Origin of the sequence: Limnobacter sp. SAORIC-690, assembly GCF_002954425.1 — a bacterium.
GTDB lineage: Bacteria > Pseudomonadota > Gammaproteobacteria > Burkholderiales > Burkholderiaceae_B > Limnobacter > Limnobacter profundi.
In genome coordinates, this window is the sequence record NZ_MQVZ01000001.1 from 1,604,907 (window position 1) to 1,654,038 (window position 49,132).

Genomic DNA, 49,132 nt, shown 5'->3' on the forward strand with positions numbered 1-49,132 from the left:
TTTTGCAGGGTAGTGGTTGCTTTGCCTGTTGCACTGCCGGGCCTGCCACGTCCCGCTGCTGCGGGTTTGGCGGTGGTGGCTGTTTTGTTGCGGTTACTGGGGCGTGCCGGTGGGCCGGAACGCCCCGAGTCGCCGGTGCGGCCTGCGCTACTGTTGCGGCCTGCGGGTTTTTTCATGATTTCAGTGTGTCCTTGTGCATTGAGGCCGTATTGTAGGTGAAATCAATGGCTTAGGCTATGTTCTCTGCAAGTCGGGTGGCAACAGTTTGTACAGCACCGGAGTCACAAGGCGACCGATGAAAGTTGAAGAAATGAGGCCACCAATAATCACCCACGCCATTGGTGAATAAAGTCCGCCTCCCTGCAGCGCCAGTGGCAGCAGCCCGCCCACGGCAGTGGCACTGGTCAATAAAATTGGCAGGAAACGAATACGGCCCGCTTCTTCGATGGATTCATCCAGCCCCTTGCCTTCTTCGCGCAACTGGTTGGTAAAGTCCACCAGCAAAATCGAGTTTTTGATTTCAATGCCGATCAGCGCAATGAAGCCAATCATCGCGGTGAAGCTCAGTGAGTTCCCCGTGAGGAACAGCATGACCATGCCACCCGTTACACCCAGTGGGATCACGAACAGCACAATCAAGGTGCTTTTGAAACTGCCGAATTCCAGAACCAGAATCGCGAGAATCCCGAATACGGTGATCAGGATCGCAGTACCAAACCCGGCAAAGCTTTCTTGCCTGCTTTTTACTTCGCCGGCCATTTTGTAGCGGTAACCGGTGGGCAGGCCCATCTCGTCGATCTGCTTGGCAATTTCGTTGGCAACTTTCTCGGTGTTGTAACCAGTGCGTGTGTAAGCGGTCAGCAACACGGCGCGTTCGCGGTCGAAGCGGTAAATGCTGTTCAGGTTGTCATCCAGTTCAAGCGTGGTGAGTTGGGTCAGCGGTACAGCCTGACCAGTGCGTGAAATCACATGGAAGTCGTCTAACGCGCTCAGATTACTCCGCACACCCGCAGGGCCACGTACACTGATAGTGTAGGCGTCTCCATCGCTTTGGCGAATTTCACCAGCAAACGCGCCTGAAATGGCAAGCCGCACTGCCTGGTCCAGCTCCGCTGAATTCACGCCCAGCAAACCTGCTTTCTCGAAATTCACTCTCAGGCGCAAGTCGCTACGCCCGGTGCGCTGGGGGTTGTCCACGTTTTGCGTGCCGGGGTTGGCCAGCATGATGCGCTCCACCTGTGCAGATAATTCACGTAGTGTTTCGATCTCGGGGCCTACCAAACGGATACCAATGGGGGCATCGACAGGTGGACCGTTTTCAAATTCGCGCACAATCAGGTTGGCACCGGCAATCGTTTTTAGTTCATTGCGAATGTTATCCAGCAACTTGGGTGTGTCGTCGTTGTACTCCTTGAGCTGAACGAAAAGCTCACCTACATTCGATTGTTTGTCTTGCTGAAATACGTTGTAATAAATTTGTGGGTTGCCTTCGCCCACGGTGGCCATGACAGCGGTAATCTCGCTGAATTCACTCAGTTTGTTCTCCACCTGTTTCACCACAGTGTCGGTGGCCGTCAGGCTGGAGCCAGGGGGCAAACTTACCTCAATCACAAATTGCGGTGTATTGGCTTTGGGGAATAGCGACATGCCCATGAGTGGCGCCAAAGCCAGGCTGGCCACGAACAACACCAGCGATGCGGCCACCACGGTTTTTGGGGTTTGCAAAGCGCGGTGCAGCAGCGGGGTGTAAATTTTGTCGATTAGCCCCATGAGTTTTTGAAGCACAATATTGCCGTGTTCGTTTTCTTCTTTTTTCAGCACACGACTGGCCAAAAACGGAATGATGGTGAGCGCAACAAACAGCGATGCAATCACTGTAAACACCACGGCCACGGGGAGTGAACGAATGAATTTTCCTGCGTTGTCAGGCAGCATTAACAGGGGCAGGAAGGCAAACAACAGGGTGGCAGTACAGCCCAAAACAGCCAGCGAAATTTGCTTGGTGGCCAGGCGTGCTGCATCGATGCGGTTGTAGCCCATGCGCAGGTAACGTGAAATGTTTTCAATCACCACGATGGAGTCGTCGACCAACAAGCCCAATGCAACCACAAGGCCTGCAATGGAAAGCTGATTCAGTGAAAAGCCCGCATAGTACAAACAGGCCAAGCCTGTGAGCAGCGAAAGCGGCACGCTGACCATCACAATACCCGAGGCCCGCAAACCCAGCGGCAACAGGGTGATCAGCACCAGTGTTACAGCCAGGGCAAAATCGAAGGTCAAGCGATCAATCCGCTTTTCCACGTTTTTGTATTGTTCGAACCCGCGCTCCATTTTGATATTGGGGGGCAAGGTTTTCTCGAACTCGTCCGCGGTTTCCTGCAAGGCTTTTTGGGTTACAAAAATATTGCGTTCATCTTTCTGGTTGGCGGTAACAAACACCGCGCGCTGACCGTTGAAGCGGGCCATCACCTCCTGGTTTTCATAGTCCCATTGCACATCGGCGACATCGCCCACGCGAACAAGGCGACCACCCAAATCACCACCCGTACCCGTGCCTGCAATCACCGTGTTTCTGATTTCTTCAACGCTGCGGTACTGGCCCGACGTTTGTACATTTAAACGGCGTGCACCCTCTTCAACCGGGCCACCTGGAATGTTCAGCGACTCACCCTGAATAATGCGTGCCACATCGGCGGCTTGAATACCCAGCTCCGCCAGTTTTTTAAAGTTCAGGCTAACGCGCACCTGCTGTTCGGGGTAAGCCCAGCTTTCGCTTTCACGCACTGACGAAATACGCTCGAACGCCTCGGAGAGGTCTTCTGCGTAATTGGCCAGATCGGCATAGCTTGCTGTTTCAGACACCAGTGAATATTGAATGATGTTGGTAAACCCGGGGTTGATTCGTTCAATTTCCAGCTTTTGTATGCCTGCTGGTAGCTGGTCTCGAATGCTGTTGAGTTCACGGTTCACTTCGTCGAACTTTTTGTCAACGTCAACTTCCGCATGGAAGCGAACAAACACCACGCCACCGCTGTTGCGGGATGTTGAAAGCATTTCTTTCAAGTCATCCAGGCTGCGCAGGGCGTCTTCAATGGGCTTGGCCACCTGTTGTTCCATTTCGCGAGGGTCAGCACCTGGATAAATCACATTGATGCGAAACGCGCTGATGTCGAAATAAGGGTCTTCGGTTCTGGGTATGTTTTGATAGGCGCTGATGCCAATTGCTGTCAGCAGAAAGAATATCACCAGCGTGAACTGGTAATTCTTGATGGAAAAGTCCGAGAGTTTCATCTGGATCACTCCTGAACTTTCACGGTTTCACCATCTTGCAGGTAGGCTGCACCTGTGCTCACTACGCGAGTGCCTTCTGGCAGGGCGTCGATTAATGCGATCCGGTCTGCTTGAATAAAGGCCACCGCCACAGTTTGGCGTTTCACGGTGTTGTCGGCTTGTACGGTGTAAATCCAGGCGGCTTTGTTGTCGCCCTCGACCACGGCCTCTATGGGTACATAGCTTCGCATGCCATTGAAGTTGGCGGGTTCAATGCGGGTACGTCCTTGCATGCCCGATAAAAGGTTGATGTTTTCATGGGCACGCGTGTCTACCTCAACCAGCACGCCGTAGGTGCCTGTGGCGGGGTCTGCTGCCTGGCTTAGTTCAATCACTTTTCCGGGCCACTTCACGCCGGGCAGGGCATCGAATTGCACTTCAGCTTTGGCACCCAACCGTATGTGCACGGCTTGCCTGTCTGCAAGGCTTGCTTTCATGACAAAGCCGCTGCTTTTACTGCCGAGTAGTAATATCGGCTGGCCCGGCGATACCACTTCGCCTGTTTGCGCAAAGCGCTTCAACACCACGCCATTGGCTTGCGCCTGTATTTCAGCCGTTTGGCTTGCAAATTGGGCTTGGCTAAGTTGTGCACGTGCAGCTTGTGCGGCGGTTTCCAGGTTGTCGAGTTGCACTTTTGAAATCACTTCCTGTTCACGCAGCAATTTGCCGCGTTGCAAGTCGCGTTGGGCTTTTTCAAAGCCAGCGCTGGCTTGGCTCACAGCGGCATTCACGTCTTGCTTGTTCAGCGCAGCGAGGCGTTGGCCTTTCTCAACTGTTTCGCCTTCGCGCACATTGATTCGTTCAATCACGCCGCCCACTTTGAAACTCAATCGTGTTTCGTCGCGAAAGGCACCAATTCCAGCTACTTCGATCAAGCTGGCTGCAGGGCCGCTTTGTACCGTTTCGGTTTTCACCAACCGGTATTCCACTGCGGGTGCTTCCTCTGGGGTGGCTGGGCCACAGGCTGCCAGAACCAACAAGGAGAGGGTTGAAATTACGAGTGCGGGTTTCATGGTTGAGCTCCTTCCTGTGGGCTTGGCTCGGGAATGTTTCGGTTGTTGTACTGCCAAACAGCATGGTCAATTCGGGCCTGGTACACGGCAGTCACCAAGCCCAACCGTGCGCGTGTTGCACTTTGTTCGGCACTTAAAAATTCAACTTGAGTGGTCTCGCCAGCGTCGCGTTTGCGTTCATTGATTCGCAGGCTTTCCTCGGATGCAGCCTGTTGGGCCATGCGCGCCTGGATGCTGTCCAGCGACACCAGCAAATTTTCCCGGGCTTGCAATTTGGCCAGTTGAAGTTGCCGGTTGACTTGCCGTGCACGTGCTTCCAGTGCCTGTACCTGTGCTTGGTTGCGGGCCACTTCACTGCTGCGAATTCCGGCGTCTGCCAGGGTCCAGTTCAACACCACCGATGCGCTCGCAAATCCTGTGTTGGGGCCGGTGTTGTAGTCGCGTCCCTGATAGCCGCCTTCGATCGAGTAGCCCAGTGTGGGTTTGTAAGTTGCGCGGCTGGCATCCAGTTGGGCGCGTTGGGCTGCCAGGCTGCGTTCAAGCCGGGTGAGCGCCGGCGCTGGGGTGTTGCCCTGCGTTTTCGGGGTGAGCTCATCCAGCAGTGTTTGAATGGCACTGGGGTTCAGCTCCTCTTGCGGCAGTTCAACTGCGCTGTCGTTTGGGGCATAGCGCAGCAGGTTGAAATACTCTTTGGCCAGCAGGGCTTGCGTTTGGGCTTGGCGCAAGGCCACCTGAATTTCGAGTGTCTCTGCTTCGGCACGTTTCGGTGCATCCAGGGTGGTTTCCCCGGCCTTGTACAGCACTGTATTGATTCGTTCGTTTTCTTTCAGTGTTCGCAAGCTGGCCTCGAGAATAGTAATTCTGGCCTTGGCCTGCGCGTATTGCCAATAGGCGGTGTGCAGGTCGCGAATTAGCTCCTCTTTCACTTGCAGCTGTGCAGCCTCTTGGGCACCCACTGCCTGGGTTTGTGCTTGCAGTTGCTGGTCCAGAACAGGTTCGTAAATCGGGCCGCGTATTACCAGCCGGGTGTCTTGCTCGGTCGGGCGTAGCAGTGGAATAGACTGGTTTTCCACTGTGGGAAAACGGGGCGGTTGACCTGGGACTGCGGTGAGCGAATTTAATGTTGCATACACGGGGTTGAGTAAATCGCCCGCCGGGAAATCGATGGTGCGACCACCTTCGGCCACACTTGCGCGCGCCTGCAATGCAAGGCTGGGATAAAAGCGTGCACGCAAATTTTCAAGTCGCTGACGTTCAGCCTCCACTTCAAAGCTGGCCTGCGCCAAGGCGGGGTTATTGGCCATGGCTTGGCTCAAGTAGTCGTCAAGCGGCGTGCTGGCTTGACTGGGTTGCTGAAATTGAATCGTCATCAACAGCAGTGCAGCCATTAGACGCTTGTCAAGTAGGGCGTAAAAAAAAGCGCCCCTTTCTCGGGCGCCTGCGTGTTTGTGCGAGATCATTTTTTGCCTCCGCCATTGCGGTTGATCAGGGATTGCATGACCAGCTCCACAGCCTGGTTCATGAAAGATTCTTTGCTGATGCCCATGGTGGCCATGAAGTTGGCCTTGGTTTGCGCTAGCTGAATGGTGCCATGCGTGAAACCCCACAAGGTGATGGAAATTTGCATCAGATTGTCCAGGTCGTCCCGCAATGTTTTATCTGCCATGCCTTTGGCGAGTGCCAGCACTGTTTGTTCATGAACCTGTTGCCCAGCCTGAATCATTTCCAGTGTTGCCGAGCAGGGATCGTCCAGTGCAATTTCATGGTGAGAGGCTTCAAACCTGGACATGGCGGCGAAATGCGTTGGGTACTCTTCTGAAAACTGCATATAAGCCTGACCAATTGCCCGAATTTGGTGATCACCAGTGGCATGCTGGTTTCGTGCGGATTCGAACATTTCACGCAGTATTCGCAAACCCCGCAGGCAAATTGCCAAATGCAAGGCTGCCTTGTCTTTGAAATACACATACACCAGTGCGCGCGAAACCCTCGCTTTTCGTGCAACTTGATCCATGGTGGCTGCGTCAAAACCCTTTTCAGAAAAAACAAGTTCAGCTGCGTCGAGAATTTCTTCCCGACGGCGTTCCTTTTCTTCTTCGCGACGTTCGATTACATAGTTCATAAAATGGATCTTAGTTGAGCCATTGACACAATGTCAATGGTTTTTTCCTTCCGCAGTTTGAAACACTGATTTGAGTCGATTTACCGAGTTTATTTCCGGCACGGATGGGTGGCTTCGTCAATTAAAGTTAAATCATGGTGAATTGTTTCTGTGAGAAGCGCGGTGGTTAAAAAACTGGAAGGCCTGGAAAGGCAAGTGGTGTTTGTAATTGATGATCATCCAATCGTCAGTTTCGGCTTGGTCGAAATGGTGAAGGATGTGGCACCCCATGCCCGCATTCGCCAGTTTTCTACCTTGAAGGAAGCCGCACGGCATGCCGTGGAAGAGTTTCCCGCATTGATCATCACAGACTTTCATTTGCGCGATGTCCAAGCCGAGACTTTTATTGGCCTGTTTGAAACGCTGTTCCCTGAGATTCCGGTACTGATTACTGCAAACGACGAGAAAGTGATGGGGCAGTTAAAGCGTCATCAGCTTGAACGGTTTATTGCATTTTCAAAATTCACACCCTTTGCAAAAATGATCGACCTGATTCGTGTCGGTTTGAGCCACGCCAATATTGAATTGTTGCAAATGCCGATTTTGTCAAAGGCGCTCACCCACAAACAGGTTGAGGTGCTTGAATTGATTGGGGCCGGGCATAGCAACAAGGAAATTGCCGTGCTGCTGAAGATCAGTGTGGAAACTGTGAAGGGGCATGTGAAAGACATTCTGGAACGCTTGAAAGCCAAGAACCGGATGGAGGCTTCGATCATTTACCGACACACCCAGATCCAAAAACACAGCATGCCAGAACCGAGCTTGCACAATAATTAGTCAGTCCATCTAATTCCTTATGTAATGAATAGCTTGGACTACTTGTCCACATGCTATCCCCTAGGTTGTGCCCACTTTTTGGGGATATCCACAGAAATCCAGAGTGCTCTATCTCAGGCGATTCGGTAAACTGCTTACACGCAGTCCAACGTCGTCCTTCCATAGGAGAATAAGAGATGAGCAGCTCGCCAGAATTAGAAGAGTTCATGAATGGACTGATTCGCAGAAATCCCGGCGAACCAGAGTTTCACCAGGCAGTGCATGAAGTTGCACAACACATCATTCCATTTGTTGCAAAAAATCCGAAATACGAGGCTGCTCAAATTCTGCAGCGACTGACCGAGCCCGATCGAATCGTCAGTTTCCGGGTGTGTTGGGAAGACGATCAAGGCAATGTGCGCACTCAACGTGGTTACCGGGTACAGCACAGCAATGCGATTGGCCCTTACAAAGGGGGTATTCGGTTTCACGACAACGTGACCCAAAGCATTTTGAAATTCCTCGCTTTTGAGCAAACTTTCAAGAACAGCCTGACAGGCTTGCCCATGGGTGGCGGCAAGGGTGGCTCAGACTTCAATCCCAAAGGCAAAAGCGATCGCGAGATCATGCGTTTTTGCCAGGCCTTCATGACCGAACTTTCCCGCCACATTGGTCCCTTCACCGATGTTCCAGCCGGCGACATCGGCGTTGGGGGGCGCGAGATTTCTTACATGTTTGGCCAATACAAAAGAATCCGTAATGAATTCACTGGTGTGCTCACTGGCAAGGGCTTGGCCTTTGGGGGCAGTGAAATCCGAGTAGAGGCAACTGGCTACGGTGTGGTCTATTTCATGGAAGACATGTTGAGCCACAAGGGTTTGAAGTTTGAGGGCAAGGTGTGTTCAGTTAGTGGCTCGGGTAATGTGGCGCAATATGCAGTCGAGAAAATTCTGGCGCTGGGCGGCAAAGTGATCACCATGTCCGATTCATCGGGAACGCTCCATGACAAAGACGGCATTACGATGGAGAAGCTGGCGCACATCAAAGAGCTGAAAGAAGTAAAACGGGCCCGCATCAGCGAGTACTTGAACCAATATCCGAATGCAGAGTTTGTTGCTGACAAACGTCCGTGGCACATACCCTGCGATCTTGCTTTTCCATGTGCGACCCAAAATGAAATCAATGCCGAAGAAGCTGCCATGTTGATCAAGAATGGTTGTATGGGGGTATCTGAAGGTGCGAATATGCCTTCTGAAAAAGGTGCAATTGATGTGTTCCAGAAGGCGCGTATTTTGTTTGCGCCATCCAAGGCCGCCAATGCCGGGGGTGTTGCAGTATCAGGTTTGGAAATGACCCAGAACAGCATGCGCTTGTCTTGGTCACGCGATGAGTTGAATCAGCGCTTGCGAACCATCATGAGCGACATCCACAAGCGATGCGTGAAGTATGGCGCGGAAGAAGACGGCCACATTGATTACCTCAAGGGTGCCAATGTGGGTGGCTTTGTGAAGGTGGCTGATGCGATGTTGGCTTACGGCGTCATTTAAAAGCCAGGTGGGTTGCGCTGAAAAGGGGTTGCCAATTGACTGGCGGCCCCTTTTCTTTTGGTAGCATGGCTAATTATTTTCTCGAAAGAATCCGACACCATGAACGTTCTGATTGTGCATGCACACCCCGAACCCCAATCTTTCTGCACCGCAATGATGAAGCGCATGCAAAACCGTTTTGAGGAGCAGGGCCACACGGTGACCGTGTCAGATTTATACGCCAAGCAATTCAACCCGGTGGCCAGTGCTGCCGACTTTGCTGAACGCAGTAATCCGGATTACCTGGTGTATGCGCTGGAGCAGCGGCATGCACAGAAAACCAATTCATTGCCCGCAGACATTGCCTCCGAACTAGAGTTGCTCAAGCAGTGCGACTTGCTGGTGCTGAATTTTCCGCTGTACTGGTTTTCTTTGCCTGCAATTTTGAAAGGCTGGATCGACCGTGTCTTTTTGTCGGGCGCTGTCTATGGTGGTCGAAATTTCTACGACCGTGGTTTGATGAAGGGCAAACAGGCCTGGCTTACTTTTACACTGGGTGGCCGTGAACACATGTTTGGCGATGACGCCATTCACGGTGATTTGAATACCATGTTGCGCCCTGTGTTGCGCGGCAGTTTGGGCTATGCCGGATTTGATGTGCTGGAACCTTTTGCTGCTTACCATGTGCCTTACATTACACAAGAAGCCCGTGTTGAAATGCTTGAGCAGCTCGATGTTGCCGTGAACACACTGGCTTCGCGCCCGAAGGTGTCATATCCCAGTCTGGACAATTTCGATGCGCAAATGAATCCACTCGGTAAATAAAAAACCCGCAGTGCTCTCGCACAACGGGTTTCAATCAAATCTACAGAAGACCTTTCGTGCGAAAGGTCGTGTAGTGGTCTTATTGTTTTTGCTATTTCTGGATTACTTCATGCCCAGTTGCTTTTTGATCTTGGCGATCACGTCAGTTTGAACTGACTTGACCATGCCCTTGACTTGTTTCTCAAGGTCCTTGATCTGCTTCTGAACATCGCTCAACAATTTCTTGCGATCAGTTGCGCTGAACACTGACTTGGCTGCGGCGGCCTTGGCCTTGGCGGCTGGCTTTGCTTTGGCCACAGTTTTCTTCGCTTTGGCTGCAGCATTCGCTACGCTGGCAGTGGCTGCCTTGGCGCGTGATGTTGCTGGCTTTTTCGCTGCAGGTTTTGCTGCTGCTTTTTTGGCGGCAGGTTTTTTGGCGGCAGCTGGTTTGGAAGCGGCTGGCTTTTTGGCAGCAGCTGGTTTGGCGGCGGGTTTCTTCGCAGCGGCTGGTTTAGCAGCAGCTGGTTTTTTCGCGGCAGCGGGTTTTGCTGCTGCTGGTTTTTTCGCTGCTGCGGGTTTTGCAGCGGCTGGTTTTTTAGCAGCAGGTTTTTTTGCTGCTGGTTTTTTTGGAGCTGGGGTTGCTTTGCTTGCCTCGGCTTCGACTGGCTTTTGATCTGTTGTAACCATGTTTTGTAACCTTCCTTAAACGGTGTGGTGAGTTATGTGTACATCAAATTTTATTAACTGAAAAGCTTTTTTCATCAATACATGATCAACAACCCGTTTGTGTGTAAATTTCAATAAATTTTGTCGTTTTTTTTTTCGCACCACTCCCGTGCAAATTTTCAAAAACTTTTTGAATTTTATTGGCATTGCTCTTGCTAGTTTGATGTTGATTCAACTTCAGGTGCACTGCCGTGTTCAAGCATCTTTCCAAACTTTCTCATCACGCTGCCTGGCGAAGGCAACTCGAATTGTTGCTCGACTCCACAGGCGAAGGCATCTATGGAATCGACCTCAAAGGGCGTTGCGTTTTCATCAACAAGGCAGGCGCGGAAATGTTGGGTTACTCGGCCGATGAAGTACTCGGAAGGAACATGCATTACCTGATGCATCACTCCTATGCCAACAACGATTTGATGCCAGTTTGTGAATGTCATATTTTCCGTGCTTTTCAGGAAAACAAAGGTTGCCGTGTGGACAATGAAGTGCTGTGGCGCAGGGACGGAACCTGCTTTCATGCCGAGTACGCTTCCTACCCAATTTTCGAAGAGCAAGCAGTGGTGGGCGCTGTGGTCACTTTCACAGACATCACCGAACGGGTTGAAGCGCAAAATATTCGTGCTGCTGCGCAGGTTGAACTGGAGCGTAGGGTAGCTGAGCGTACTGCACAATTGCAAAAAGCGCACGACCGAATGCGCAGACTTTCTGCATACCTGACCACCGTTCGAGAAGAAGAGCGCACCCGAATAGCGCGTGAGATGCACGACGACCTGGGTGCAAAGTTGACGGCGTTCGATCTGGAATTGAAAGCGCTTTCCTACCGCTGTGCAAACGATGAAAAATTGACCCTGAGGATTGAGAGCATGCTGGACCTGGCCCAGGGTGCCATGGAAAGTTTGCGGCGAATACTTTCTGATCTTCGTCCGGGTGTGCTGGATCATCTTGGGCTTTGGGCGGCAGTGGAACATTTGCTGGGTGAGTTTTCCCAACGCACCAATGTGGTGAGTTCACTCGATATTGCCCCGGCGCTGGAACATGTTCGTCTGAGTAAAGCCACCGAGACTGCCTTGTACCGAATTTTGCAAGAAGCGCTGAATAATGTCAGCAAGCACTCGGGCGCCAATAAGGTAGAGGTGCGCGTGCACACTGAAGGGCGGGCGGTGGTATTTGAGGTCAAAGACAACGGCCGTGGCATGGCAGTGCGCACTTTCAATGCCGGGTTCGGGTTAATGGGTATCGAAGAACGGGCTTGGGACATTGGCGCGCGTTGCTCGATTGATTCAATTTTGGGGCAGGGCGTGTGCATCAAGCTGCGCCTGCCCGAGGTACTCGCCTTATGAAGATTTTGATTGTGGACGACCACATGATTATTCGGCGTGGCCTTGTTCAAATTCTGGATGAGTTTGATGGGCAGTACCAAAGCGAGCAGGCGGCTGACGGCGTAGAGGCTATCCAGAAACTTCGCAAGGGCAGCTTTGATGCCGTGTTGCTCGACGTTGCACTGGGCGAACGCGATGGTTTCGATGTACTGAAAAGCGTGCGCAGTGAATTTCCGAAACTGGGCTTGGTGATGTTGTCGGTGTACCCCGAAGCGCAGTTTGCTTTGCGTGCCATTCGCAGTGGTGCCAATGCGTACCTGAACAAAGGTTGCTCGCCCCAGGAGTTGACACAGGCCCTTCAAATGGCCTGCGCCGGGCAAGTGTACCTAACCCCTGCTACAGCCAACTTGATGGCCAACGATTTGCGCAAGCCAGCTGACAGGCCGCCCCACGAGCGACTGTCCAATCGTGAAATGCAGGTGCTGCGTTTGATGGCGCAGGGCGAAACAGTTCAACACATTGCACAGGCCTTGTGCTTGTCGGGCAATACGGTTTCAACTTACCGCGCCCGTGTGTTTGAAAAACTGGAACTGAAAAACCTGGTGGACCTGGTGAACTACACCAAGCTGCATGGCTTGTAATTTTCTTGTAGGGCCAGCACTACAACACAATCACAAATGGCGTGATACCCAGCCTTCAGCCCCCGCGGCACACTGAAAGCCTGTTAATGCAGTGTTGCCGGAGAAGCGCCAATGGCCAGAATGCAAGGGTTCAGACTGGGTGTGTATGTGTTCAAGGAAGCCGAGGTAGTGGACTACGCAGCGCCCTATGGCGTGTTCTCGGTGGCCAAACGTTTCGACCCAGAGTTGGAAGTGTTCCTGATTGCCGAGAGCATGCGGCCAGTACAAACTCAGGCTGGTTTCACTGTGTTGCCCAACTATTCGTTTTCTGACACACCTGCAATGGATGCATTTCTGATTCCGGGTGGTTTTGGTACCCGGCAGGAAATGAACAATGGCAACTTGCACCGCTACATTCGGACGCTGCCCAACACTTGTTTGCTAACCAGCGTGTGCACGGGCTCTTGGATTTACGCTCGCATGGGTTTGCTCGATGGCCTGGCTGCCACCAACCGCAAAGAACCCGATCGCCTGGAAGCTTCGCACCTTGGAAAAACCCCAATCGACCGCCTGGCGGAAATAGCGCCCGCCTGCCAAGTAAGCCATGCAAGGGTGGTGGATGCCGGCCGGATCGTAACAGGTGGCGGCATCGCAAGCGGCATGGAAGTGGGTTTTCACCTGCTGCGCCGCGCCGGTTACGACGAAGAATTTATTGCCGAGGTGGCCCGTGTGATGGAGTACACCAAGGCCTACCAGCAATACCAACACGACATTGATTATTTTCGCCCCGCATTGAACCGCGCCTCAGCCTGATTGTTGCAACACTGCATAGGAGTTCACCATGTCTTTTTTCAAGAACCCGTTCGATCCCAATACCCGCCTAGGCATGCGCTGCGCCTGTGGCCAACACAATAGTCAGGCTGAACATGATCGGCAACTGGCTGTGCAGCAAATGGAAGAGCGTGCCGTTGAAAACGCGGTCATGCATGCCTTGTTTCCGAATGATCAGTTGCGCCGAAACTTCCTGCGCGCTGTGGGCAGTGGTACCGCCATGGCAGCCATCGGCAGCCTGTTCCCTTTGGCGGCAGCCAAGGAGGCGTTTGCCCAAAGTAACGGCCCTTTGGAAAAACAAAAGCTGAAAGTGGGCTTTATTCCAATCACCTGTGCAACACCCGTCATCATGGCGCAGCCTTTGGGTTTCTATGCCAAGCAAGGTTTGGATGTTGAAGTGGTGAAAACAGCTGGTTGGGCTGTGGTGCGCGACAAAGCGCTGGCCAAGGAATACGACGCTGCGCACATGTTGTCGCCCATGCCTTTGGCCATCTCCATGGGTGTAGGCTCGAACGCCATTCCATGGACCATGCCCGCCGTTGAAAACATCAACGGTCAGGCGATCACGCTCGCCATGAAGCACAAAGACAAACGCAATCCAAAAGACTGGAAGGGTTTCAAGTTCGCGGTGCCGTTTGACTATTCCATGCACAACTACCTGTTGCGTTACTACCTGGCCGAGGCTGGCCTTGATCCCGATCGAGATGTACAAATTCGTTCTGTACCACCTCCCGAAATGGTGGCCAATATGCGCGCAGACAACATTGATGGTTTCTTGGCACCCGACCCTGTGAACCAACGCGCAGTGTATGACGGCGTGGGCTTCATTCACATTTTGTCGAAAGAAATTTGGTCGGGCCACCCGTGCTGCGCATTTGCAGCCAGCAAAGAATTCGTAACGCAGAACCCCAACAGCTACAAAGCCCTGTTGAAGGCGGTGTTGGATGCTACGGCCTACGCACGCAAAGCAGAGAACCGCAAGGAAATTGCAGCAGCCATTGCCCCCACCAACTATTTGAACCAGCCGGTGACCGTGGTGGAGCAGGTGCTGACCGGCACCTACGCCGATGGTTTGGGCGGTATTCAGAAAGATCCGCAGCGTATCGACTTTGATCCATTCCCGTACCAGAGTTTTGCGATCTGGATTTTGACCCAGATGAAACGCTGGGGACAGATCAAGGGCGATGTGGACTACAACAAAATTGCCAAAGATGTATTTTTGGCCACCGATGCAACCCGCTTGATGAGAGAAGTGGGCATGCAGCCACCGTCATCGCTCGACAAAAAATTCAGTGTGATGGGCAAGCCCTTCGATCCCAAGAAGCCAGAGGAATACCTCAACAGCTTCGCGATTTCAAGAACCAAGGGCTAAGCAGCATGAAAGATTTCAGGAAGCAAAAGTGGGCGCCATGGGCTTTGTCGGGCTTGATTCTGGTGGTGTTGATTGCCATTTGGACCATTGCCACCTTGCCCGAGCAAGCCGAGGTGAATGTAGATCCTGAATATGCAGCACTGGTGGGTCAGGCTGCATCCACAGGCAGTAAAACCCCATTGCCCACCCCGGGCGATGTGGGTGAGAAGTTGTGGGGGCACATCAGTGATCCGTTTTACGACCGTGGCACCAATGACAAAGGCATCGGCATTCAATTGGGCTATTCCATTTTCCGCGTGCTGGTGGGTTTTGGTTTGGCCGCTTTGGTGGCGATCCCATTGGGCTTTGTTATTGGCATGTCGCCTTTGCTATACAAGGCGCTTGACCCCTTCATCCAAATTTTGAAGCCGGTATCGCCTTTGGCGTGGATGCCGCTGGCCTTGTACACGATCAAAGACAGCGACACCTCGGCCATTTTTGTGATTTTCATTTGCTCCATCTGGCCGATGTTGGTCAACACGGCGTTTGGTGTGGCGGGGGTTCGGCGCGACTGGTTGAACGTGGCCAAAACTTTGGAAGTCAGTTCACTGCGCACAGCATTTCAGGTGATTTTGCCGGCAGCGGCGCCCACCATCATGACAGGCATGCGTATTTCCGTGGGTATTGCCTGGCTGGTGATTGTGGCGGCTGAAATGCTGGTCGGCGGCACGGGCATCGGTTACTTCGTGTGGAACGAATGGAACAACCTGTCGATTGCCAACATCATCAGCGCAATTTTGTTCATCGGTTTGATCGGCATGTTGCTCGATACGCTGCTGGCCCGCATGGCCAAGCTGGTCAGCTACAAGGAGTAAACAACAATGACGACTGAACACAAGATATTCAGCAAAGACCTGATACCCAATGAAAAAGCTGCCGCCTTCCTGCAAGTGGAAGGTTTGGTAAAAAGCTATGCGCCCGCCGATACCTCGGTTCCACCTGTGTTCGAGGCCGTGAACTTCGACATTCAGAAAGGCGAGTTTGTTTGCATCATTGGCCATTCGGGTTGCGGCAAAAGCACCATTCTGAACATTCTGGCGGGGCTGGATGAAGCCACGCAAGGCTATGTGATCATGAATGGCAAAGAAGTTGTAGGCCCATCGCTTGACCGTGGTGTGGTGTTTCAAAGCCATGCACTCATGCCCTGGATGACCGCGCTGAAGAACGTGGAGTTTGGTGTGCGTTCACGTTGGCCTGAAAAGTCGCCTGAGGAAATCAGTGAACACGCCATGAAGTATCTGGACATGGTGGGTTTGGGTAAAGCCGCAAACAAAAAGCCGCACGAACTTTCTGGCGGCATGAAACAGCGTGTGGGCATTGCCCGTGCGTTTGCCATTCAACCGCAAATGCTGTTGCTGGACGAACCCTTCGGCGCACTCGATGCACTGACCCGCGGCACGATTCAAGACGAGCTGCTGCAAATTGTGAAGGCCACAGGGCAAACCGTGTTCATGATTACGCACGATGTGGATGAGGCCATTTTGCTGGCCGACAAAGTGATGCTGATGAGCCACGGCCCGCGCGCGCGCATTGCAGAAATTGTTGAAAACACCATGCCGCGCGAACGCACCCGAAGTACCGTGCATCACGATCCGCAGTACTACGCCATTCGCAACCACCTGGTTGATTTTCTGGTGAACCGTGCAGCACCTGCACCCAGTACAGAGCCCGACAGCAACAAGCTGAATGCTGAACTACACAAACAACCCACGGTGGTTCGCCCAGGCTTGAAAGCCCTGAGCAACACGAAAGTTAGCACCGAGACAACACCCCCACTAAATTTGATTCAAAGGAGTGCACCATGAAACGAACCGACGTAACCGAGATGATTGTATTGGCCAAGCGCAAGAAAAAATGCACTTGGGACGACTGCGCCAAAGTACTGGGCCAGTCCAAGGAATGGAGCACAGCAGCTTTGCTGGGCCAGATGACCTTGACCGAAGAACAGGCCAAGAAAATTGGCGAGTATTTGGCCTTGCCACCCGAGGCAGTGGATTGCCTGCAAGTTGTGCCTTACAAGGGGTCGCTGCCCACCGCCGTGCCGACTGACCCTCTGATTTATCGCTTTTATGAATTGATCAGTGTGTACGGCACTACCTTCAAGGAACTGATTCATGAAGAGTTTGGTGACGGCATCATGAGTGCGATCGACTTCAAAATGGATTTGCAGCGTGAGCCCAATCCCATGGGCGATCGCGTCAGCATCAATATGAGCGGCAAATTTTTGCCCTACAAAACCTATTGATTTCAATGCCGAATTTCAGGCTGACTGAACACCCCGGGTTAGAATAAGCGCTTGTCTTAATTCTTACCTGGGGTAATGCCGTGACTGATTCAACCAACAACGCCGCTGCTGGCGACGAACTCGTACTGCCATCTGGCGTGAAGCTGACTTTCAAAAAGCGCGGCACCGGCACGCAAAAGCCAACACCGAATTCAATCGTGGAAGTGCACTATGAAGGCACCTTCCTCGACGGCCGCGTGTTCGATAGTTCGATCAAGCGCAACGAGAAAATCTCATTCCCACTGAACCGCGTGATTCCAGCCTGGACCCAGGCTTTGTGCGAAATGGTGGTGGGTGATCGTGCAATCGTGTTCTGCCCGTCTGACACTGCATATGGTGCGCGTGGTGCAGGTCCGATTCCGGGCAACACCGACTTGGTGTTTGATGTGGAGTTGTTTGACATCCGCTGAGGTTTTTTGCTCACTCGGCATGGGTTACTTGTGCTCCACAGGGCCGGTGAGTTGGGAGCCAAACTTGAAGGGTCACCGCTGCCCGAAAACTTGGCATTTCGGCTTGTCAGCTTGAGCCTGCAATAAGCCAAGCCCTCCAAAAGTAACGGTCGGGTCTTGGCTTTCGCGCCAGGGCGCGATCGTTAGCCTCGGCGCGCCAAGCCGGCAAGTTTTCTGACTGGTCATCGTGCGACCCATTGCAAGTTCAGCTCCGAGTCACCGCTGGCGCAACGCCCATTCGGCGGCGGTGTTTCGATCGCCTCGCCTTTAAGAAAACCTGCTTGCGTGCCGAGCAGGGCCGGTGTTGCCCAGCATGGGCGACAGAGAACGGACCCGACCCGCAGTTTAGGAGGGCCGTTCTCAGGCATCGCAAAGCTCAGCAAGGGATCAACAGGTTTTCTGGCGAGAGATCGGAGCCCAAGCCGAGTGGGCTAATCAAGATCGACGCGTTATCGGAACTCAAGCCAGTTGGGTTCAAGCCGCCTTGCGCAGCTGAAATTGCCGCGTTCCCCACTGAATGAGGAAAGGCACCAAAGCCAGTGCAGCCAGAGAAATGACCACTTCCAGTGAAATTAATTCTTCCAGCCTGTTCACCTTGGCCAGCTCATTGCCCGCATTCACATACAGCATGGTGCCGGGCAGCATGCCGATGAAGCTGGTCCACAGGAAGGTCCACGGCTTCACTCGGGTCAAGCCAGCCAACAAATTGAATGCAACAAAAGGAATGATGGGCGCCAAGCGAAGACTGAGCAGGTAGGCTATCTCGTTTTTTTCAATCCCTTTGTTGATCTCATTCAGCTTGTTGGAAAACCGGCTTTCAACTGATGATCGAAAGTAGTGCCGTGCAAACAGCATGGTCAGCAAGGCAGCCAGGGCAGATGCTGCGGTTGACACCACCATGCACAAACCAAAACCCATGCATCCGCCACCCACCAGCATCAACACACCTGCACCGGGCAGGCAAAGGGCTGTTAGCAGTACAAACACAGCGAAGTAAATCAAGGTGACCAGCGTTGGGTTGTCCACAAAGTGCATGGCCAATTCGCGTTGCGCAGCCAACATGTCTTGAAGCGATACATCGGCATTCCACCACACCAAAAGCAACACGGCTGCGACCAGCAGCAGTGTTGTTTTCTTCCAGTGTTGTTGAACAGCTTGTGGCATGCGCGTGCGTCCTTAGCCTTTCAATACAATCGGTTCAATTGCTTCACCTTGCGGCAATATGCGGCCAATAATGGCGGTGTGCTCGTATCCCAATTTTCTCAAAGCAGCCACACAGGCCTCGGCTTGGTCTCCGGGCACGGTGGCCAGCAAACCCCCCGCAGTTTGCGGATCAAATATCAGTGGGTAGCGCGGGTTGTTCACATACTCAGCCTGATTGCGAATGGCGCGGCGCAAGCGCACGTTCGCAGGTTGTAGCGAGCTCACAATGCCGGCGCTGACCATTTCAATTGCACCGTCCAGCAAGGGCAGGGCACTTAAGTCAAGCTCTGCGTCAACTTCGGAAGGGCGCGTCATTTCCACCAAATGGCCCAACAGTCCGAACCCAGTCAAATCTGTACAGGCTTTAGATCCGTACTCACGAAGACACTGTGCACCCAATCGATTGCTTTTCACCATCGATTCCAGCGCAGCATCAATCCAGCGGCCTTTGGTTTTCAGCTGGGGCAAGGCGGCGAACAGCGTGCCGGTGCCGATGGGTTTGGTCAGCAAAATCGCATCGCCTGGGCGCATGCCACCTTTGATCATCACGCCATCGAGGTTTTCATCGACCAATCCGTTGATGGCAAAACCCAGTGCCAACTCCCGGCCTTCGCCGGTGTGTCCACCCACCAATGCACAACCAGCGTCGTTCAATACTTCCACTGCACCGCACATCATTTGAAACAGCAACTCTTCAACTTTCGACTCCAGCCCCGGCGGTACCGTGACCACGGCCGTGGCCGATTGCGCCTCGCCGCCCATGGCAAACACATCGCCCAGTGCATGGTTGGCTGCAACCTTCCCGAATATATAGGGGTCGTCCACAAAAGCCCGGAAAAAGTCGACCGTGTGCACCATGGCTTTGCCGGGTGGCACTTTCACAATCGCCGCATCGTCAGGTGCATGCAGGCCGACCAATACATCGTCGCGATCCACGGGCTTTAGGTTACCGAGTGCGCGAGATAAAACCGTGGAGCCCACTTTGGCACCGCAGCCGCCGCAACGCATCGCAATGGCAGAAATGGCTTGCAGGCTTTCTTCCTGCGTCAATGCCAAATTCGGTGTGCTGTTGTCTGCAGCTGGCTTTGAGTTTGGATCCATGTCAGGAAACTCACTGAATTTCGCCATGAAGCGGCGATCAATCCAGTCTTTCCACTGCCACACCCATGCGCCTGCGAAGCCCAGTGAACCCTTGGATGCCACTGCATATTTGTCGCCAGTACTGATCAAGGCCAACCAGGTTTTCTGGGGGCGGTATTCCAGCAGGTCGGCGCCCTGAACAAACAAGTGCAGGTTTTTGGTCAGGGGTTTGCCCATGCGCACGGCAAACACGCCGGCCTTTTCAAGCGGTGTGCTGGTCAAATTCGCAATGTCGCCTGCTGCAAAAATTTTCGGATCTCGCGTGGTCTGCAAAGTAGGGCCCACATTGATGAAGCCACGGGAATCCAGTTCAAGGTCGGTGTTCGCAAGCCATGCGGCACCGCCTGCTTGCGTCACCCACATGATTTCGTCGGCATGCAAGCGCTCGCCCTGTTTGGTTTGCAGGGTGTGACCATCCAGTTGCACTACTTCGGCGTCACGGTGAAGCACTACACCACGTTCATTCAATACCTTCTCGAACCTCGCACGCACGCCGGGGTTGTGGGTGGGCAATACATCTGAATCTGCAGTGAAAAGGTGAAACTCCAGTTCATCCGGGTTGCGCCCCATCGCAGTCAATTCATTGCGCAAGCGAAATTGCATGGCCAAGGCCAGTTCAACACCGCCTGCACCACCACCCACCACAGCAATGGTGGTTTTGCCTGCATGGGTTTTTACCCGTTCAAGCAAGCTGATCCAACACTGGTTGAAACGTGCAATCGGCTTGACTGGTACTGCGTTTTCCAATGCACCTGGCACCAGCTGCACTTGGGGCGTGCTGCCAATGTTGATTGACAGCGCATCGTAAGCCACTGGCGGGCGATTCTTGCAAATCACTTTCTGGTTGGCGCGGTCAATGCCCACCACTTCGTCTTTGAACAATCGTGCGCCCGCAAAGGCGCACAGGCGACCAAGGTCAATGTGCACATCGTCATAGCTGTAGTGGCCCGCAATGTAGCCGGGCAGCATGCCGGAATAGGGGGTGTGAATATCGGTACAAATCAGGGTAAGGCGCACGCCGGGCCAAGGCTTCATGCCAAACATGCGCAGCACACCCACATGGCTGTGCCCGCCGCCTACCAGCACAATGTCACGAAGAATGGGTTGGTCAGATGTTTGCATGCTTTACTTCTTGTTGGTTGGCTTCTTTGTTGATTTGAATGGCTCGTTGTAAGAGTTGAATTAACTGGTTTTGTTCGTGGTTCGGAGCGAATAATTTCGCCCGCTCAGCGCACTGGTTCTTCAGCTTGGTGTACATACTGGATTTACCCGGGGGCAGTGGTTTCGGATTCACGATGTCCTCCTGCAACTGGGTCAGCAGATTGGCCAACGCATGAGAATTGCCCAAGGGGAAGTAACCGGGGTACGTTGCGCCCAGCATGCCGATGTTGCCATCAATGTAGCTGGCCACTACGGGCGTGCCACTGCAAACGGCTTCCATGATTACATGTGCTCCACCTTCCATTTTGCTGGCGTGCACCAGCACATGGGCGCGTTGAATGCGCGTACGGGTAGCACCGTGGGGCTGGTTGCCCAGCCAGCGGTAGTTGGGGCAGGCTTGCATGGTCTCTTCGGCGGCTTGTGCCAATTCAGGGTCCAATGGCCCGCCAATGTGGTCGATGAAAATATCCGGGTAACCACGCAGCAGCACCGCCGCTTCCATCAAGGTTTGCGGCATTTTTTCATCCCGCAGGTGCCCCACCATCACCACCTTCAAGCGGCGCTTTGCCTTGGGCAAGGTTTTGCGCGAGGTGGTCGATTGAAAAATCACCGATGTCTTCTTTTGTAAGTTTTCACCCAGCTTCTCGACACCCTTTTCCTGCAACACAATCAAATGTCGCGCCAATTCAAGTGATTTCTGTGCAGTCTCATCGGTTTCAATGTCGCGGTACAGGTCAGTGCCGGTCAGCGCCAGCAACAGCCCGGGGCTTCCCAGCCCATCAGTGCCGCGGCTTTGTGCCCATGCAGCAATCGAGTCGGCAGAACGTCGGGCATGCAAGGCGATCATGGCCACATCCTGCTCTGTGGTTGCCGAATGCTCCCAGTGCTTCACGATGCGAACGTTGAAGTGTTCGGACAAAAAAAGTTGCCAGCGGCGCGCTGTTTGCCAATTGCCGTTGTTGGCGTCGGCCAGGGCAGGGCTTACGATGACGATAGATGGTTTAATCAAGACAACAGCCACTCTATTTGGTATGGGATGGTTCGAAGTGTCAGCCACCCAAGGTGGTACACTGCGACCCAGATGAAGTTTACACGAACCAACACGCCAATCACCGCGAGAGCCCGCATGCATCCAGCCCATGAATACCCTGAAATCCTATGGACAAAAGGCGAGGAGACTTTCAGTGCGCGCTGGCAGTCGGAACGTAATCTGGCGGTGCCAGAGAAGGTAATGCTTGCCGACGACACTTTGACTGCCGACATGGCGTACCGCCTGGCTTGCGAAGGCAATGTGTTTTTGTGGCAAAGCGATTTCCAGAATGCCCGCCAGTTGATGCAGGCTTTGGTGCGCCGCGTGGACAAAAACGCAGAGCACAAGAAAAGCAAGGCCGCGAAAGCAGGCAAAGCCGATGTGGACTACCCCCAGAAGTTTCATTTGTACCGCCAGACACAGGCCCAGCGTGCCCGAATTCTGGGTTCCATCCTGATCCCTTTCAATGCGGACTACAGCATTCCCTTGCGCCGGGCCCCCGATGTATTGGCGGCATGCACAGAAGCGTGGGGTGAGCCACAAGTAGACGGCCCGATGATTGTGACTTCACTGCGCGAAATCATGGGTGTGGTGGGTGCACATGAATGGCGCAAAAAAGGTGTGGATGTCCCCGCCCTTGGCGACCCGCCCAACAATCGGATTCACCCGTATTACGGCGTATTTTCGCCAGTGCGTGGCGAGTATGTTGATTTGGTGTTGAAAGCACCTTTGCCAAAAGCCTGCGAAGTGAATGGCTCGGCAGTGGATGTGGGCACGGGCACAGGTGTGTTGGCCGCAGTGCTGGCCCAACGCTGGTTGAGTAATATTACTGCCACCGACAATGACCCACGTGCGCTGGAATGTGCGCAATTCAATATCCAGAATTTGGGCATGGGCAAGCAGGTCAAAGTGGTGCAGGCCGATTTGTTTCCCGACAGCAAAGCGGACCTGATTGTGTGCAATCCGCCTTGGTTGCCTGGCAAGCCTACTTCACCGATTGAACGCGCCATTTATGATGAAAGCAGTGGCATGTTGAAAGCTTATCTGGCGGGCCTGGCTGCGCATTTGAATGCGGGCGGAGAAGGCTGGTTGATCTTGTCGGATTTGGCGGAACATTTAAAGTTGCGCACACGGGAAGAGTTGCTAGGCTGGATTGAGCTGGCGGGCTTGAAAGTATTGGGCCGCACAGATGCAAAGCCCAAACATGGCAAGGCATTTGATGCCAGTGATGCGCTGTTTGATGCACGGTCAAAGGAAATGACTAGCTTGTGGCGACTTGCTGCTGCGTGAATTTGCAGTTAATTGGTTGAAGTTATCGCTTAATCCGCTTTCAAGCCTTTGCCCAAAACACCGCAAACTTCTGTTCGGGATCGGTGTAAGCCTTGCAAGCACCAAAACCAGCGCGTTTCAGTAGGTCTTCGAACCCGGTCAGCGTCCACTTGTAAGAATTTTCGGTGTGAATACGTTCGCCTTCCACAAACTGGCGTTCACCGCCTTCCCAGGTCACCACAACATCCCGCAGTGCTTCCAGGTGCATTTCAATGCGGTTCAATTCGGTGTTGTACAGGCCTATGTGTTTCCAGTCTTCCAGTTGGAAGTTGGTGCCAGCCAGCGTATTGAAGTGCAGCAACATGTTGCGGTTGAATGCAGCGGTTACGCCCAATGCGTCGTCATAGGCGGCCTCAAGAACCGCTTTGCTTTTCACCAGGTCGACTCCAATCAACAGGCCGCCACCAGGCGCTGTTGCACATACCGCATGCACCTGTTTTAAAAACAGCAGTGCTTCCTCAGGTGTGAAGTTGCCGATGCTGGAGCCTGGGTAAAACATGATTCGCGGTTGCGAGGGGTTCAAGGCCAGACCAGCGGGCAGGTTCAGTTCGCTGGAGAAATCGAGGCCCACACCCGCCATTTCCAGTTCAGGAAATTGCCGTTGCAGGCATTCCAGTGAGCCTTTTAAAAAGTCCACGGAAATGTCTACGGCCACATAACGTGCCGGGTGGAATACATGAAAAAGTCTGGCCGCTTTTTCGCAATTGCCTGCTCCCAGGTCGATGAACACCGAGCCCTTGGGCACCTGCCTGGCCATGTCGTGCCCGTGGCTGGCAAAAATCAGCGCTTCGGTGCGGGTGGGGTAGTACTCGGGTATGCAGGTAATTGCTTCGAACAGTTTCGAACCCAGTTCGTCGTACAGGTATTTGGGCGAGGTGTGTGCTTTGCTGGCACGCAAGCCACTGAGCAATTCTTCTCGAATGTGCTCGGCCTGGCCTTGATATATCTGTATGAAAAGAGGTGTCGATGTCATATTTAGTCAGTGTAATAATGAAATGGGCAGTAATGAGTGCCCTGCCTCGAGTCTACCCGGGCATTGTGGCTTATTTTCTACCCTATACTGAAAAACTTGCCTGTTGGTAAGATCTTTTAATCTATCGGGAGTTAGCAATGATCAGCTTTTCACCTTCTCGTACATTTAAGTGTTTGATGACATGCGCAATGATCGGACTGGCCGGCTTAGCGCACGCGGAACAGGTCTTTAGAGTCACAGCCATACCGGACGAGTCCCCCACTGAACTGGCCCGCAAAGCGGCTCCCCTGATGAAATACCTTTCCGACAAACTCGGCATGAAAGTCGAGTACACCCCCGTGACGGATTATGCAGCCTCTGTTGAAGCGCTGGCAAACAAACAAGTGGACATGGCCTGGTTTGGCGGGTTCACTTTTGTACAGGCCAATGTTCGCTCCAATGGCCAAGTAATTCCTTTGATTCAGCGTGCTGAAGATGAAAAATTCAAATCAGTTTTCATTACCAGTAACCCCAATATTAAGTCGTTGGATGATTTAAAAGGAAAAAGCGTTTCCTTTGGTTCAGCATCCAGCACTTCCGGACACCTGATGCCGCGCAGTTTTCTGAGCACTGTGGCCAAAATCGATCCTGACAAGGATTTCAAGCGGGTCTCTTTCTCTGGCGCACATGATGCAACGATTGCAGCTGTGTCGGCAGGAAAAGTTGATGCTGGTGCCTTGAACATTTCTGTGTGGGAAAAATTTGTCGCTGACAAAAAAGTAGACACGGACAAAGTACGCGTGATTTACACCACCCCTGCTTATTACGACTACAACTGGACAGTGCACAGTGGTGTGCCTGCTGAAACACGCAAGAAAATTGTTGATGCGTTTTTAGCCCTCGATCCCTCGACCCCACAGGGCAAAGAAATTCTGGAATTGCAACGCGCCAGCAAGTTTATTCCCACCAAAACTGAAAATTACGCAGGCATTGAAAGTGCTGCGCGTGCGGCGGGCTTGCTGAAGTGATCATTGAGTTACAACAAGTTGCTGGCCGCCACCCGGCGGCTGGCCGCGACACGCCGCCCGCACTGAAGAACGTCAGTTTTTCGGTGCGGGCAGGCGAACAAGTCGCAATCATCGGCCCTTCTGGGGCTGGCAAAACAACTCTGTTGCACTTGCTGGCCTGCGCGCTTGAACCCGCGGGTGGCAAGGTGTTGCTCGATAACACCAACCCCTGGAGCCTCAGCAAGAAGGGTCTTCGCAATGTGCGCCGCAATTTGTTTTTGGCGCCACAGGTGCCGCCGCTGCCGCCGCGGCAACGTGTCGTTACCGCCGTGTTGGCGGGAAAGCTGCCCCACATGGGATTGTGGACCAGCCTTCGAAGTTTGTTTTACCCCATCGACACGGGCGCGGCGCATGCAGCGCTGGCACGTTTTGATTTGTCAGAAAAACTGTTTGAACGCGTCGACCGGCTATCTGGCGGAGAGCGTCAGCGAGTCGGGCTGGCCCGAGGCCTGGTTTCGGGAGCAAACATGTTTTTGGTGGACGAACCCTTGTCTGCGCTGGATCCTGCGCGCGCCGAACAAGCCATGAAAACGCTGGCGGATGCAGCACGGGAACAAAACGCTACCTTGGTGTCCACTCTTCACCAAGTGGACATGGCCTTGAAGCACTTTCCTCGAATAATCGGTTTACGCGATGGCGAGCTTGCATTTGACCTCCCCTCCTCGGAGGTCAGTGAACAAAGGCTTTTAGACTTATATGCCCAGCACTTGGATGAGTTGACTGGCCCGGCTCCGGAGCGTGTGCCGATGCAGAGGCAACCAGTACCCGTGGCCATGAATTGCAGGTAATTCCATGAGCAGCCCTTCCATCAATAACAACCCAGCATTGCGCGACCCGGCATGGGCTATGCGCGTGTTCTGGTGGCTGGCCGCACTAATTATCGTGTGGCCTTTGTTTGAATTGACCGAGTTCAGGCCCTGGATTTTGCTAGAAGAGGAAAACTACAGGCCAACCCTGAATTTTCTCGGCGACATGTTGCCGCCCAAGGTGACGCCGGAATTTCTGACCCTGGTTGCCAAGGAGGCGTGGCGAACTGTGGCTATTGCAACAACAGGGTTGGCGTTGGCCTGGTTGTTGGCTGTACCATTGCGCTGTTGTCCGTCCGCGTGATTTCAATTTCAGCCATTTCTGGCCAGATGGCACCTTTGCCTGCCATATGCCGGCAGTTGGTTCGGTGGGTGGCAATCGTCCTGCGCAGTGTGCCCGAATTAATATGGGCGCTTGTCTTTGTTCGTGTAGTGGGTTTGGGTCCCACCTCGGGTGTCTTGGCCATTGCGCTGACCTATGGCGGTATGTTGGGTAAAGTGTATGCGGACATTCTCGAGTCGGGAGATCTGCACGTATCCCAAAACCTTCTGAGAAACGGCAGCGGGCGTTTGCAGGCTTTTTTCTATGGCGCCCTGCCACAGAACGCGGCGGAACTGGCGAGCTACACGGTGTATCGCTGGGAATGTGCAATTCGATCGTCGGCGGTATTGGGTTTTGTCGGTGCAGGTGGCTTGGGTCAACAGCTTGATTCATCCATGAAGATGTTTGCTGGCGGTGAGGTGGGCACCATGTTGCTGGTATTTGTTTTTCTGGTCTGGCTCGCCGACCGGATAAGCAGCTGGTTGCGGAGCGTATTGGCATGAGCACACGGTCGGATAATTTGCCTCCAAAGTTACCCAAATCCATGTTTGATGCAAGATGTAAATCCTGTTGGATGGTGTTCGGATTGGTGGTGCTGATTGCTCTGAGCTTCTGGAGCCTTGATCTTCAATGGGCACGTTTCGCGTCCGTTGAAGCCATGGCTCGCATGGGCAAATTCATCGGAGAGTTACTCCGCCCAAATTTTGAATCAGCCTTTTTGGCCAAGGTCGCTTGGGCCACCATTGAAACTCTGGCCATGTCGGCATTAGGCACTCTACTGGCTGCTGTATTTGGTTTGTTGTGGGCGCTCCCGGCCAGTAAAACCTATGCTGACGACCCGGCGCGCTGGCGTACATTCAGTCGGGGTGTTTTGAATGTCTTGCGCAGCATTCCTGAATTGGTGTGGGCTGCGTTGTTGTTGATTGCAGTTGGATTGGGCCCTTTTGCTGGCACATTTGCCTTGGCGTTGCACACAACAGGGGTGCTGGGGCGTTTGTTTGCTGAAAGCATCGAAAATTCCACCGACGAACCTGCATTCGCATTGCGCACGCGTGGCGTGGGTTCGGTGGCGGTGTTTTGGTACGCCACATTTCCTCAGGTATTACCGCAATTAATCAGCTACACCCTGTATCGTTGGGAAAACAATATTCGTGCTGCCGCAGTGCTTGGGGTTGTCGGCGCGGGGGGCTTGGGTCAAATGTTGTCGTACCACATGGGCCTGTTTCAAATGTCGGAGACCAGCACGGTGTTGCTGGCTATGATCATATTGGTGGCTTTGGTCGATGTGTTGAGTTACATCAGCCGAACCCGGCTGATGAACTAACAAGGGTCAACTTCCCTGTTTTTTTGCGGCCTGAACTTCAGCCGCCTGTTCTTCCCCTGTTTTGTAGTGTGGCACGCGAATCACCAAGCGCTTTGCACGTTGAATGAAGCTGTTGTTGCCCTTCACTTCTTTTTCCCAGTAGCTGTCGGCCAGGGCGATGTTTTTCTCCATTTCGAGTTCAAAGGCTGCCTGTGACACGGTGCCGCCAAAAATATACAGCTTGCCGTTTACGACCCGAAAGTCAGTGGCATTGCCGCCCCATGGAATGCCGAACATGATGCCGTTGGCGCAGTAGCCGCCGTATTGTGGAAGGTATTTGGTAGGTTCAGCATCAAACAGTGCCTTGTGTTCTGCGCTTGCAAAGTGAAAATCCACTTCCTGGTAGGTGCTGCTGAATTCGGGCTTGCCCTGCACATAGGCGTTTTGTGTGAAATAGGCCACCACATCTGCGCCAAACAGCATGAGGCGGTTGGCCCCCTGCATTTCTGCAGCATTCACCGGCGTTAATTCGCTGGCGGGGTTTTGGGCAGTCATGGCGCTGCATCCACTTAAGCCAAGCACCAGGCTGGCCGCGATCAATAGCTTGTGGGTGCGTGAAATCATCAAAATACTTCTCCTGTGCGTGGTTGAATCAAGTCGATGAACTGACCTGTTTCGCTGAAAACAGTTCCAGCCGGGTCTTCAAGGTAGGGCGCTGGCCAGCCAAGCAGCGCACTGGCTTGTTCGCAGCGCTGGCGAAGATCGCGGGGGGTTTCGCCACCCAAATGGACAATGCCATAGCGGTAACTTCGCAGCCATTTGAAATCCCGGTGCAATTCTTTGGCGTCTTTTGGGTATTCAAACAGCAAAGCATCGGGGAAAGCCTTCCGGAAAGCGGCCTTTTGCGCAAAACTTGGAAAGGGCACCGTGGCTTTCGGGTCGAATGATCGGTAAACAAAGCTGGCGGTAGCGCCTGCCGTGGGCACCTTGCGTGCCAGCGTAGCCGGGTCTATGCCATGGGCCAGTGCAAAGGCAATTTCATGCAGGTCAATGCCATCCACGCGCAGGTACAAGTCGGAAAACTGCGAGGCCATACGCGGGTTGAATTCGATCACGGTGATTTTATCAGTGGCTTCGTCATGGAAAAATTCCATGTTGAACAGGCCGTGATCAAAACCAACCGCATTCAGAAAACGCCTGGCAACATCGGCTGCGTGGGCTTGCACATCCGCATGCAGCTTGCTGGGGTACTCAAACCGCATGAATGCATCGGTGTTGGGGTACATCACCTCGTCAACCACGCCCAGCGGGCGAACCTCGCCCTGCCACACGTAGCCGTCGAGGTTGTATTGCCGCCCGCGCATGGGGGCTTCCAGCATCATGCTGTGTGCAGTGCCGGCTTCAGGAAGTCGTTTTTTTGAAATTCGCTCGAAAGGTTCAACCAGGTGCTTGATCACCCACAGTTCCCAGGGACCAAAACGTGTGTGGTCGTGCAGTTCCTGGGCATTTTTAACTTGTCGTGACAGCACCGAGAATGCGGCCTTCACGGGTTTCACAAACTGCGGGTATTCGATGCCTTGCGGTACTGGGCCGCCATAGGCCGCATTTAACCGCGCAAAAGGCAGGTTCGCTTCGGGCGCAACTTGCTCCAGCACTTCACGGGCATACAATTTGTGCTGGCAAGCCAGAATGGCTTGCACTGGTGTGCCAGGCCACCCCATTTTCTCTGCGAGCAAGGCTGCACACAGTGCGCCAAATTGTTCGTGGTTGGATGCAACTGCCTTGGCGCCGTGCAGTTTGGCCAAAACAGCTGCCTTGGCCACAAAGCGTTCCGTGTCAAACCAGGCGAGGCGCGCATTGCTCGGAAACGTGAACAAGTCGAAACCCGAAACCACGCTGGGCCATTGCTTGCGAAGCCGGTCGGCCCCCAAGGCATCCCAGTCGTAGTTGAACAGCAGCAGCGTTTTAGGATGAGGCATGAAAAGGCGAATCAGGATTAGCGTGGAATGTCGTTGAGTGACCAGTCGTACTCTGAATACGCAATCGGCAGTGATTTGGATGCGATTTTATCGACTATTTCTGGTGTGGGCCCCATGTCTTTGGCCCATTTTGCAAATACATCCTTCACTTCTTTGAAACCCTGGTGACCCTTTTCAAAGTCTTCAGCAAACCATTTGAAAATTGGGCTGACCTGCAATTCGCCGTTCTTGACGCGGTTGCGGCTCGGGTCACTTAAAAACCTGCGCATGCCGTCGTCCAGCTGGGCATTCAGTTTTGTGGCGGTGAAGGCTTCGTTGCGCACGGCCGGGCAGCCAATGCTGGCACAGTTCACTGCGGCATGAACCCGTGGCTCTTTGTACTTGGGGCGAAGTTGTTCGTGTTCAATCCAGTCCAGGTGGTGTTTCTCGCCCAACAGGGTAAAAAATTCCTGTTTCCAAGGGCTGCTGAACACCCCACCAATTTCCTTGATGGATTTGATTTTTGGATACTTGGTCAAAATCAATTCAATGGTAAAGCCATTGTAGGCATTGATTAAAAATGCCATTTGCTGGTTTTTCGAGAAGCCATTGAATTCAGCCTGACTAACCGAAGACCAATCATTCAACACTGTTTTCAATGCCTGCCGGTCTTTTTGAAAACCCGCGTAATCCACGGCTGTTTGCTTGTTGTCGGGTAACCACTTCACATGCTTGGCCAGCAAGCTGTTCCATGTCGTGTAGTTGTGGTCAAACTCGGAAGCGAAGCTGGTGCCGCTGACCAACAAGGCCAAAGTCAGCATCAGTGTTTTGACAAATTTAAGCATGACGGATGAAGCAATAGGTAATTTGGAGTTGCATGTATTGAGCGTATTCGCTCGGTAAGGCAATTTGGTTACACTACCGCAGATTAATCGCCTCAGTTTTGCCAAATCATCTGGAGTTGCCATGCCTGCTGTTCCGGTCACCATAGCCATGCTGTTGATCAGCAATATTTTCATGACCTTTGCATGGTACGCCCATTTGAAAGACATGAGCCAGAAGCCCTGGATTATTGCGGCTTTGGTCAGTTGGGGCATTGCCCTGTTTGAATACCTGTTTCAGGTGCCTGCAAATCGGATCGGATACACCGTATTGTCGGTGGGGCAGTTGAAGGTGATGCAGGAAATCATCACGCTGACCGTGTTTGTGCCGTTTGCCGTTTTCTATATGAAAGAGCCGTTGAAACTGGATTATTTGTGGGCTGGATTGTGCCTGGTGGGTGCGGCTTACTTTATTTTCAGGGACAAGCTTTAGCAGTGACCTCGCTTTGCCTAAACGACTTTTTGATCAAGTTGCGCCATGAAGTGTTCAATGGCCTGTGTAAACCGTTGACCCTGACCACCTTTCTCAGCAGCCAGGATTCGACCTGCGGCCAGAAGCTCGAGTTGCCGTGGTAATTCCTCTTCCGTGGACTGAACGATGACAGGAGTGTGTTCACAATACTCGAGTAAAAAGCGGGCTGTGTTTTCTGCTTTGGAATCAATCACGTTCAGATCTGAAATAAGAAGCTGGCAGCCGCCGTTCGAGGCTTTCAGTTGGGCCAGGCTTCTGAAGTATCTCACCTCGACCCGATCCGCCAGCAGGCGAGTCAAATGCGTTTCGAGAACAAAACGATGCATTTCAAAGTCTTCGAGGCAGAAAATTACGGGTTTCATGCGTTTATAGAATTCAGGCGGTAACATTTGCATCGTACGAGAAATGCATGTGGGGTGAGAAATCGAGCGAATTCTTATCCCTCACAATGGGGTTGTTGCACAGGGGAAGTTCAATGCTCATCGACGTGTTGTTGTTTGTAGCCGGCCTGGTTTTGCTGATTTTGGGGGCCAATGTACTGGTGCGTGGTGCATCCAATCTCGCTTTTTCGTTTGGTATTTCCCCACTGGTGGTGGGTTTGACAGTGGTGGCGTTTGGCACCAGTGCGCCCGAGGTCGCAGTGTCGGTTGGCGCTGCACTGGCAGGTACCACCGATATTGCGATTGGCAACGTGGTTGGTAGCAACATTTTCAATGTGTTGTTCATTCTGGGTTTGAGCGCAATGATCACGCCCCTGGTCGTTAATCTTCAACTGATTCGCCAGGAAGTGCCAATCATGATTGGTGCTTCAGTGTTGCTGCTCCTGTTAAGTCTGGATGGGCAGCTGTCGTGGAGCGATGGCGGCATTCTTGCAGTGCTCATGGTGGCTTACACCGCGTTTTTGATTGTTCAATCCCGCACCCAAGTCAAAGCCGCTCAAACCGAATTCGACGAAGAATTACACCCCGCTGCGCAGGGCAGTTGGGACTCCAAACTACCCGTGCAGTTGGCCTTGATTGCCTTGGGATTGGGTTTGCTGGTCTTGGGTTCGGAATGGTTGGTCGGCTCGGCCGTGGTGTTCGCCAAGGCCATGGGTGTGAGCGATGTGGTTATTGCCCTGACGATTGTCTCGGCTGGCACGTCCATGCCCGAGGTGGCCACTTCAATTGCCGCCGCGCTCAAGGGTGAGCGCGATATTGCAGTGGGCAATGTGGTGGGCAGTTCGACATTCAATATTTTTGCTTGCCTGGGTATTTCAAGTTTGGTGGCAGCCCCGGCAGGTTTGCAGGTAGCGCCTTCTTTGCTCGCATTTGACATGTGGGTGATGCTGGCAGTGGCCTTTGCCTGTTTGCCAATTTTCCTGACTGGACGCGAAATTGCACGTTGGGAGGGCGGTGTGTTTTTGGCCTATTACACCGCGTATGTGGTGTATCTGATTCTGGATGCACAGGGCCACGATGCACTTGATTTGTATTCGAATACCATGCTGAGTTTTGTGGTGCCGATCACGGTGATCACCTTGGTGGTCAGCTTGTTGCACAGAAGAAGTGGGGAAGAAAATTCAAACGCTTGAACTCGATGTGTTTAGCAGCATTGATCACTAGATTCAGGGACTTACGCCCCATTGTTTAAAGGCGTACATTGATATCGTGTGTTGACCTGCAGTACAGCTTGATCAGGAGAAGGCTTTGAAAATAGCCCCCACCGTTGTTGCAGTTTTTTTGTGCGTGTTTACTTTGGGCGGTGTTGCTCAAGCTGCAAACACTGAGAGTGATTTGCCCGTTTGGCTTCAAGAGCGTTTTGAGCCTGTGCATTACGATTTAACCCGAATGGTCGACAACACTGCTCGAAATATTGATCAGTTTTTTGGCACCGAAGACAGCCTGTCTGTTGAAAATCAATCTTTTCTTCGGGTTGCACTGGACACCCGGCTTCAACCTGGTGATTCCAAGCTTGATCCCAGTGTTCGCTTTCGAGTCGACATGCCCACTACTAAAAAGCGGTTGCGCCTCATTATTGAAAGCGACATTGAAGAACCCTTGGGTCGTCTTTCCGAGCAAGGTATTCGCGAGGTGCGTGGGGGCGAACGTTTTGATACCAACAATTCTGCAGTTGGCCTGGAGCGGCGCTCATCCAAGGACCCCAAGCAGGCTTGGGTACAGGGCTTGGGGCTGGGGGTGAAGTTTGGTGCACCACTTGATCCTTACCTGCGTTACTCTGCTCTGAGACAATGGAATTTCAGCGAAAGCAAATGGCAAATCAATTCATCCAGTCGCGTGACCCAGTTCAATCAGCGTGGTTTGCAGGTGCGCACCAATTTCGATTTGAATAAACCACTGGATGAGGCAAAAACACTGCGTTTTCAAACCTATGCCGAATATGAGGAAATGAGGGATTCCACGGTGTTTTCTCAAACCGCTGAAATTAATCGCGTGCTGAACTCGCGCACAGCGTTGCGATACGCGCTGATTATCGTGGGCGAGGACCGCGGAGAAAACACCATTAAGGACTATATTTTGCAAGCCTACTATCGGCGTGACATTCACAAGAATATTCTATTCATGGACATCATTCCCGAAATCCATTTTCCGACCGAAGGCAATCGTGATCCCTACGTGGCCTTGACCTTTCGTCTGGAAGCATTTTTCAGAGGTAACTTTAGCCGTTCCAAATGACGTATAAAACGATTTACTTGCAACACGACAATTTAAGGCTTAGTGCCATGGTGCAAGGCCCGGAAAATGGGGCAGTCGCCATGCTTGTGCATGGTTTCCCCGACACGCCACACAGCTGGAACGGCGTGGCCGATGGGCTGGCACAGGCGGGCTACCATGTGGTGCGGCCGTGGCTTCGGGGGTACACCACTGGTTCGGTCAGTCCGAACGCAAATTATGATCCCTTCAATGCCGGGCTTGATTTGTTGGCCTGGCGAAATTTATTTCAAGGGCGAGAGGTTCATTTGGTGGGGCATGATTGGGGGGCTGTGGCCGGTATGGCCGCTGCGGCCACCGACCCGCAGGCATGGACAACCCTCAGTTTGCTGGCTATTCCGCCATTTCAAAAAGTGGAAAGGGCTTGGCGATTATTGCCCAAGCAGCTGGTGCTTTCTGCTTACATGCTCGAAATGCAATTAGACTCCGCGCCAGCCAGGTTGGTGGCCAACCAGTTTGGTCGGATTCGTTCCTTCTGGAACAGTTGGTCCCCAGGGTGGAAGTATTCGGAGTCCGAAATTCATCCGGTACTCGATGCGTTCTCAAATCCGGGTGTCGCCTGGGCTGCTACACGTTATTACCGCTCGCTGTTTACCTTGCACCGTGCGCCAACCCGTTCCATTTATGCCTTGTCCAGAAAAGCATTGAAGGTTCCTACGCTGGTAATGGCAGGTGAAAATGATGGTTGTATGCAGGCGGCCCTGCTTGAGCCCATGGTCGATGCCCGATATTTTCCGAAAGGGGTACGAAGTTGCACCTTGAGGGGTTGCGGTCATTTTCTTCAAGCTGAGCAACCAGGTGCCGTGTTGCAAGAACTTCTTGCGCATCTGCGTGGTCAAGATAGAATTCATTGAATTGTTTTTAAAGCTGTACGCCCATGCCCTCCGTTTTTGCACTGTTTGCTTTTGTATTGCTGGTTGTCGGGGGTTACGGTTACATCAACCAACCTGCTCAGGAGCCGCCCTGGAATCAGGTCGTTCCAGGTTTCGCCTTTTCTCCGTATCAAGCTGGGCAAAGCCCCATCGACAACATCGAACCCAAGCTTGAAGACATCAACCGGGACTTGTCATTGCTGGCGGGTAAAACGCTGGCCATTCGCACCTACACCGTGGCGGGTATTTTCGGAGAAATTCCCGCGCTGGCCAAAGCACACAACATCAATGTGGCCTTGGGTGCGTGGTTAAGCCCCGACCCGCAAGCCAACGAAAAAGAACTTGAGCGTTTGCTGAGTGTGGCCCACAGCCCACCCTACAACGTAGTCCGTCTGATTGTAGGTAACGAAGCCCTGCTGCGAGAAGACCTGAACCTGAAGCAAATGACTGCTTACCTGGACCAGGTGCGCGCTGAAACGGATATTCCTGTGAGCACTGCAGAGCCTTGGCATGTGTGGCTGAAAAACCCGGAGCTGGCCGAGCATGTGGATTACCTTGCTGTGCATTTGCTGCCTTTCTGGGAAGGCATTGCGCTGGACGACGCAGTTAATTTTTCAATTAATACCTACAAGCGATTACAACAGGCATTTCCCGACAAACCGATTGTAGTTACCGAAGTGGGTTGGCCCAGCAATGGACGCTCGATCAAGCAGGCCGAAGCATCCCAGGCCAACCAGGCCAAGTTTTTGCGTCGCTTCATTCCGCGTGCTGAGCAAGAAGACATCGTGTTCTACGTGATGGAGGCTTTTGATCAACCCTGGAAGTCAGATATTGAAGGCAGTGTGGGCGGACACTGGGGCGTGTTCGATTCGTTCCGCGAACCTAAGTTTGAGCCCGATCGACCGATTATTGCCATACCGCAATGGAAGTTGCTTGCAGCCGCTTCCATCGTGGTGGCTTTGATGATGACTTTCCTGTTGCTGATCGACAGCAAAACCCTGCGCGACAGCGGACGCACTTTTTTGATTTTCAATGCGTTTGTCATTTCATCCCTGATTATTTATGTGATTTACGACTTCACCTTGCATTACCACACCTGGGCCAGTGTGGCCATTTCGGTGTTTTTGTTGCTGGGCGTGGTGGGGGTATTTGTGATCGTGATGTCGGAAGCCCATGAATGGGCCGAAGCCATGTGGTACAGCAGCCGGCGCAGGCTGTTGACCTTGCCCAAGCGTGGTGAGGCTGAGACGGCGCTTGCAAAAGGCCATCAGCCGTTTGTGTCTATTCATGTGCCGGCCTATGAGGAGCCGCCTGAAATGCTGATCGACACCTTGAATGCACTGGCCCGGCTTGATTACCCCAATTTCGAAGTGATTGTGGTGGACAACAACACGAAAGATGAAACCACCTGGCGCCCGGTGCAGGCGCATTGCCAGCAGTTGGATCAACAGTCTGGTAAGCGTTTCCGCTTTTTTCATGTAAGCCCCTTGAGTGGATACAAAGCAGGTGCCTTGAACTACGCGCTGGAGCGAACCTGCCCGCAAGCCGAAGTGGTGGCTGTGATTGATGCAGATTACAAAGTGTTGCCGCATTGGCTGAAAGACCTTGCCCCCGAGTTTGAAAAACCCGAGATTGCGATTGTGCAAGCCCCGCAAGACTATCGCGATGGTGTGGACAGTGCATTCAAATCCGTGTGCTACGCCGAGTACAAGGGCTTTTTTCATTTGGGCATGGTGACCCGAAATGAGCGCAACGCAATTATTCAGCATGGCACCATGACCATGGTTCGCCGATCGGTGCTTAAACAGGTTGGGTGTTGGGGGGTCAGCACCATTACCGAGGACACCGAATTGGGGCTGCGAATTTTTGAGCAGGGCCATGAAGCGGTGTACATCGACCAAAGCTATGGGCACGGTTTAATTCCCGACACCTTCACCGATTACAAAAAACAGCGACACCGCTGGGCTTATGGTGCCATGCAAATTTTGCGCGAACACGCAGGCCAGTTGCTTGGTTTCAAACAAAGCAAGTTAACCGCAGGGCAACGCTACCACTTTGTGTCGGGCTGGTTGCCTTGGATCGCCGATGGCATCAATCTGGTTTTTACCTTGCTCGCTGTGCTGTGGTCGGGTTTGATGTTGTTCGATCCTTTGGCCTTCAATGCGCCGCCGCTATTGATTAGCGTGGTCCCCATCATGTTTTTTGCATTTAAAATCACCAAACTGTTTACGCTGTATCTGGTGCAGGTCAAGGCCAGTTTTCGCACCGCCATGGCAGCCACCTTGGCGGGCTTGTCGCTGAGTTATGCAATCGGGCGCGCCACCTTGTCGGGTTTGTTTGTGGGGCGAAAAATTCCGTTTATTCGCACCCCAAAAATGGCCAATCGAATGGCTGTATTTCATGCGGTGAATGCAGCGCGTGATGAATCTGTTTTGGCTTTTGTGTTGTTGTGTGCTGTGGGGTTGATTTATTTTCGGTTGGGCTTTGATTCCAGAGAAAACCTGGCGTGGTGCCTTGTTCTGGTTACCCAAAGCTTGCCCTTTGTCGCGGCGTTTGTCGTTTCTTTACTCAGTGCTGCGCCCGCCAGGGCTGTGGTCCACAATGAAATGGGTGTGAAGCAGTCATGAGTTCTACAGATACAGCACTGCGAGGCAGTCTTGGTGTGGGCTTCGGTGGTACCAACGAGGTGTCGAAGTGGCGCTTCAGCGGTCAATTGTTGTTGGCCTTGATCTTTTTAAATTCTACCCTTTGCTTCTCGGCCATTTGGCCCACGGTGTATGTGCTGCCCGACTTGGGCGTATCGCCCGAGTTTGTGTGTCTGATCATGCTGCTTTCCGCATGGGTTGCGGTGTTTGGCAAGCCGTCCGTGCGGGTGCTGGGCGTTGTTTCTGCGCTGTATTTGCTGATGGCATTTGGTCACTATGCCGATGTGGTGGTACCCAATTTATTGGGGCGTCCGGTCAACTTGTACTGGGATGTCCCACAGCTTCCGCGCTTTGTGTGGGTTACCGCGCAGGGCTTGCCGGTGTGGCTGACAGCCGTGGCTGTGCTGTTGACTTGTGCAGCGGTGTGGGCTTATTACCGGCTGCTGCTTGTTGCCATGCACACCGTGAGCAATGCAGTGCAACCTGTATCAAAAACGCTCTGGTTGTGGAGCGCCTTGCTGTTGGTTGGCATCGTGGTGCTTGTTAATTATTCCGAAGATCCGGACAAGCCCACTTTTGTGTCCAAGGCTGTAGTACCGGTTTACTGGAAAGAGGCGATGAAACTGCGCGACATACTGGTGCCCTCGCGTGCGGCGCAGTTGTTGCCAGCCACCACAGTGATCGACGAGGCTTTGGCCAACCCGCACACACCTGCCTTGGCGGCGCTGAACAAGCGCGATGTGTACATGATCTTTCTGGAAACATATGGCGCTGTACTTTATGACCAGAAAGACTCTTCAGATGCGGTCGCACAAACCCGTGCACAACTTGAAAAGTCCATTTTGGCCAGCGGCCGCAATGTGGTGTCTGCATTTTATGTGTCGCCGACCATTGGCGGTGCAAGCGACCTTGCGCACTTGTCGGTGTTGTCGGGCATTGATTTAAAAGACTCGCGCAAACACGATGTGCTGTTAACCACCCAGCGGCCCACTTTGCTGGATGTGTTTGAGCGAGAGGGTTACGAAACCTTTGGCCTTTATCATTCTGTGGGTTGGGAGTGGGTTGAGCGCGCCTTTTACAGCTTTGACCAATACATTGATGGTCCTGCCTTGAACTATGAAGGCCCGGCATTTGGTTTCTGGAAAATTCCAGACCAATATGCTGCGGCGCGCGTAGAGGAGTTGTACCCGCGCAATGAATCGGCCAAGCCCAGGTTTACTTTTTTTCCGACCATTTCCAGCCATTTCCCTTTTCATCAGGTGCCACCCTATCAGCCTGACTGGAAGAAGTTGCTGGGCCCTCAGCCGTTCGATGCTGCGGCGGCAGCCCGCGCACAAGCCGAGCCCGTGAATTGGGAATACATGAAGCCCGATTACCTGCGTACGATCAACTACACCAATACGTGGCTTGCAGGATATTTCAGCCAGCCCGAGCCACGAGAAACCGTGTATGTAATGATTGGTGACCATCAGCCTACAGGCAGTGTGTCGCGAGAACCGACGCCATGGGATGTGCCTGTGTTTATTGTTTCAAAAGACAAGTCACTGCTGGACCGTTTCAAAGCCATGGGCTTTACTGATGGATTGACGCCGAAGAAGCGAGTACCCTTAGGGACTTTGAATGAACTGACTGCCACGTTGCTGAAAGGCTTTGGCAACTAGTTCCGTGAAATTCCTCAACAAGGAGATATCAATGGGTTTGAGAATTAATGACGTGGTACCCAACCTTAGCCTGGAAACAGACCAAGGCAGTTTTATGTTGCACGATTTCATCGGCGACAGCTGGACCATTCTTTTCAGTCACCCCAAAGACTTCACCCCCGTGTGCACTACCGAGTTCGGTGCAGTGGCACAGCTGGCCGAAGAATGGAAAAAACGCAGTACGAAAGTCATTGGATTGTCTGTTGACGGTGTTGAAGAACACACCCAATGGAAAGGTGACATTGAGAAATTTTCCGGTGCGAAAGCAAACTTTCCAATCATCGCTGACAAGTCGCTTGAAGTGTCTAAGGCGCTGGACATGTTGCCCGCAAATGCCTACTTGCCTGATGGCCGCACGGCTGCCGATTCAGCCAGTGTGCGCGTGGTGTTCATTTTCAGTCCAGACAAAAAAATGCAGCTGTCGATGACTTATCCCATGTCAGTGGGAAGAAATTTTGCGGAAGTGTTGCGTGCGCTGGATGCGCTTCAGGCCACGTATGGCAAGCCGATTGCAACGCCGGCGAACTGGGTTCAGGGGCAGGATGTGATTGTTGCCTTGTCGCTGAACAATGAACAGGCCACCGAGAAATTTGGCAGCATTGACATCAAGTTGCCTTACCTGCGTACCACCAAGATGCCAGGTTAATCGTTGCATTAGCCTTGTAGCGGTTGAGCGAGTATCCAAAGGCCCACGCTGGTGAATACCACCATCAAAACCAGCATGGGCAGCTGGCTTAATGTGGCGCGCCTGTTGCTGCGTTCAAGTTGCAGCGCCTGCTGGTGGGCCAGCCACACAGCGGCAACATGCCCCGCCAGAATGAGCACAACCTGGCTGGTCCAGATGCTGGCCATGTCGGGCAGCCACGGCAGACGACCTGTAATGGCATTGCCGAAAATATTCCAGCCCCAGCCGAAGGGATCGGACGCCAAACCACGAATTTTCAAACCCTGGCTAAACAGCAAGGTGTAGTAGTGCGTCAAGTGGTAGACCACGGCGATGGGCACCAAGCTTGGCAAATAGCGGCGTAACAGCAGCCCAATACTTTGTTTGCCGCCAGTCAGCCTGCGCCCCAAGGCGAGAAACAACACGAACAGCAACAAGTAAAAAAACGGGGACATGATCAGCAAGACAATTTCCCAGGCAATAAACCAGGGGCGCACTTGCGGATAAATTTTCAGCGGGTGATCACCAAACGCGATGGTTAAAATACCAAAGGGGTCTTGCCAGAAAACATTGAAGTACACCGCCGTTTCCCGCAGCCCATCGTAAGCGGTGGACGACAACAAAAACAACACAAACAGACACTGTGCGGGGTGCCACAGGCGCAAGCGGCGAAGGTCAGAAAAGGGCAGGGCAATTCGCCACCGATATTTTCCATCGATGCTGCGTGTTCGGCGCAGCGGTGTGCAGGCTGCAAAAATTCGAAACAACACCGCGAACAATTCACCACGTTGCAGCCAGCGCTTTGTGCCCCACAGCCACATGCCAGCGAGGTTGAATACACCAAATGCAATCAACAGCAGGGCAAGCTTTCGCGGCGTGCTGTGAAAAAAAAGCTCAATTGCGATCAGGCAAACCAGTTGTGCAAACGCAGGCCAATGGCCCAGCCAGCGTGGGTATTTTCGAATTCCAGTCCAGCCACGAGGCAGCAAAAAACGCCAGGGATGTTGGTGCTTGTACCAGTCACCAATCAGCATGGACGCGTAAGCACCACCCAGTACAAACAGAATCCAGAAGAAGGTCATGTTGAAGTTGCGGTGGCTGTCATTGCTGCCCAATAGCCCAGTGATGATGCAGAACAACAAGGCACTTAACCAGAACAGTGAGCCTGCCGCGCGAGCCCGATGGACCCACCGCGCAGGCCATGCGGGCAAAGGTAAGGTGCTGTGCGCGTTCAATCGATTGGCGAATTGGCCGCCCGGTCGACCACTGAAAGCCAGCAATGCGAACGACAACACCAGCGCCACCACCGAACCTGCGATGTACAGCCCATAAGGCATGGGCAGTTGTACCGGTTCACCAAAAGCGTGTGCCCAAACGCTGGCCGGTGCTGCCAGCAGCACCGAGCCTAGTAAATACGCAATCATTTCGGATTGTTGCGGTAGTACACGTTTTCCCACATGCGTACATAAGCTTCAGCACTGTTGTACAGCGCATCAATTGCCTCGCCACCGCCCTCGAGGCGTACTTCTTCTACGAAGTCGGCCACCATGCCATAGTGCGCCATGCCCACCTCATCGATGTGCCAGAACTTGCCACTCTCCGGAATGGTCAACATGTTCACTTTCATGGCAGGCAAGGATTGATAACGCGGCCCCCAGCCTTCACCCCGGAACAGGGTGAAGGGGTATTGAACCGGCACGCTGTCGCCACCACGGGGGCCGGGGTGACCACCAAAGCCGTTGGCATCCGCACCGTAACCCAAGCCCAGCAGGGTGTTGTTCAGGCCAGCCTTGTTGCGCCAGAACTTCAGTTTTTCCAGAAATTCCACATGTTTGATGCCATTGCCTTTGTAGGGGTAAATCACACCACCGTGTTTCAACATGCGCACAGCCTGGTCGCTGGTCAGGCCACCGTGTGCGTCGTGCGAGGAGGCCATGGGGTAGGGCGGGTTCATGCTCTCGGCCAGGTCCAGCATAATGTCTTTGCTGTGGTAGGCCGCATGGTCAATGTCAATTACAAACCCACGGTTCATCAGTGCCGTGAGTGCATACCGGCCAAGGTCAGTCACTGTGCGCGCATTGCAACGCTTGCCATCGGGGTACAGCGGAGTAATGCCGCCTACAGCTTCCAGCAACATCTTGGTGAGCGCATTGCTGCTACTGCCGGGTACGGCGGTGGTCATGTTGGTGCCCGGTTCGCGTACCGAGGGTTCATTCTCGGGAAAGTCGCGGCATTCGGTGGTTTTCCAGAAAGCACCGGTGTCCAGAAAGTTCAGGAAGTTGATCACGTCGCCACTGAAAATACCGGCACCACCCAGTGAACTGTCGATGTCGTGGAAGGGGTACACGTGGCGCGCACCCAGAGCCCACAGCTTGTCGATCTCGGCATCAATCTGCGCTTGGTCGCATTTGCGGATTTCCCCACCACCGGGCAGCATGGTCACGCCACAATTGAACACTTGCGCTACTTCAACACCCAGTACTACGGCCAGCTTGCCTTCATTGGCCACCTTGCGGGCTTCCGCCGGGGTTTTCACAATTCTGTACCAACCTTTGCCAGGGCCGCCAAATTGCGCATCCACATAGTCTTGCACGTCATACAGGTATTCCACCTGTTTTGTAGCCACGCCCATGTCGTTGCAGTCAGCCTGCGGATTGCCCGAGTAAGTCTGTCCAACCCGGCACAGCGCAGCAATGTTGGTGCCGTGGTTGACCATCACTCGCAAACCAGCGCGCCATGCCCGTTCAACCCAGGCGTGGTACATCACCTGGTGAGTCAGGAAGTTGCGGCGTGGCCAGTCTACAAATGTGGGCCAACCTTGTGTGTCGTGCTGGGCGCCCGGCGTTGTTTCCAGAATGTTGTTGGCATCGCGTATGCCATTGGGGCCGTGAAATGCCTCGCAACTGCCCAGCGCATGCGGAATGCCGAAGCGATGAACCACTTCGCCATACAACACGCCACCAGCGGATGGGCCTACGCTGCCATCCAATGACATTTCGCTGGACATGCCCATGTGCGTGTGTGTGTCGGCAAAGCCGATGATGGGCTGGTTTTCACCTTTGCCTTTGTACGGCGTGCCTTCCATGGCAGTGGGCATTTCGGGGTAGGCCGCACAATCGCTGGCGGGGGCCAGTTTGAACTGTGTACGTTCGGTTTGTTCACTGGTGGTGGTCAGCCCGGCGGTTTCATCCAGCGCCAAAAAGCGGCCTGCTGCATCAGTGAAAGTAAATTGGCTTTTGTCTTTGTCAAAACTGGCTTGCCACACAGCTGCATCCGTGGGCTCGGCGCTGGCCACCAGCGTGTTGCCTTGGGCCGTGACCATTTGCCGGTCGCTGCCGTAAATGAGGTACTTGCCCAATTCCGTGGGCCGAAGGGTGAAGTTTTCTGCCTGTGTGGCGGGGCCGGCAGCATAACGGGCGGCAGCGGGCTGTACAAACTGCCTGCTGAATGCCGATTGCAAACCGAAGCAGCCGTTGGCCACCGAGAATTCGGACAGTTTCAAGGGTGTTTCACTGGGGGTGACTGGTTGGCCTGCGCCACTGGTGCTCGAACTGGAGGTGGTCTCGCCACTGGACAAGCAAGCGGAAAGGAGTGCTGCGGTTGCGCCAAGGGCGAGAAGTGCTTTCACATTCATCAGACAAACCCCATTGAAATTTTTGGTGGTGATTTGCTGTTACTGAAGGTGATCAAGATTTAGATGTGTTTGTGACACGAAGAATGCCAGTAATGTAAAAAGGCCGACACATCCAAAGCAGAGCGGAAATGAAAAAAGCCTGAGCTTTTAAACTCAGGCTTTTTGTATTTTTTGGTGGGTCGTGCGAGATTCGAACTCACGACCAAAGGATTAAAAGTCCTCTGCTCTACCAGCTGAGCTAACGACCCACATTTCGCTTTGGGCGTTGGCCCTCAACCGAAGACCGCGATTATGGCCAAGTTTTCAAAAGTGGTCAAGCCCTGCGCGGGCAAAAAGCCACTATTTTTTGGCTGAAATCACGTAAGGGTTTGAAATCTTGAAACGTTTTAGAATTTCAATTTCGCGGTTTTCCATCAGTTCGGCTTGATTGTCGCGTTCGTGCACATAGCCTTGGGCATGCAGGCAGCCATGAATAATCAGGTGGGCCAAGTGGTCAATCGGGTCTTTGCCCTGCTCGGCGGCTTCGCGCTCCACCACGGCGGGGCAAATCACAATGTCGGCCATGAACACAGGCAGGCCAGAATCGGCGCCCAGGTCGGGCATGTCCATGGGAAAAGTCAGCACATTGGTGGCGTAGTCTTTGCCGCGGAAGTCGCGGTTCAATTGCCGGCCTTCTTCCTCGCCCACCAGTCGAATGGTGATGTCGGCCCTGTCCATGAAACAGGCTTTGGCCCAGCGGCGAATGCGGCTGTTGTCCACTTCCGAGAAGGGAGGGTGGTCGGCATGCACGGCCCATTGAATGGCGACGCTGACCGGCGCTGTGGTTTTACTCATGATTGGTTTCACCAGCAGTGCCGGTTCGTTCAGGGTTGTGGAAACGCTCGTAGGCTTCAACAATGCGGGCCACCAGTGGGTGGCGCACTACATCGGCGCTGGTGAAGTAGGTCATGGCAATGCCCTTGACGTTGCGCAGCACATGTTGGGTTTGTACCAGGCCGCTTTGCTGGCCACGTGGCAGGTCAATCTGCGTGACATCCCCGGTAATCACCGCCTTGCTGCCAAAGCCAATTCGGGTCAAAAACATTTTCATTTGCTCGGGCGTGGTGTTTTGCGCTTCATCCAGAATTACAAAGGCATGGCTCAAAGTACGGCCGCGCATGTAGGCCAGTGGCGCAATTTCAATCACGTTGCGCTCAAACCATTTTTGCACACGGTCGAAACCGGCCAAATCGTAAAGCGCATCGTACAGAGGGCGCAGGTAGGGGTCTACTTTCTGGTTCAGGTCACCTGGCAAAAAGCCAAGGCGTTCGCCAGCTTCCACGGCGGGGCGAGTCAAAATAATTCGCTTTACGCTGTCGCGTTCCAGTGCATCCACGGCGCAAGCCACGGCCAGGTAGGTTTTACCGGTACCCGCCGGGCCAATACCAAAGGTCAGGTCGTGCTCCAGCACTGCCTTCAGGTAATCTTTCTGGCGCTCGGTTCGCGGTTGCAGATCGCCTTTTTTGGTACGCAGCACCACAGGTTCATCCGCTCCGGCAATCACCGGAATTTCTTTTTTCGGGCTGGCCACTGTATTGGTGTTTTTCAGTTCAACCAAGGCCAGTTGAATTTCGTCGGCAGTAACCGGCTTATCGCTTTTCTCGAAAAAATGATTGATCAGGATAAAAGCCTGCTTGGCATTCTCCTTGTCGCCCACCACATTCAACGTGCCGTTGCGTCGCGCAATTTTTACATTCAACGCGGCTTCAATTTGCCGAAGGTTGGCATCCACTGGGCCACACAGGTTGGCCAGTTTGTGGTTGTCGTCTTCCGGGGCGTGCCATTCACTGCCTTTTGCTTTCATTGGGTGCTTCTAGAAAAGTTGACTTCGTATTTTAAGCATTCAATCTTCCATTTGCCGGTGGCGAGGCTGGAAACTGACACGCATCAAGGTGCCAGGTCTGTCGGGGTGGCTGGATTTCGGATTCTCATGAATACTCACGTTGGCATCGTGTTGGTGTGCAGTTTCCTGCACAATAGCCAGCCCTAGGCCCGAGCCGTCTTCGCTGGTGCCCAGAACGCGGTAAAAACGGTCGAACACCAGGTTGCGTTCGCCTTCCGGAATGCCAGGGCCGTCGTCCTCCACTTCCAGCACAATCGCTTCGCGTTGGGGGCTGTCGTCCACCCGCACGGTCACGCAGCCTTCCTCTGGGGTGTAGCGCAAAGCGTTTTCCACCAGGTTTTTTATCATCTCGGTCAGCATCAGGGTTTGACCGTTCACATACACCGGGTGATCGGGCACTTCAACACCCAGGTCAATGCGTTTGTTCATGGCTTCGGGCACGAAGTCGCGGGAGACTGTTCGCGCAATGTGGGTTAAATCCAGCTTTTCAAACTGAAGCACTGAGGGTGCTTCTGTGCGGGCCAGCGCCAGCAGCTGGTTGACCAGGCGGGTTGACCGTTCGGTGCCGACTTTCAGGCGGCGCAAGCTGCGCAGTTTGGCAGCCTCGTCGGTTTCATCGCTCAGCAATTCCACTTGCATGCGCAGGCCAGCCAAGGGTGTTTTAAGCTGGTGGGCCGCATCGGCCACAAAGCGTTTTTGGGTGTCGATGGTTTGTTCAAGCCTTTCCAGTTGCTCGTTCAAGGCGGTAATAACCGGCAGCAATTCTTCGGGTGTGTCTTTGGTTTGAAGGGCACTGAGGTCGTCGGGTTTGCGGTTGCGGATAATATCCAACAGGCTGTTCAAGGGGGCAATACCCCGTGACAGGCCAAACCACACCAGCAATACAGCCAGGGGTAGAATAACGAACTGCGGCAGAATTACGCCTTTGATGATTTCGTTGGCCAAGCCATCGCGCTTGCCGAGTGTTTCAGCGATTTGAATCAGCATGAACCGGTTTTCGCCCACTGTGGGTAATTCAATCCACAGGTGGCCTGCGCGAAAGTCTTCACCATTGACCACAATATCGCGAAAGTTCACCACGCCAATTTGCCGGGCCTCGCGTTGCGGAATGGGCAGGGTTCGTTCGTCGCCCAATAAAAATTCGCCACCTTTGCCCAACACTTGAACGCGCAGCTGGTCGGTGCCATCGGCCAGTAAAATTTCCAGCGCTTCCTTGGGGATTGAAAACTGGTTGCTGGGCGCCTGCGCCGCTACCTCTTGGGCCAGCGCAGTGATTTTGTCGTCAAGAATGTGGTCGAAGGGATCGTTGGCAATTGACTTGGCGACCAGGTAGGTCACACCAATACTCATGGGCCACAAAATAAGCAGGGGCGCCAACATCCAGTCCAGAATTTCGCCAAACAGCGAGCGGCGTTGTTGTTGCCCCGAGGCCAGTGGATTGCGTTTATACCAAGCCAATCAGGCACCCGCCTTATGTGTTGGCGTTGGCATCGGGTGTGGCTTCTTTCTCGACAAATTTTTCAAGGCAATAACCCAAGCCACGCACCGTGGCAATTCGAACACCGTTGACTTCAATTTTTTTGCGCAGACGGTGTATGTAAACCTCAATGGCGTTGTTGCTCACCTCTTCGCCCCATTCGCACAGGTGGTCTACAAATTGTTCTTTGCTGACCAAGCGACCTACGCGTTGAAGCAATACCTCCAGCAAACCCACTTCACGCGCTGAAAGGTCGAGCATGTCGTCGTTGATGTAGGCAATGCGCCCCACCTGGTCGAAGGTGAGTGGTCCATGTTTCCAGATGCTGGCGCCGCCACCTGTGCCACGTCGCGCCAATGCGCGCACCCGGGCCTCAAGTTCTTTCAGGTCGAAAGGCTTGGCCATGTAATCGTCAGCTCCGGCATCCAGGCCCTGCACGCGTTGCTCCACGCTGTCCGCAGCAGTCAGGATTAGAACCGGCATGTTGTTGCCGCGAGCGCGCAGGCGGCGCAACACCTCCAAACCACTCATTTTTGGCAGGCCCAAATCGAGTATCAAAATATCGTAGTTCATGGTGGTCAGCGCGGTGTCAGCGTCGCTGCCTTTGAACATGCAGTCCACGGCGTAGCCAGCCTGTCGCAACGACTGCGACAAACCTTCAGACAACAAGCTGTCGTCTTCGGCCAGAAGTATTTTCATCCCTGTCTCCTCAGTGCAGGCCGGCCGGTGGGGCTCTTTTTACCTGAACATGAATATGTGTATTGCTTTGATTCTAGCCCGAAAGTGCCGTGGCTTTCGCGGCTTGAATTGCGTCACGGGTGTTTCGCGCTTCAAGTGCGGCAGCGCTTGCAAAACTGGCTGTGCTGTTGGCGTACAAAATGGCGCGAGAGGAATTGATCAGCAAACCCCAGCCTTGGCTGCACAGGCCATTTTTTACCGTTTTCAGCAAGTCGCCGCCCTGTGCGCCAATGCCAGGCACCAGCAGGGGCGAATCGCCCACCAGTGCGCGCACGGTTTTAATTTCTTCCGGGTAGGTTGCACCCACCACCAGGCCCACTTGCTGGTGCGGGTTCCACGCTGTGGTGGCCAGTTTGGCGACTGTTTGGTACAGCGGTTCGCTTTTTTCGGTATTTAAAAATTGCAGGTCGTTGCCACCTGGGTTGGAGGTGCGGCACAGCAGAAAAAGCCCCCTGTCAGAATAGGCATGGTAGGGCTCAACGGAATCGCTGCCCATGTAAGGGCTCAAAGTGACACTGTCGGCCTTGTACCGCTCGAACGCTTCAATGGCGTATTGCTTGGCTGTGGCGCCAATGTCGCCGCGTTTGGCATCCAGAATGGTGGTGGCATGTGGGGCAATTTCATTGGCATACGCCAGAATGTTTTCCAGCGCGGCCTCGGCCCGGTTGGCAGCAAAGTAGGCAATTTGCGGTTTGAATGCGCAGGCAAACTCGGCAGTGGCTTTCACAATTTCGATGCAAAAGCGTTCAATTTCTGCGGGGCTTGTGCCATAGCCTTCGGGCATGCGGGAAATGTCGGGGTCCAGGCCCACGCACAACATGGAGTTGCTGTGTTGCCAACTGTGCGCAAGGCGTTTCGGGAATGATGAAAATTGCGAAAAACGATTGCTGGCCATTGCATGCGAGAACAGTTGGAAGGTGTCGCTATTGTACAGGATCAGGGCAAGCCCCTAGGGGCAAGCGTGGGCCAATGCACTACACTGGGGCACTTTACTGAATGATCGTTCACTTACGTGCCTGCTGCAAAATTATCCCTGCCTCAAATCCAGTTGCTTCTTGGTATTACAGCCATTTGGGGTTTGAACTGGCCTGTCATGAAGTATGCGGTAACCCAATACCCACCCTTACATTTCCGCACCCTGTGCATGGTGTTCGGCATGGCGGCCATGTGGCTTGTGGCTCGGCAAATGAAGGTGTCGCTCAAGGTGCCGCGTGAAATGTGGGGACGTGTGGCACTGCTGTGCCTGCCCAATATGATTGGCTGGCACTTGTTTTGTATTTTGGCCGTGAAGGAACTGAGCTCGGGCCGTGCAGCGATTTTGGGCTACACCATGCCAGTGTGGGTGGTATTGACTGGTTTGATGTTCGCCCACCCGGTAGGGCGCCGTGGCTGGATCGGATTAAGCTTGGCGATGGTGGCTGCGATGTTGCTGCTCTCTTCTGAATTTGCAGCCATTGCTGGCAGCCCTCTGGGAGTGGTGCTGATGCTTATTGCTGCTGCATGTTGGGGGCTTGGTACTACGCTGATTCGGCACTATCCCACGGGTTTGCATGCCCTCACCTTTACCCATGCCATGATGCCGCCTACCATTGTGGCCATGGGTTTGGCTGGTTTTTGGTTTGAGGGAACCGATGTGGGTGCGCCGCAAGGTTGGTCGCAGTGGTGGCCAATTTTCTACAACGCTTTTGGTGTGTTCGCATTTTGCCAGGTTGCATGGTTTAGCCTGGCCAAATCGCTGCCACCCATTGTGTCGAGCTTGTCCATCATGATTATTCCGGTGGTGGGTGTGATGGCAGGGAGTTTATTCCTTGGCGAGGTACCGCATTGGCCTGACTTTGCAGCATTGGTTTTGATTCTTGGCGCGATGGCTGTGATTCTCGTGCCAGGGAGAAAGAAAGCAGTGGTCGGCTGAAGCGTGGGTTGCTTGTGTCGCACTTGCTGGCGAATTAAGAGTTGAA

Annotated in this window: 43 protein-coding genes, 1 tRNA gene and 1 pseudogene; 24 read left to right on the plus strand and 21 right to left on the minus strand. The window is 53.4% G+C overall.

The features are described 5' to 3' along the window. Nucleotides 1-234 precede the first annotated feature (234 nt). Genes BSZ31_RS07665 through BSZ31_RS07680 form a run of 4 tightly spaced genes read right to left on the minus strand, consistent with a single transcriptional unit; the run spans nucleotide 235 to nucleotide 6,465 of the window. Nucleotides 235-3,291, minus strand: a complete 3,057-nt coding sequence (locus BSZ31_RS07665; protein ID WP_105028250.1) for an efflux RND transporter permease subunit — start codon at nucleotides 3,289-3,291, stop codon at nucleotides 235-237. Nucleotides 3,292-3,296: 5 nt separating this feature from the next. Then, nucleotides 3,297-4,343, minus strand: a complete 1,047-nt coding sequence (locus BSZ31_RS07670; RefSeq protein WP_105028251.1) for an efflux RND transporter periplasmic adaptor subunit — start codon at nucleotides 4,341-4,343, stop codon at nucleotides 3,297-3,299. Continuing rightward, a complete protein-coding gene (locus BSZ31_RS07675) occupies nucleotides 4,340-5,803 on the minus strand; it encodes a TolC family protein (protein ID WP_105028252.1) in 1,464 nt (487 codons plus the stop codon). Before BSZ31_RS07675 ends, BSZ31_RS07670 begins: the two co-directional genes overlap by 4 nt. Then, entirely contained in the window at nucleotides 5,800-6,465 is a 666-nt protein-coding gene (locus BSZ31_RS07680; protein ID WP_105028253.1) for a TetR/AcrR family transcriptional regulator, read from the minus strand. The genes BSZ31_RS07675 and BSZ31_RS07680 overlap by 4 nt, the downstream gene beginning before the upstream one ends. A 150-nt stretch (nucleotides 6,466-6,615) precedes the next feature. Between BSZ31_RS07680 and BSZ31_RS07685 the strand changes: the two genes are divergently transcribed. The 3 genes from BSZ31_RS07685 to BSZ31_RS07695 all read left to right on the plus strand — a co-directional run bounded on the left by BSZ31_RS07685 (nucleotide 6,616) and on the right by BSZ31_RS07695 (nucleotide 9,611). Continuing rightward, nucleotides 6,616-7,281: a response regulator transcription factor gene (locus BSZ31_RS07685; protein ID WP_105028254.1), complete on the plus strand. Its 666-nt coding sequence runs from the start codon at nucleotides 6,616-6,618 to the stop codon at nucleotides 7,279-7,281. Between the two features lie 176 nt (nucleotides 7,282-7,457). After that, the gene (gene gdhA / locus BSZ31_RS07690) at nucleotides 7,458-8,807 is read left to right on the plus strand and encodes an NADP-specific glutamate dehydrogenase (RefSeq protein WP_105028255.1); all 1,350 of its coding nucleotides are present in this window, start codon (nucleotides 7,458-7,460) and stop codon (nucleotides 8,805-8,807) included. A 99-nt stretch (nucleotides 8,808-8,906) separates the two neighbouring features. After that, complete coding sequence (locus tag BSZ31_RS07695; protein ID WP_105028256.1) at nucleotides 8,907-9,611, plus strand: NAD(P)H-dependent oxidoreductase; 705 nt, start codon at nucleotides 8,907-8,909, stop codon at nucleotides 9,609-9,611. A gap of 102 nt (nucleotides 9,612-9,713) precedes the next feature. Here BSZ31_RS07695 and BSZ31_RS07700 read toward each other — a convergent pair whose 3' ends face one another. Continuing rightward, a complete protein-coding gene (locus BSZ31_RS07700; RefSeq protein WP_206018564.1) occupies nucleotides 9,714-10,277 on the minus strand; it encodes a hypothetical protein in 564 nt (187 codons plus the stop codon). Nucleotides 10,278-10,507: 230 nt separating this feature from the next. Between BSZ31_RS07700 and BSZ31_RS07705 the strand changes: the two genes are divergently transcribed. The 8 genes from BSZ31_RS07705 (at nucleotide 10,508) to BSZ31_RS07740 (ending at nucleotide 17,188) form a co-directional block, all read left to right on the plus strand. Further along, nucleotides 10,508-11,653 (plus strand): PAS domain-containing sensor histidine kinase, encoded by a 1,146-nt coding sequence (locus BSZ31_RS07705; protein ID WP_105028257.1) that lies wholly within the window; start codon nucleotides 10,508-10,510, stop codon nucleotides 11,651-11,653. Further along, nucleotides 11,650-12,273 carry a response regulator transcription factor gene (locus BSZ31_RS07710; protein ID WP_105028258.1) on the plus strand — a complete coding sequence of 208 codons (624 nt, stop codon included), beginning with the start codon at nucleotides 11,650-11,652 and terminating at the stop codon, nucleotides 12,271-12,273. Before BSZ31_RS07705 ends, BSZ31_RS07710 begins: the two co-directional genes overlap by 4 nt. 111 nt (nucleotides 12,274-12,384) lie before the next feature. After that, complete coding sequence (locus BSZ31_RS07715) at nucleotides 12,385-13,065, plus strand: DJ-1/PfpI family protein (RefSeq protein WP_105028259.1); 681 nt, start codon at nucleotides 12,385-12,387, stop codon at nucleotides 13,063-13,065. Nucleotides 13,066-13,093: 28 nt separating this feature from the next. Then, on the plus strand, nucleotides 13,094-14,455 hold the full coding sequence (locus tag BSZ31_RS07720) for a CmpA/NrtA family ABC transporter substrate-binding protein (RefSeq protein WP_105028260.1): 1,362 nt from the start codon (nucleotides 13,094-13,096) through the stop codon (nucleotides 14,453-14,455). A 5-nt stretch (nucleotides 14,456-14,460) separates the two neighbouring features. Next, nucleotides 14,461-15,309, plus strand: a complete 849-nt coding sequence (ntrB, locus tag BSZ31_RS07725) for a nitrate ABC transporter permease (protein ID WP_206018565.1) — start codon at nucleotides 14,461-14,463, stop codon at nucleotides 15,307-15,309. Nucleotides 15,310-15,315: 6 nt separating this feature from the next. Next, nucleotides 15,316-16,299 carry an ABC transporter ATP-binding protein gene (locus BSZ31_RS07730; protein WP_105028261.1) on the plus strand — a complete coding sequence of 328 codons (984 nt, stop codon included), beginning with the start codon at nucleotides 15,316-15,318 and terminating at the stop codon, nucleotides 16,297-16,299. Then, on the plus strand, nucleotides 16,296-16,739 hold the full coding sequence (gene cynS, locus BSZ31_RS07735; RefSeq protein ID WP_008250133.1) for a cyanase: 444 nt from the start codon (nucleotides 16,296-16,298) through the stop codon (nucleotides 16,737-16,739). Before BSZ31_RS07730 ends, cynS begins: the two co-directional genes overlap by 4 nt. 80 nt (nucleotides 16,740-16,819) lie before the next feature. Next, on the plus strand, nucleotides 16,820-17,188 hold the full coding sequence (locus BSZ31_RS07740; protein ID WP_008250135.1) for an FKBP-type peptidyl-prolyl cis-trans isomerase: 369 nt from the start codon (nucleotides 16,820-16,822) through the stop codon (nucleotides 17,186-17,188). A gap of 513 nt (nucleotides 17,189-17,701) precedes the next feature. Here the strand turns inward: BSZ31_RS07740 and BSZ31_RS07745 are convergent. From BSZ31_RS07745 to senB, 3 genes are read right to left on the minus strand one after another with little or no spacing between them, the layout of a single operon-like run. After that, the gene (locus BSZ31_RS07745) at nucleotides 17,702-18,391 is read right to left on the minus strand and encodes a TVP38/TMEM64 family protein (protein ID WP_105028262.1); all 690 of its coding nucleotides are present in this window, start codon (nucleotides 18,389-18,391) and stop codon (nucleotides 17,702-17,704) included. Between the two features lie 12 nt (nucleotides 18,392-18,403). After that, nucleotides 18,404-20,692, minus strand: coding sequence for a selenide, water dikinase SelD (gene selD, locus BSZ31_RS07750; protein ID WP_105028263.1), 2,289 nt, complete (start codon nucleotides 20,690-20,692; stop codon nucleotides 18,404-18,406). After that, entirely contained in the window at nucleotides 20,679-21,740 is a 1,062-nt protein-coding gene (senB, locus tag BSZ31_RS07755; RefSeq protein WP_240605669.1) for a selenoneine biosynthesis selenosugar synthase SenB, read from the minus strand. Before senB ends, selD begins: the two co-directional genes overlap by 14 nt. 117 nt (nucleotides 21,741-21,857) lie before the next feature. On the opposite strand from senB, the gene BSZ31_RS07760 reads away from it, so the two are divergent. Continuing rightward, the gene (locus tag BSZ31_RS07760; protein WP_105028264.1) at nucleotides 21,858-23,051 is read left to right on the plus strand and encodes a class I SAM-dependent methyltransferase; all 1,194 of its coding nucleotides are present in this window, start codon (nucleotides 21,858-21,860) and stop codon (nucleotides 23,049-23,051) included. A 40-nt stretch (nucleotides 23,052-23,091) separates the two neighbouring features. Here the strand turns inward: BSZ31_RS07760 and egtD are convergent, their stop codons facing one another. Further along, nucleotides 23,092-24,063 carry an L-histidine N(alpha)-methyltransferase gene (gene egtD / locus BSZ31_RS07765; RefSeq protein ID WP_105028265.1) on the minus strand — a complete coding sequence of 324 codons (972 nt, stop codon included), beginning with the start codon at nucleotides 24,061-24,063 and terminating at the stop codon, nucleotides 23,092-23,094. 137 nt (nucleotides 24,064-24,200) lie between these two features. Here egtD and BSZ31_RS07770 point away from each other — a divergent pair, with 137 nt between their 5' ends. From BSZ31_RS07770 to phnE, 4 genes and pseudogenes are all read left to right on the plus strand, one after another. Next, nucleotides 24,201-25,070, plus strand: coding sequence for a putative selenate ABC transporter substrate-binding protein (locus tag BSZ31_RS07770; RefSeq protein WP_105028266.1), 870 nt, complete (start codon nucleotides 24,201-24,203; stop codon nucleotides 25,068-25,070). Further along, nucleotides 25,067-25,897: a phosphonate ABC transporter ATP-binding protein gene (locus BSZ31_RS07775; RefSeq protein ID WP_105028267.1), complete on the plus strand. Its 831-nt coding sequence runs from the start codon at nucleotides 25,067-25,069 to the stop codon at nucleotides 25,895-25,897. Before BSZ31_RS07770 ends, BSZ31_RS07775 begins: the two co-directional genes overlap by 4 nt. 4 nt (nucleotides 25,898-25,901) lie before the next feature. After that, nucleotides 25,902-26,740 (plus strand): annotated as a pseudogene (locus BSZ31_RS07780) (PhnE/PtxC family ABC transporter permease). Next, entirely contained in the window at nucleotides 26,737-27,561 is an 825-nt protein-coding gene (gene phnE / locus BSZ31_RS07785; protein ID WP_105028268.1) for a phosphonate ABC transporter, permease protein PhnE, read from the plus strand. The pseudogene BSZ31_RS07780 and the gene phnE overlap by 4 nt, the downstream one beginning before the upstream one ends. A 6-nt stretch (nucleotides 27,562-27,567) precedes the next feature. Here phnE and BSZ31_RS07790 read toward each other — a convergent pair whose 3' ends face one another. From BSZ31_RS07790 to BSZ31_RS07800, 3 genes are read right to left on the minus strand one after another with little or no spacing between them, the layout of a single operon-like run. Further along, complete coding sequence (locus BSZ31_RS07790; RefSeq protein WP_240605671.1) at nucleotides 27,568-28,164, minus strand: YHS domain-containing (seleno)protein; 597 nt, start codon at nucleotides 28,162-28,164, stop codon at nucleotides 27,568-27,570. Beyond that, entirely contained in the window at nucleotides 28,164-29,519 is a 1,356-nt protein-coding gene (locus BSZ31_RS07795; RefSeq protein ID WP_105028270.1) for an acetyl-CoA carboxylase biotin carboxylase subunit family protein, read from the minus strand. Before BSZ31_RS07795 ends, BSZ31_RS07790 begins: the two co-directional genes overlap by 1 nt. Nucleotides 29,520-29,536: 17 nt before the next feature. After that, nucleotides 29,537-30,343 carry a DUF547 domain-containing protein gene (locus tag BSZ31_RS07800; protein ID WP_105028271.1) on the minus strand — a complete coding sequence of 269 codons (807 nt, stop codon included), beginning with the start codon at nucleotides 30,341-30,343 and terminating at the stop codon, nucleotides 29,537-29,539. 121 nt (nucleotides 30,344-30,464) lie between these two features. Here BSZ31_RS07800 and BSZ31_RS07805 point away from each other — a divergent pair, with 121 nt between their 5' ends. Continuing rightward, nucleotides 30,465-30,812, plus strand: coding sequence for a DMT family protein (locus BSZ31_RS07805; protein ID WP_008250158.1), 348 nt, complete (start codon nucleotides 30,465-30,467; stop codon nucleotides 30,810-30,812). Between the two features lie 17 nt (nucleotides 30,813-30,829). Here BSZ31_RS07805 and BSZ31_RS07810 read toward each other — a convergent pair whose 3' ends face one another. Further along, on the minus strand, nucleotides 30,830-31,177 hold the full coding sequence (locus BSZ31_RS07810; RefSeq protein WP_146106632.1) for a hypothetical protein: 348 nt from the start codon (nucleotides 31,175-31,177) through the stop codon (nucleotides 30,830-30,832). 149 nt (nucleotides 31,178-31,326) lie between these two features. Here BSZ31_RS07810 and BSZ31_RS07815 point away from each other — a divergent pair, with 149 nt between their 5' ends. From BSZ31_RS07815 to BSZ31_RS07840, 6 genes are all read left to right on the plus strand, one after another. Next, a complete protein-coding gene (locus tag BSZ31_RS07815) occupies nucleotides 31,327-32,424 on the plus strand; it encodes a calcium/sodium antiporter (protein WP_105028273.1) in 1,098 nt (365 codons plus the stop codon). A gap of 115 nt (nucleotides 32,425-32,539) precedes the next feature. After that, nucleotides 32,540-33,526 (plus strand): hypothetical protein, encoded by a 987-nt coding sequence (locus BSZ31_RS07820; RefSeq protein WP_105028274.1) that lies wholly within the window; start codon nucleotides 32,540-32,542, stop codon nucleotides 33,524-33,526. Then, nucleotides 33,523-34,416 (plus strand): alpha/beta fold hydrolase, encoded by an 894-nt coding sequence (locus BSZ31_RS07825; RefSeq protein WP_105028275.1) that lies wholly within the window; start codon nucleotides 33,523-33,525, stop codon nucleotides 34,414-34,416. Before BSZ31_RS07820 ends, BSZ31_RS07825 begins: the two co-directional genes overlap by 4 nt. Nucleotides 34,417-34,439: 23 nt before the next feature. Further along, nucleotides 34,440-37,061: a glycosyltransferase gene (locus BSZ31_RS07830; RefSeq protein WP_105028276.1), complete on the plus strand. Its 2,622-nt coding sequence runs from the start codon at nucleotides 34,440-34,442 to the stop codon at nucleotides 37,059-37,061. After that, nucleotides 37,058-38,740, plus strand: coding sequence for a sulfatase-like hydrolase/transferase (locus BSZ31_RS07835; RefSeq protein ID WP_105028277.1), 1,683 nt, complete (start codon nucleotides 37,058-37,060; stop codon nucleotides 38,738-38,740). The genes BSZ31_RS07830 and BSZ31_RS07835 overlap by 4 nt, the downstream gene beginning before the upstream one ends. Before the next feature lie 31 nt (nucleotides 38,741-38,771). Next, nucleotides 38,772-39,425, plus strand: a complete 654-nt coding sequence (locus BSZ31_RS07840) for a peroxiredoxin (RefSeq protein WP_105028278.1) — start codon at nucleotides 38,772-38,774, stop codon at nucleotides 39,423-39,425. A gap of 8 nt (nucleotides 39,426-39,433) precedes the next feature. Here the strand turns inward: BSZ31_RS07840 and BSZ31_RS07845 are convergent, their stop codons facing one another. The 8 genes from BSZ31_RS07845 to pyrF form a co-directional block, all read right to left on the minus strand. After that, nucleotides 39,434-40,867 carry a hypothetical protein gene (locus tag BSZ31_RS07845; RefSeq protein ID WP_105028279.1) on the minus strand — a complete coding sequence of 478 codons (1,434 nt, stop codon included), beginning with the start codon at nucleotides 40,865-40,867 and terminating at the stop codon, nucleotides 39,434-39,436. Further along, nucleotides 40,864-43,077 carry a peptidase M19 gene (locus BSZ31_RS07850; protein ID WP_105028280.1) on the minus strand — a complete coding sequence of 738 codons (2,214 nt, stop codon included), beginning with the start codon at nucleotides 43,075-43,077 and terminating at the stop codon, nucleotides 40,864-40,866. Before BSZ31_RS07850 ends, BSZ31_RS07845 begins: the two co-directional genes overlap by 4 nt. A 172-nt stretch (nucleotides 43,078-43,249) precedes the next feature. Next, a tRNA-Lys gene (locus tag BSZ31_RS07855) sits at nucleotides 43,250-43,325 on the minus strand. A 91-nt stretch (nucleotides 43,326-43,416) separates the two neighbouring features. Continuing rightward, nucleotides 43,417-43,911, minus strand: a complete 495-nt coding sequence (gene ybeY / locus BSZ31_RS07860) for an rRNA maturation RNase YbeY (protein ID WP_240605672.1) — start codon at nucleotides 43,909-43,911, stop codon at nucleotides 43,417-43,419. Further along, entirely contained in the window at nucleotides 43,904-44,920 is a 1,017-nt protein-coding gene (locus BSZ31_RS07865) for a PhoH family protein (RefSeq protein ID WP_105028281.1), read from the minus strand. The genes ybeY and BSZ31_RS07865 overlap by 8 nt, the downstream gene beginning before the upstream one ends. A 39-nt stretch (nucleotides 44,921-44,959) precedes the next feature. Next, nucleotides 44,960-46,417 (minus strand): sensor histidine kinase, encoded by a 1,458-nt coding sequence (locus tag BSZ31_RS07870; protein ID WP_105028282.1) that lies wholly within the window; start codon nucleotides 46,415-46,417, stop codon nucleotides 44,960-44,962. Between the two features lie 13 nt (nucleotides 46,418-46,430). Beyond that, nucleotides 46,431-47,135: a response regulator transcription factor gene (locus BSZ31_RS07875; protein ID WP_105028283.1), complete on the minus strand. Its 705-nt coding sequence runs from the start codon at nucleotides 47,133-47,135 to the stop codon at nucleotides 46,431-46,433. Between the two features lie 73 nt (nucleotides 47,136-47,208). Beyond that, a complete protein-coding gene (pyrF, locus tag BSZ31_RS07880; protein ID WP_105028284.1) occupies nucleotides 47,209-48,069 on the minus strand; it encodes an orotidine-5'-phosphate decarboxylase in 861 nt (286 codons plus the stop codon). A 117-nt stretch (nucleotides 48,070-48,186) separates the two neighbouring features. Here pyrF and BSZ31_RS07885 point away from each other — a divergent pair, with 117 nt between their 5' ends. Beyond that, complete coding sequence (locus tag BSZ31_RS07885) at nucleotides 48,187-49,086, plus strand: DMT family transporter (protein WP_240605673.1); 900 nt, start codon at nucleotides 48,187-48,189, stop codon at nucleotides 49,084-49,086. Nucleotides 49,087-49,132: the final 46 nt, after the last annotated feature.

What these genes read in the sequence shown, in the direction of transcription:
- BSZ31_RS07665 (WP_105028250.1), bottom strand. Translation starts at nt 3,291, where the DNA reads ATGAAACTCTCGGACTTTTCCATCAAGAATTACCAGTTCACGCTGGTG.
- BSZ31_RS07670 (WP_105028251.1), bottom strand. Translation starts at nt 4,343, where the DNA reads ATGAAACCCGCACTCGTAATTTCAACCCTCTCCTTGTTGGTTCTGGCA.
- BSZ31_RS07675 (WP_105028252.1), bottom strand. Translation starts at nt 5,803, where the DNA reads ATGATCTCGCACAAACACGCAGGCGCCCGAGAAAGGGGCGCTTTTTTT.
- BSZ31_RS07680 (WP_105028253.1), bottom strand. Translation starts at nt 6,465, where the DNA reads ATGAACTATGTAATCGAACGTCGCGAAGAAGAAAAGGAACGCCGTCGG.
- gdhA (WP_105028255.1), top strand. Translation starts at nt 7,458, where the DNA reads ATGAGCAGCTCGCCAGAATTAGAAGAGTTCATGAATGGACTGATTCGC.
- BSZ31_RS07695 (WP_105028256.1), top strand. Translation starts at nt 8,907, where the DNA reads ATGAACGTTCTGATTGTGCATGCACACCCCGAACCCCAATCTTTCTGC.
- BSZ31_RS07700 (WP_206018564.1), bottom strand. Translation starts at nt 10,277, where the DNA reads ATGGTTACAACAGATCAAAAGCCAGTCGAAGCCGAGGCAAGCAAAGCA.
- BSZ31_RS07710 (WP_105028258.1), top strand. Translation starts at nt 11,650, where the DNA reads ATGAAGATTTTGATTGTGGACGACCACATGATTATTCGGCGTGGCCTT.
- BSZ31_RS07715 (WP_105028259.1), top strand. Translation starts at nt 12,385, where the DNA reads ATGGCCAGAATGCAAGGGTTCAGACTGGGTGTGTATGTGTTCAAGGAA.
- BSZ31_RS07720 (WP_105028260.1), top strand. Translation starts at nt 13,094, where the DNA reads ATGTCTTTTTTCAAGAACCCGTTCGATCCCAATACCCGCCTAGGCATG.
- ntrB (WP_206018565.1), top strand. Translation starts at nt 14,461, where the DNA reads ATGAAAGATTTCAGGAAGCAAAAGTGGGCGCCATGGGCTTTGTCGGGC.
- BSZ31_RS07730 (WP_105028261.1), top strand. Translation starts at nt 15,316, where the DNA reads ATGACGACTGAACACAAGATATTCAGCAAAGACCTGATACCCAATGAA.
- cynS (WP_008250133.1), top strand. Translation starts at nt 16,296, where the DNA reads ATGAAACGAACCGACGTAACCGAGATGATTGTATTGGCCAAGCGCAAG.
- BSZ31_RS07745 (WP_105028262.1), bottom strand. Translation starts at nt 18,391, where the DNA reads ATGCCACAAGCTGTTCAACAACACTGGAAGAAAACAACACTGCTGCTG.
- selD (WP_105028263.1), bottom strand. Translation starts at nt 20,692, where the DNA reads ATGCAAACATCTGACCAACCCATTCTTCGTGACATTGTGCTGGTAGGC.
- BSZ31_RS07760 (WP_105028264.1), top strand. Translation starts at nt 21,858, where the DNA reads ATGCATCCAGCCCATGAATACCCTGAAATCCTATGGACAAAAGGCGAG.
- egtD (WP_105028265.1), bottom strand. Translation starts at nt 24,063, where the DNA reads ATGACATCGACACCTCTTTTCATACAGATATATCAAGGCCAGGCCGAG.
- BSZ31_RS07770 (WP_105028266.1), top strand. Translation starts at nt 24,201, where the DNA reads ATGATCAGCTTTTCACCTTCTCGTACATTTAAGTGTTTGATGACATGC.
- phnE (WP_105028268.1), top strand. Translation starts at nt 26,737, where the DNA reads ATGAGCACACGGTCGGATAATTTGCCTCCAAAGTTACCCAAATCCATG.
- BSZ31_RS07790 (WP_240605671.1), bottom strand. Translation starts at nt 28,164, where the DNA reads ATGATTTCACGCACCCACAAGCTATTGATCGCGGCCAGCCTGGTGCTT.
- BSZ31_RS07795 (WP_105028270.1), bottom strand. Translation starts at nt 29,519, where the DNA reads ATGCCTCATCCTAAAACGCTGCTGCTGTTCAACTACGACTGGGATGCC.
- BSZ31_RS07800 (WP_105028271.1), bottom strand. Translation starts at nt 30,343, where the DNA reads ATGCTTAAATTTGTCAAAACACTGATGCTGACTTTGGCCTTGTTGGTC.
- BSZ31_RS07805 (WP_008250158.1), top strand. Translation starts at nt 30,465, where the DNA reads ATGCCTGCTGTTCCGGTCACCATAGCCATGCTGTTGATCAGCAATATT.
- BSZ31_RS07810 (WP_146106632.1), bottom strand. Translation starts at nt 31,177, where the DNA reads ATGCATCGTTTTGTTCTCGAAACGCATTTGACTCGCCTGCTGGCGGAT.
- BSZ31_RS07815 (WP_105028273.1), top strand. Translation starts at nt 31,327, where the DNA reads ATGCTCATCGACGTGTTGTTGTTTGTAGCCGGCCTGGTTTTGCTGATT.
- BSZ31_RS07825 (WP_105028275.1), top strand. Translation starts at nt 33,523, where the DNA reads ATGACGTATAAAACGATTTACTTGCAACACGACAATTTAAGGCTTAGT.
- BSZ31_RS07830 (WP_105028276.1), top strand. Translation starts at nt 34,440, where the DNA reads ATGCCCTCCGTTTTTGCACTGTTTGCTTTTGTATTGCTGGTTGTCGGG.
- BSZ31_RS07835 (WP_105028277.1), top strand. Translation starts at nt 37,058, where the DNA reads ATGAGTTCTACAGATACAGCACTGCGAGGCAGTCTTGGTGTGGGCTTC.
- BSZ31_RS07840 (WP_105028278.1), top strand. Translation starts at nt 38,772, where the DNA reads ATGGGTTTGAGAATTAATGACGTGGTACCCAACCTTAGCCTGGAAACA.
- BSZ31_RS07845 (WP_105028279.1), bottom strand. Translation starts at nt 40,867, where the DNA reads ATGATTGCGTATTTACTAGGCTCGGTGCTGCTGGCAGCACCGGCCAGC.
- BSZ31_RS07850 (WP_105028280.1), bottom strand. Translation starts at nt 43,077, where the DNA reads ATGAATGTGAAAGCACTTCTCGCCCTTGGCGCAACCGCAGCACTCCTT.
- ybeY (WP_240605672.1), bottom strand. Translation starts at nt 43,911, where the DNA reads ATGAGTAAAACCACAGCGCCGGTCAGCGTCGCCATTCAATGGGCCGTG.
- BSZ31_RS07865 (WP_105028281.1), bottom strand. Translation starts at nt 44,920, where the DNA reads ATGAAAGCAAAAGGCAGTGAATGGCACGCCCCGGAAGACGACAACCAC.
- BSZ31_RS07875 (WP_105028283.1), bottom strand. Translation starts at nt 47,135, where the DNA reads ATGAAAATACTTCTGGCCGAAGACGACAGCTTGTTGTCTGAAGGTTTG.
- pyrF (WP_105028284.1), bottom strand. Translation starts at nt 48,069, where the DNA reads ATGGCCAGCAATCGTTTTTCGCAATTTTCATCATTCCCGAAACGCCTT.